Consider the following 56,242-nt stretch of genomic DNA (forward strand, 5'->3'; position numbering starts at 1 on the left):
CAGATCGCCGAGTGCGTCGGACTGCGCCAGTCCTCGATGTACTACTACTACAAATCCAAGGAGGAGATCCTCTCCGCCTTGATGGAGAAGAACCGCGAGTCGCTCACGCTCGCGGAGAGGCTTCTCGAGGAGGCCGGCCCGGCTGCTCCGCGGCTCTACGCCTTCCTCTACACCGACGTCCGCCAGCTGTGCACCGCGCCGCTCGACTTCTACGAGCTGGAGGTGGCCGCCCTGGCGCAGCCGCAGGTCTTCGCGGGCTTCGAGGAGGACGGCGACAAGCTGCGTGACGCGGCCGCCCAGCTCCTCGAGATGGGCGTCGCCAGCGGTGAGCTGCGTCAGACCGACCCCGCCGCCACCGCGCTGATGCTGCTCTCGCTCAACGAAGGCGCCCAGCACCGGCTCTGGCACGGTCGGCGCGACGACGAGAAGGCCCCGGCGAGCTCCGACGCGCTGGCCGAGTCGGTCGCCGACTACCACCTCAGCTCCCTGCTCGCCGACGCATCCTCCCTGGATGCGGTCCGCGAGCTCGGCCGAGCCTTCGTCACCGAGTACGAGGACGACGAGCCCGCCGCCTGAGGCCGTCGCGTATCCGTCGTGGCCGCGTGCGTGGCTGTAACACGTCGTTCGTAGGACTACTCGCCCTATCAGAACGACCGGATAGTCCTATGAACGACGTGTTACATGCGTGGCTGACCGCCGATCACCACTCCAGACATACGTAGGGCCCCGCCGTCCGGCGGGGCCCTACGTATGTCGGATCAGTTGCCGGTGAGGGCACCGAACAGGCCGCCGAGGATGCCTTTGAGGATCAGGGTGAGAACGTTACTGACGGTTGCGTTGACCTGCTCGAGCGTCTTGTTGGCCATGGCGTTCACGCACTGGGTCAAGGCCTGGCCCGACTGGTTCGCACTCAGGAGCGGGTACTTCGCCAGCTCGCGCTGGCACGCGGTGAGAATCTGGGAGGGCGTGGCGACGACCGTCTCGACCGTGTTCTTGAGCGGCTCGGTCACCGTCTCCGTAGGCCCTCCGGTGCTGCCGCCGTTGTCGCCGCCGCCGGTGCCACCACCGGTGCTCCCGCCGGGAGTCTCACCGGAAGGGGCCTCGCTGGAGGGGCCGGAGGGAGACTGCGAGGAACCGCCGCGCGGGCCGGCCTGCTGGCCGCCTGCGCGGAACTCGCGGTCCTTCTGCTTCGAAGGCTTGGGAGCCTCCATCCGCGGGATCGCGTAGTCGACCGGGACCGTGCTGTTCGGGATCGAGGTGAAGTCACCGGAGCGGTAGGCCTCGGCGACACCGAGCACGGTCGTGACGTACGACTGGCTGTGGTTGTAGCGGAAGACCGCTGCTCGCGCGCCCTGGTCGGTGGAGAGGTCGTCGTTGCCGGAGCAGAGGTAGACGGCGGAGGCGAGGGCGGCGTCGTTGATGTCCTGGGGGTTGCGCTTGCCGTCGCCGTCGGCGTCCACACCGACCATCGCCCAGGTGGAGGGGATGAACTGCATCGGGCCGACCGCGCGGTCGTAGCTGGTGTCGCCGTCGTACTGTCCACCGTCGGTGTCGGTGATCTGGGAGACGTTGCCCTTGCCGTTGAGGGGCAACCCGTAGATGCCGGGCGTGGAGACGCCCTCGGCGCTGAGGCGGTTGTCGTTGGCGCGACCGTGGTTGGACTCGACCCGCCCGATCGCGGCGATCAGCGGCCAGTCGATCTTGCAGGCGGCGTCCGCGGCGTTGATGACGGTGGCCGCACGCTGATAGGCGGCGAGCGCGGCGGACGGGATCCCGGCGGCACTGGCCGTCCCGGGCAGCGACTTGTCGCCCTCGTTGGTCGAGGCCGACACGCTGGCCGGCGCCTCGATCGCCTCGGTCGGGACCGATGTCCCGTCGGGCAGGCTGAACGCGTCGTCGTATCTGGTCCCTGATGCGGTGGCACTCGACTGCGTCAGACCGGTGACGTTGACCGTCCAGGCCGCGCTCAGCAGCGCGAGCGGAACGAGCGCGGTCGCCTTCTGAAGGCGGCTGTAGCGCGAAGCGGACATCGAATCTCCCCTGGTGATCACCGCACTGAAATCGTACGGAGGTCGTGCTCCCTCATGCAACGTTCAAACGAACCGTCTCACGTCAAAGTTACGCGCGTCACGTTTTACCGGAACATTGCGTTCCACTAAACGAGACGCCGATGAGACGTACGAAGTTGCACCTCGTGATGCCGAACTCCGCTCCGAATTGTTGTGGTCCCAGTATGTGGGTCATGTGACCAGGACGATTGACCGAGCGAGTGAAAAAGGTAATCCTCATCACACGGCGGGCCACGGGAGGCCGGCTGGAACTCCTCGAGAGGATCCGATCGATGCGCCACAAGCATTCAACCACGATGTGTGTCCGCCTGCTCGTCGCCTCAGTCGTCGCCACCGGACTCTTGTTCGGGCCCTCGCCCGGACCGGCCATGAACAGTGCGAGTGCCGCGCCCGAGTCGCCGTACCTCGTCGGCCGTGGGATCGCCGACGTCACCGGCGAGCCGGGGGAGAACGGCATGATGGGGTACGCCGACCTCGCGCAGAGCACCACCGGCATCCACATGCGTCAGCGCGCCCGCGCCTTCGTGATCGCCGACGCGGCGAGCGGTGAGCGTGTGGTCCACGTCGTGGCCGACATCGGGATGATCTTCCAGGGGCTGCGTGACGCCGTACTCATGAAACTGCAGCAGCGGTACGGGGACCTCTACTCCGAGCGCAACGTCATGCTCACCGCGACCCACACCCACGCCGGGCCAGGTGGGTTCTCGCACCACAACCTCTACAACCTCACGACGCTCGGCTATCACGAGAAGACCTTCCGGGCGGTCGTCGACGGCATCGTCGCCGCGATCGGCCGCGCCGACGCCGACCTCGCGCCCGCCGACCTCAGCCTGTCGACCAGCCAGCTCACCAACGCCAACGTCAACCGCTCCAAGCAGGCGTTCGACCGCAACGCGGAGGCCGACAGGGCGTACTTCCCAAACGGCACCGACACCCGCAGCACCACTCTTCAGGTGCGCCGCAAGGCCCCGGACGGGTCGACCAGGCTCGACGGGATCATCAACTGGTTCCCCGTCCACGCCACGAGCATGTCGACCGACAACACGCTGATCAGTCCCGACAACAAGGGCTACGCGGAGTACGTCTGGGAGCGGCAGGTGCGCGGCGTCGACTACATCGAGGACACCGCCCCCGACTTCGTGGCGTCGTTCGCGCAGTCCAACGCCGGCGACATGTCGCCCAACCTCAACCTGCAGCCGACCGACGGCCCGACCAAGGACGAGTTCGAGAACACCCGCATCATCGGCACCCGGATGGTCGACGCGGCCCGCGACGGACTCGACTCCGACAAACGGTCGCTCAGCGGCGGCGTCGACTCGCGCATCGTGTACGTCGACCTCAGCAAGGTCGACGTACGGCCGGAGTTCACCCCCGACGGCAAGCCGCACCGCACGTGCTCGGCGGCACTCGGGGCCTCCTTCGCGGCCGGCAGCACCGAGGACGGCGGTGGCGGGCTGCCGATCTTCAAGGAGGGCAAGGACGGCGGCAACCCCCTGGTCGGGCTGATCTCCGGAGCGCTCTACACCGGGTCGCCCGAGCTCAAGGCCTGCCAGTCGCCGAAGGAGGTGCTGCTGCCCGTCGGCGACCTCGACCTGGTGCAGCAGAAGCTCCCCGTGCAGCTGATGAGGATCGGCGACTTCTACCTGGTCGGGATCCCGGCCGAGGTCACCGTGGTGTCGGGTCTGCGGATCCGGCAGGCGGTGGCCGAGGCAGTCGGCACCGATCTCGAGAACGTCCTGGTCCAGGGCTACGCCAACGCCTACGGGCACTACCTGACGACACCCGAGGAGTACGACTCCAAGGAGTACGAGGGCGCGAGCACCCTGTTCGGTCGCTATGAGCTGCCGGCGTTCATGCAGGTGGCCTCCGACCTCGGTACGGCGATGCGCGCCGGCGTCGATCTACCGCAGGGGGAGAAGGAGGCCGACCGCAGCGCCTGGCAGCTGCCCTCGCCCAGTGGCGCCGTGCTCGTCGATGCGCCGCAGATCGGCCGCAGGTTCGGCGACGTGCTGACCGCGCCGGGCTCGATCTACCGCCCCGGCCAGCAGGTCAGGGTGGTCTTCGCCGGTGCGCACCCCAACAACAACCTCCATCTCGGTGGCAGCTACCTCGCCGTCGAGCGCAAGGTCGGTACGACGTGGCAGCGGGTCGCCGACGACGGCGACTGGTCGACGAAGTTCCGCTGGGCCCGCGACGGCATCGCCGCCTCCAAGGTGACGATCACGTGGGACATCCCGCCCGGGACGCCACCAGGCAGCTACCGGATCCGCTACTTCGGCGATGCGCGGAACCTGCTCGGGACGGTCTCGTCGTTCACCGGCACCTCGCCCGCCTTCGGGGTCAGCTCGTGAGCCGGGTCGCGGGTCGGGTCGCGGGTGTCGCTCTGCTGGCGGCGTCGGGGCTCGCGCTCCCGGTGACCGCCACCGCCGCGCCCGAAGCGGCGGCTGCCACGCCCCGAGTGCGAGTTCTCACGCACAACGTGCAGATGCTGCCGGCGATCATCGGCGGCAAGGCCAACGGCACCCGGGCCGAGCTGATCGCGAAGGCCGACTACGTGAAGGGCTACGACGTGGTGGTCTTCGACGAGGCCTTCGACAACGGACCCTCGGAGACCCTCAAGAGCCGGCTCGCAGCGCAGTATCCCCACCAGACGCCGGTGCTCGGGCGCTCGAGGTCGGGCTGGGACGAGACCCTCGGCGCCTACTCCTGGCTGACCCCCGAGGACGGCGGCGTGACGATCCTGAGCAAGTGGCCGATCACCCACAAGATCCAGTACGTCTACAGCGGGGGCTGCGGCGCCGACGCGCTGTCCAACAAGGGCTTCGTCTACGCGCAGCTCGATGTCGACGGCACCCCGGTTCATGTCGTCGGCACCCACGTCCAGGCGGAGGACCCGCTCTGCTTCGGAGGCGGGGCCGCCGTACGCGCCGAGCAGTTCGCGGAGATCGACGAGTTCCTGGACGGCCTGGCGATCCCGGCCGACGAACAGGTCATCGTGGCCGGCGACCTCAACGTCGACAAGGCCGCACCTGAGTACGCCGACATGCTCGCGGCCTCCGGCACCGTCGCCCCGACGGCGTACGCCGGGCATCCGTTCAGCTGGGACCCGACGACGAACCCGCTCGCCACGGGCGGGCAGGAGCACCTCGACTACGTGCTGCACCGCCGCGGCCACGTACGCCCGCGGGTGTGGACCAACACGGTGCTCACGCCCACGTCGCAGCCCTGGGAACACGCCGGGACGACCTATACCGACTACTCCGACCACTATCCCGTCGCCGGCGGCTGAGGAGCTCCGACGACCGTCACTGAAGGTCAGTGACGGTCGGCGAGGTCTGGTGCAAGGTGTGGCCGAGGACCTGGTCGAGATAAGGGTTGGCGAAGACGCCGGCCGGGTCGAGCTCGTCGCGCAGCGCGGTGAAGTCGCCGAACCGCGGGTAGCGCTCGGCGAGGTCGGCCGCGGTGAGCCGGTGCATCTTGCCCCAGTGAGGACGTCCGTCGGCAGCGCCGAGGATGTCCTCGCAGACGGAGAACCAGCGCTCGTGGGGCATCCGGTGGTACTGGTGGAAGGCGACATAGGCGACGTCGCGGTCGTACGCCGGCGAGAGCCAGATGTCGTCGCTCTTCACGAAGCGGACCTCGAACGGGAACGACACCTTCTCGTCATGGGTGTCGACCCACTGCCGGAGCTCGCGGAGCACGTCACCGATCACGGCCCGCGGGACGGCGTACTCACCCTCGCGGAAACGTACGTCGCGGTGGGAGGCGAACACGTTCGGGGCCAGGTCGGTGAAGTCCCGGGACGACACCGCGCGGGTCACGAACCGGGTGATCCCGGGCACCAGACCAGGGAAGCGGGTGCCGAGGCGCAGCATCGCCTCGAAGCCGATGTTGGTGACGATCTTGTCGTCGAGGGTCCTGGCGAGCGTGCTCATCGGGTTGAGTTCGGCGTCGCCCGGCAGCCGCTGGAACCGGCGCGTCAGCGCGGTCGTGGTGTGCGGGAACCAGAAGAACTCGAAGTGGTCGTTGCCCGCCACCAGCTCGTCGAGCCCGTCGAGCGTCTCGTCGAGCGGCATCGGTGCGTCGACCGCGCGCAGGGCGTAGAGCGGCACGCACTGGAGCGTCACCTTGGTGATCACGCCGAGTGCTCCGATCGAGACCCGCGCGGCCTCGAAGAGCTCCGGGCGCTCTTCGCGCGAGCAGGTCACGACCGACCCGTCGGCGAGCACCAGCTCGAGCGCGCGGATCTGGTTGGAGATGCTCCGGAATCTCTCGCCGCTGCCGTGGGTGCCGGTCGAGACCGCGCCGGCGACCGTCTGCCGGTCGATGTCGCCGAGGATCTCCATCGCCAGCCCGTGCTGGGCGAGCATCGGGTTGAGCCGGTGCAGCGGGAGTCCGGCCCCGACGGTGACCAGGCCCGAGTCCGCGTCGACGGCGAGCACTCCGTGCAGCCGGTCCGGCCGGATCTGCAGGCCGGGGGCGACGGCGGCGCCGGTGAAGGAGTGCCCGGACCCGATCGCGCGCACCGTCAGGCCGTCGGTGACGGCGGTCTTCACGGCGGCCGCGACCTCGTCGGTCGTCGCGGGCGTGGCCACGCGTGCCGGGGTCACCTCTTCGGTACCGGCCCAGTTGCGCCATCGAGTGCTCATGGATGGGTCCCTTCTGTGGGCAGTCGGCCCTCAGAATGGCCCAGGTCACCCTAAAGGTCAATGGTCTTGGACACTTGACCTAGTCCGTCGGGCGGTGCATATTCGATGAATGCTGGATCTCACTGTCCCGACGCGGGCGTGCGCCCCCTTCGAAGAGCTCGAAGCGGCCACCGCCGACCTCCCCACGCCGTACGCCGTGGTGGACGTCGCCGCGCTGCGCACCAACGCAGCCGACCTGGTTCGCCGGGCCGGCGGCAAGCCGATCCGAGTCGCGAGCAAGTCCGTACGCTGCCGAGCCCTGATCCAGAGCACGCTGGCGATGCCGGGCTTCCAGGGCGTGCTCGCCTATACCCTGCCCGAGGCGCTCTGGCTCGCGCGCGAGATCGACGACGTCGTGGTCGGCTACCCGACCGCGGACACGGCCGCCATCCGGCGGCTCGCCGCCGACGACCTGCTGGCCTCTCGGGTGACGCTGATGATCGACAGTGTCGAGCATCTGGAGCTGATCGCGGCCGCGGTCGGCGCCAGCGGTCCGCGGATCCGGATCTGCATCGAGCTCGACGCCTCGCTCCGCCTGGCCTCCGGTCGGGTGCACCTCGGCGCCCGGCGCTCGCCCGTGCACGCGCCCGAGGAGGCGGCCGCGCTCGCCCGGGTCGTCGTGGCGCACCCGCGCTGCGAGCTGGTCGGCGTGATGGCCTACGAAGGGCAGATCGCGGGGATGGGCGACAACCAGCCGGGCCCGTCCAAGCACCTCGTCCGGGCGATGCAGCGGAGGTCCGTCGACGAGCTGGCCGAACGGCGCGCCGACGCCGTGGCAGCGGTGCGAAGCGTGGCGCCGCTGGAGTTCGTCAACGGCGGCGGCACCGGCAGCATCGAGACCACCGTCGCCGAGGACGCCGTGACCGAGGTGGCCGCGGGCTCGGGGCTGCTCGCCCCGCACCTGTTCGACCACTACACCCGGTTCCACCCCCAGCCGGCGGCGTACTTCGTCCTCTCGGTCGTACGCCGCCCCTCACCGCGCCACGCGACGGTGCTCGGCGGTGGCTGGATCGCCTCCGGAGCGGCGGGCAAGGACCGGCTCCCGATGCCGGTGTGGCCGCGCGGCCTGAGCCTGGTCCCGACCGAGGGGGCGGGCGAGGTGCAGACGCCCCTGACGGGCGCGGCGGCCGGCCGTCTCGGGATCGGCGACCGGGTCTGGTTCCGCCACACCAAGGCCGGCGAGCTCTGTGAGCACGTCGACGAGCTGGCGCTCGTCGACGACGGCAGCGTCGTCGACGCCGTCGCGACCTACCGAGGAGAAGGACAGACGTTCCTATGACCACGACCGCCACCGCCGCGCCCAGCAAGGCATGACGAAGGACTGAGCTCTCCGATGGACGTCGGTCAGCCCGTCGATCCGGGTGAGCGCGAGGCGAGGAGAGGTAGCGCTTCGAGCAGGGTGTCGAAGGCTCCGAGCACGTCCGCGTCCGGGTCGAGCAGGTGCTGCAGCTGCAGGCCGTCCATGGCCGCCATCACCAGGCGCGCGACGCCCGCCAGGTCCGTAGCGGGTGCCGTGTCCGGCTCGAGCTCGTCCGGCGTGGCCTCGGTCAGCGCCGCGGTGAACTCGGTGGCGGTACGCCGGTAGCGGGCGACGGTGAAGTCGTGGGCCGGGTGGGTGGGGACGATCGACTCGGCGGTGACGGTCGTGAACAGCTGGGTCAGCCCGCGGTCGGCGATGGCCCGCTCGAACATGCTCCGCGCCACCTGGGCCTGCTCGTCCCAGGTGGTGCCGGTGTCCGCCTGCTGGCGCGAGGCCTGGTCACGCTCCTCCAGCACGGCCATCAGCAGGCCCGTCTTGGAGCCGAAGTGGTGCAGCACCCCGGCCTGGCTCATGCCGGCCAGGTCCGCGATCTCCCGCAGCGACGCTCCGTGGCTGCCTCGGCGCCCGAACACGTCTTGGGCCACGTCGAGGATCCGGCGCCGCTGCTCGGCGGACTTGGCGTACGGACCACGGGCTCGGCTGGACATGCTCGCAGTCTAGGTGGCTCGAGCGAAAACCTAGCGACCATTCGGGATTCGGGTTAGAGTCCCAGCCATGACCCGGCCGCTGCCCCGATTCCCTGCCGGCTTCGAGTGGGGTGTCGGCGCCTCGGCGTACCAGACCGAAGGCGCGCTCGACGCTGACGGGCGGGGACGGTCCACGTGGGACGTCTTCTGCGAGCAGCCCGGGCGGATCGCCGACGGATCGACGTCGGCGACCAGTGCCGGCTTCTACGACCGCTATCCCGAGGACATCGCGCTCGTACGCGACCTCGGCGCCGACGTCTACCGATTCTCGATCGCCTGGCCGCGGATCCTGCCGACCGGGTCGGGCGAGATCAACGCGAAGGGCCTGGACTTCTACGACCGCGTCGTCGACGAGATGCTGGCGGCCGGCCTGAAGCCGGCGCCGACACTCTACCACTGGGACACCCCGCTGCCGATCGAGGAGGCCGGCGGCTGGATGAACCGAGACACCGCGCTCCGCTTCGGTGAGTACGCCGCGGTCGTGGCCGAGCGGCTGGCCGACCGTGCGGCGTACTGGATCCCGCTGAACGAGCCCGTGGTGCTCTCGATGCTCGGCTACGCGATCGGCGGCCACGCCCCAGGGCAGGAGCTGCTCTTCGAGTCGCTGCCGACCGTCCACCACCAGCTGCTCGCCCACGGGCTCAGCGTCCAGGCGATCCGTGCAGCCGGCGGCCGCAGCGTCGGGACCGCCAACCCGCACGCACCGACCTGGCCCGCCTCCGACAGTCCGGAGGACCTCGCCGCCGCTGCGTTCAGCGCCGACCTCACCGACTGGATCTGGACCGACCCGATCCTCCTCGGCCGCTACCCTGACGGGTATGCGGAGGGGATGCCCGGTCCGGTCGCCGACGACCTCGAGATCATCTCGACCCCGCTCGACTTCTACGGCGTCAACTACTACAGCCCGCAGCGTGTTGCGGCCCCGACCGGTGAGCCGTCGTTGATCCAGGATCACGAGATTCCGGCGGAGATGCCGTTCCGGGCGGTCGAGGTCGACGGGCCCACGACCGGGCTCGGCGGCGAGATCAGCCCCGACGGCCTGCGCGAGGTTCTGCTGACGCTGACCGAGCGGTACGGCGAGAGCCTTCCGCCGCTGATCGTCACCGAGAACGGCACCTCGCAGCAGCCCGGCACCGAGGAGCCCGGTCCGGACGGCAGGATCCACGACGACGGCCGGATCGCCTACCTCGACGCGCATGTGCGCGCCGTGCACCAGGCGATCGAGGAGGGCGCGGACGTCCGTGGCTACTGGGTCTGGTCGCCGACCGACAACTTCGAGTGGACCCACGGCTTCACCCAGCGCTTCGGCCTCGTGCACGTCGACTACGACACCCTGGTGCGGACGTCGAAGGACTCCTACTCCTGGTATCAGCAGCTGATCGGCGCCCGACGTGACCAGCTCTGAGCTCACTCGGTCCGTGCTGGACGAGCCGGCCACACCGGCCCCCAAGTTATGGGTGGCCGCGATCTCGCTGGCCAACGTCGGTCTGTTCACCGCGTGGTTCGGCCCGATCCTGACCCTGCTCGGGATGCAGGCGGAGCGGTTCGCCGGTGACGACAAGGAGGCCGCGCTCGCCTGGGTCGTCGGCATCGGCGCGCTCTGCTCGACGGTGGCCAACCCGGTCTTCGGCGCGCTCTCGGACCGGACCACGTCGCGCTATGGCCGTCGACTGCCGTGGTCGGTCCTCGGCATCTGCGGAGGCGCCGCCAGCCTGGTACTGCTGGCCTTCGCACCGAACCTCGTCGTGGTGGCCGTCGGCTGGTGCCTGGCCCAGATCGCCCTCAACGCGAACTTCGCGGCGATCACCGCCGCCGTACCCGACCATGCGCCGCACCAGCAGCGCGGCACCATCGGCGGCTTCCTCGGCCTCGCCCAGACCGTCGGCGCCGTCGTCGGCGCCGGGCTCGCGGCGGCCGCGGGTGGGATCGTCGGTGGCTACCTCGCGTGCGCGGTCTTCCTGGTGATCGCGAGCGCGCCGTACGTCGCGATGCGCCGCGACCTGGTCCTCGACCCCGCCGACCGGCCAGCGTTCTCGTGGGGAACGTTCCTCCGTGGCTTCTGGATCAGCCCTCGTCTGCACCCCGACTTCGCCTGGGCGTGGCTCACCCGCTTCCTGATGAACCTCGGGTTCTCGATCGGGCTGGTCTACCTGCTCTTCTACCTCGACGACGCGGTGCACCACGAGAACCCCGAAGCCGGCGTCTTCCTGCTCTCTGCGGTCAACTCCCTCGCTCTGCTGGTCACGGTCGTGGCCGGCGGATGGCTGTCGGACCGGCTCGACCGCCGCCGCATCTTCGTGACCGTCGCCGGCGTCGTGATGGCTGCCGGCACCCTCTCGCTGGCCGGCTTCCACTCGTGGACGGCCGCGATCATCGGCGTGGCCGTCCTCGGCCTCGGCATGGGCGTGTTCACCTCGGTCGACCTCGCGCTGATGATCGACGTACTCCCCGAGGCGCTCGACCGCGGCAAGGACCTCGGCGTCGTCAACATCGCCAACTCGCTGCCGCAGGTGCTCGCCCCCGTCGTGGCCGCGCCGATCGTGAGCGTGCTCGGCGGCTACTCCACCCTGTACGCCGTCGCCGCCGGTGTGACGCTGGCCGGCGCCGTCCTGGTCTACCGGATCAAGTCCGTTCGATAGGAGACAACTCGTGACCACCCACCCTGACCTGCCCAGCACGCAGCTCCCCGCCGATTTCGTCTACGGCGTCTCCACCGCGTCGTACCAGATCGAAGGTGCCGTCGAGGAGGGCGGCCGCGGGCCGTCGATCTGGGACACGTTCTGCGCAGAGCCGGGCCGGATCAAGAACGGCGACACTGGTGCGGTGGCGTGCGACCACTACCACCGATACCCCGAGGACATCGCGCTGATGAAGGACCTCGGCGTGGATGCGTACCGGTTCTCGATCGCCTGGCCGCGGATCCAGCCGACCGGCTCCGGGCCGGCCAACGCCGAGGGGCTCGCCTTCTACGACCGGCTCGTCGACGGGCTGCTGGAGGCGGGCATCAAGCCGGTGGCGACGCTCTACCACTGGGACCTCCCGCAGGCGCTGCAGGACGCCGGCGGCTGGCTCGACCGCGACACCTCGCTCCGCCTCGCCGAGTACGCCGCGATCGTCGGCGAGCACCTCGGTGACCGGGTCTCGATGTGGATGCCGCTGAACGAGCCGGTCGTGGTCACCATGTTCGGACATGCGCTCGGCACCCACGCGCCCGGCCAGGCGCTCGGCTTCGACGCGCTGCCGGTGGCCCATCACCTGCTGCTCGGCCACGGCTTGTCGGTCGAGGCGCTGCGCGCGGCCGGGGCGAGCGACATCGGCATCGCCTCCAACCACCAGCCGGCCCGGCCGGCGTCGGACTCGGCCGAGGACCGGGAGGCGGCCGAGATGTTCGGCACGCTGACCAACTGGCTGTTCTCCGACCCGATCCTGCGCGGGGAGTACCCCGACGAGCTGATCACCTCGATGATGCCCGGGCCGGTCGCCGAGGACCTGAAGGTGATCTCGACCCCGCTCGACTGGTACGGCATCAACTACTACCAGCCGGTGCTGGTCGGCGCCCCCGGATCCGGCGGCGACCAGGGCACGGCGCTCGAGGGCGCGATCATGCCGGAGGGGCTTCCCTTCGAGCCGCGCCAGCTCGTCGGCGTACCCACCACCGACTTCGGGTGGGCGATCGTCCCCGACGGGCTCACCGAGATCCTGACCCAGTTCCACGAGCGCTACGTAGACGCGCTGCCGCCCGTCTACGTCACGGAGAGCGGCTGCTCGTTCCACGACACCGTCGCCGCCGACGGGGGAGTCCACGACCAGCGCCGGATCGACTACCACGACGCGCACCTGCGGGCGGTGGCCGACGCGATCGCCGCGGGCGTGGACGTACGCGGCTACTTCGCCTGGTCGCTGCTCGACAACTTCGAGTGGGCCGAGGGGTACGCCGAGCGCTTCGGGCTCGTGCACGTCGACTACGACACGCTGCGGCGCACCCCCAAGGACTCGTTCCGCTGGTTCCAGGAGCTCATCGCCGCCCGCCGGTGACCGGCGGGCGGGACCCGATCAGGCGGGTCAGCGGTCGTAGACGCCGACCTCCCACAGGGAGTAGCCGTAGCGGGTGGCGCGGCTGACGCCGTGGACGCGTACGTAGCGGGCGGTGGTCGGCTCGAAGGTCGCGGTCTCGACTCCGCCCTTCCCGGCGTCGGTCGACCACACCGTGCGCCACGTCGTACCGTCCGAGGAGACCTCGACCTTCCACGCCGCAGCATGGGCGCTCTCCCAGTCGGCGACCACGCGGCCCACGGTCCGCTCGCTGCGCAGGTCGAGGGCGAGCCACTGGTCGTCGCTCCAGTCGCTGGCCCAGCGGGTGCCGGTGTCGCCGTCGATGGCGCGGCCCGGGGCGAAGCTGGTGAAGACGCTCCACTCCGACGAGCTCGCCGTGGCGCGCGACCCGGCCGCGAGGTTGCCGGGCAGCGTGTAGCCGGATGCGGCACCCCACGTGTCGAGGTAGGACTGGGCTCCGCCCATCAGGTCCTGGACGGCCTCCGTGCCGCCGAGGCGGCGGATCTGCTCGATCCAGTCCGGGACCAGGCCGACGTGGGCTCCGCCGTCGGTGTTGATGTCCCAGACCCGATCGCCGGTGACCTGCTTGTCGATCACCGACCCGCCGTCGACACTACGGAACGGATAGGTCACCGGGCTGGGTCCGTCGGCACCCAGGGGAGCGGGGTGGGAGCCGAGGCCGTTGAAGTCGCTGCCGATACCGAGGCCCTTGTCGTACTCGGTGCGCAGCGCCTCGGTCCGCCCGGCGGCGCCGATGAACTCCTCGGGTCCGAACATGTACTCACCGATGAAGCCGCCGAGCCCGTAGACGCGTTCGGCCCAGCCGAGGTCGGCCCAGCTGTGGCTGGAGATGACGCCGGGGTAGTCGGCCGACTCGAGGATGTCGAGCGCGCGGCCGGTGGCCTTCACGCTCATGTGGTCGAGCTCGACGAGCATCCCGCGCTGCATCATCCCGCGCATCGCGTACTCGCCGAGCCGGGAGAGGCCGCGGGTGTTGCACTGCGCGTCGTCGTCATAGGTCGGCACCTCGGTGCCCGCGGGCAGCTTCTCCTCGATCTCGGGGACCGGGGCATCGCCGATCGGGTTGTCGTGCTGCGGCCCGCGGCACTTCTCGGTCTGCCAGAAGGTGCCCGTCGACAGGAACTGGCCGACGTTGATGATCGTCCCGGTCGTGCCCGAGTCGAAGCGCACCCCGCAGAGCGCGTTGTCGAACTTGTGGCACAGGAACATGCTGCGTACGCCGAGGGCCTGCAGCTCGTCGAGGCCCTGGTCGATACCGGCCTTGCTGCACTGGGCGACGTCGAGGACCTGCTTGCAGCCGAACGGCTCGGAGGTCTCGACGCCGAGGATCACGGCGAGCTTGCCGTCCTCGATGACCTGCCGGGCCTGGGCGGGATCGGTGACGATCCGGAACCAGCCCTTGCCCTCGCCGCCGTACATCCTGTCGACGAAGTCCTGCAGGTCGTAGGTCTTCTCCGCCTGCAGCCGGATCGACTCCATCTCGTCGCAGCCGCGATCGCGGTTGGGGTTGATCGAGCAGATGACGCCGTTGCTGGTCAGGTCGGTGACCAGGACGCGCTGCCCGGCTCGCCAGGACCGCTCCAGCCAGGCGTAGTAGTTCTGCTGGTGCGACATCGTGCGGTACGACGGCCAGTCCTTGAAGGTCGGCCAGCCCACCGGGTCGTGCTTGCCGTCCGGCTCCGCGCCGGTGAGGTTCTCCAGCAGCGCGCCGGAGCCGTCGGGGTAGTGCGCCGCGCAGTCCTCGAGCGCGTCGGCGACCCCTGCCTCGGAGAACGGCTTGCCGCAGACCAGCTCGCCCCCGAACGCCTCGTTGGTCATCAGGTGGTTGTGGACGTCGGCGAAGCCGCGTACGTCACCCTTGGCGTCGGTGCCGGTGAACGGCTTGCCGGTGACGTTGACCTGGGAGTCGGGCGCCGGCCGGTCGGCAGGCTCCCACCACTGGTCCGGCGGTGATGCCCAGCCTGGCGGGGCGAACGCCACGAAGCCGATGAGGACGAGACAGAGCAGCGTGCGGATGGCGTTCACAGTGCCTCCAGGGTGCGTGACGTACGCCGCATCCTAGAGTTGGTCGCATGACCGGGTCAACGGTCCAAAGGCCCGTGACTACGCCGATCTGGCCATGGAGGCGACGTGCGCCGCGGCGAAGTCGAGCGCCGCACCGGCGGCCTCGGCGTCGCCCTCGTTGAGGAACAGCAGGGTGAGGCCGTCGATGTTGGCGGTGAGGTATCTCGCGAGCATGGGGATCGGCTGGTCCCACGTCACCCCGGTGGACTCGGCGAGCACGGTGAGGACCTGGGTGTTGGCCTCGAGGTAGGTCTCGTACTGACGGCGCGCGACCGTGGCCAGTCCCGGCTGGCGAAGGGCGTACTGCGTCAGCTCGTAGGTCACCTGGTGCTCGTCGGGGTTGGCGACGACGTGCTGCCAGTACGCCCTGAGCGCCGCCTGGAGCTTCTCCTCGAACGACTCCTCGCCACGCATCTCCACCAGCGCCAGGTTGAGAGTGTGACCGGTGATCGCCTCGATGACGTTCTCCAGCAGCTCCTGCTTGGAGCGGAAGCAGTAGTGGAAGGCCCCCAGCGGCATGTCGGCCTCCGCCACGATCGAGCGCGTCGTGGTCTTGGCGACGCCGTCACGGACCATCACCCGGATCGCGGCCTCGACCAGACGTTCGCGGCGTACGTCGGCGGCGACGCGCGCCATCAGAGGTGTCTCGTCATCGGGAAGCGCATATCGTTCAGCGTACGTGACCAAGACGGTTGACCAGGAGTTGGCCAGGAGTTGAGCCGGGGGTCGAGCTGGTGCCGCGCCGGGGCGGAAATGGGGATTCGGGTGGGGTTGATGAAGAATGACCCGGTGCCTCACGACATCTCACCCCTGTCCGCAGCGGCATCCGAAGCGCTCTTCGCCCGCGCGAAGGCCGTGACGCCGGGCGGCGTGAACTCGCCCGTGCGCGCCTTCAACGCGGTGGGCGGGACGCCGCGCTTCATCCGCGAGGCCAAGGGGGCGTGGCTGACCGACGTCGACGGGAACGAGTACGTCGACCTGATCTGCTCCTGGGGCCCGATGCTGCTGGGCCACGCCCATCCGGAGGTCCAGGCAGCGGTGCTGGAGGCCGTCGCGCGTGGCACGTCCTACGGGACGCCGACGACGCCTGAGGTCGAGCTCGCAGAGGCGATCGTCGAGCGGGCGCCGGTCGAGAAGGTGCGGTTCGTCAGCAGCGGCACCGAGGCGACGATGTCGGCCATCCGGCTGGCACGAGGGTTCACCGGGCGCGACGTGATCCTCAAGTTCGCCGGCAACTACCACGGCCACGTGGACTCACTCCTCGCCAGCGCCGGCTCCGGTCTGGTCACCCACGCGATCCCCGGCACCCCGGGCGTCCCCGAGAGCAGCACCGAGCTCACCGTCGTGCTGCCCTACAACGACCGAGCCGCGGTCACGGCGGCGTTCGAGGAATACGCAGGCCGGGTGGCCTGCCTGATCACCGAGGCCTCGCCGGGCAACATGGGCGTCGTGCCGCCGGAGCCCGGGTTCAACCAGTTCCTCAGCGAGACCTGCACCAAGAACGGTGCCCTGTTCATCTCCGACGAGGTGATGACCGGGTTCCGGGCCAGCAAGCAGGGGCAGTGGGGTCTGGACGGCAAGCACGAGGGCTGGACCCCCGACCTGGTCACCTTCGGCAAGGTGATGGGTGGCGGCTTCCCGGCGGCGGCCTTCGGCGGCCGCGCCGACGTGATGGGCTCGCTCAGCCCCGACGGGCCGGTCTACCAGGCCGGAACGCTCTCCGGGAACCCGGTCGCGACCACCGCCGGCCTCACGACCCTCGAGCTGGCGACCGACGAGGTCTACGACCACATCACCAAGGCCGCCGACGTCGTGAAGGCCGCGATCGAGGAGAGCTTCGCCAAGGTCGGTCTCCCGCACGTCATCCAGTCCACCGGCACGATGTTCTCGGTCTTCTTCACCGACAGGCCGGTGCGTAACTTCGACGAGGCCAAGACCACCGACGAGGCGGCGTACAAGGCCTTCTTCCACGCCATGCTCGACCAGGGCGTCTACCTGCCACCGAGCGCCTACGAGGCGTGGTTCCTCTCCTCCGCTCACGACGAGCGGGCGATCTCTCAGATCACGGAGGCGCTTCCGTACGCCGCCGAGGCTGCTGTAAAGGTGAAGGCATGACGTCCCAGGAAAACGGCATCGAGACCACGGTCCACCTGCTGCGCCACGGTGAGGTGCACAACCCGGAGGGGATCCTCTACGGGCGCCGGCCCGGGTTCAACCTCTCCGAGCTCGGTCTGCGGATGGCCGAGCGGGTCGCCGACCGGATCGGCGGGCAGGACATCACCCACGTCATCTCCAGCCCGCTCGAGCGCGCCCGGCAGACCGCCGGGCCGTTGGCGAAGGCGCTCGGCGCCGACATCTCGCTCGACGAGCGGGTGCTCGAGTCGGAGAACCTCTTCGTCGGCAAGAGCTTCAAGGACGGCATGGGGCCGCTGAAGGACCCCAAGGTCTGGCCGAAGCTGATCAACCCGTTCAAGCCGTCGTGGGGCGAGCCCTACCTGGAGATCGTGGCCAGGATGATGGCCGCGATCCACGACGCCCGGGATCTGGCGCGGGGCCACGAGGCGGTCGTCGTCTCCCACCAGCTGCCGATCTGGACCACACGGCTCCACATCGAGGGCCGCAGCTTCCTGCACGACCCGCGCCGCCGCCAGTGCGCGCTGTGCTCGCTGACCTCGCTGCACTTCGTCGACGACGAGTTCGTCGCGCTCTCCTACACCGAGCCGGCCGGCGACATGCTGCCGGCGAAGGACAAGTACGCGCCGTTCTCGGCCGGCGACATGGACGAAGATTAACGGGTCTCTCAGGTTTGTCAGGAAGAGTCCTGTGCGTGCGTAAGAAGTTGGGTGGCCTCCTCCTCACCTTGGTGACGGTGGGGCTGCTGGCCGCGTGCGGGCAGACGGGCACGAACGAAGCCGGCTACATCTCCGGCGACGGCCGCACCCAGGAGATCCCGGTCGCTGAGCGCGGTGAGCCGGTGGAGCTCGCCGGCGAGACCCTCGAGGGCAATCCGTTCGACCTGGCCGACACCCGGGGCAGGGTCACGGTCCTCAACGTGTGGTGGACCGGCTGCGCGCCGTGCCGCAAGGAGATGCCGATGCTCCAGGCCGCCTACGAGGAGCTGGGCGACGAGGTCGCCTTCGTGGGGCTCAACACCCGCGACGCCTCGGCCGCCCAGGGGCTGGCCTTCGAACGGCACTACGGCGTGGAGTACCCGTCGGTCTACTCGCCCGACGGTGCCGCCGTCCTCGCGCTGAAGGGCTCGCTGGCCCCGCGCGCCATCCCGGCCACCGCGATCCTCGACACCGAGGGGCGCGTGGCGGCGCTGATCCGCGGCGAGGTCCCCTCCGCACGTACGCTCGACGAGCTGATCTCCACGGCAGGTGAGTCGTCGTGAACGAGCGCCAGCGAGTGAACCGTGAGTACAACACGCCGCCGCGTCCGTATTCTGGCGCTTGCGCTACGGAGGTGGCGGCGTGACCGACTGGTTCGCGAGCACCGCCGGGAGCGGGTCGCTGATGCTGGCCATCCCGGTCGCGCTGCTGGCCGGGTTCCTCTCGTTCGTCTCGCCGTGCACGCTGCCGATGCTGCCGGGCTACCTCTCCTACGCCACCGGCCTGTCCGGCGCGGACCTCGCCTCCGGTGACGTACGCCGCGGCCGCATGCTGGCGGGCGCGCTGCTCTTCGTCGCCGGCTTCTCGGTGGTCTTCGTCCTGCTGGGCGTCACCGTGGGCGGGATCGCCTACAAGCTGCTCGCGTTCCAGGAGACCGGCACCAAGGTTCTCGGCGTGCTCTCGATCATCATGGGCATCGCGTTCATGGGCTTCATCCCGCTGCTGCAGCGCGACCTGAAGTTCCACAAGGTGCCTGCGGTCGGGCTGGCCGCGGCGCCGCTGCTCGGCTTCCTCTTCGGGCTGGCCTGGACCCCGTGCACCGGACCGACGCTGGGCGTCATCGCCGGCCTCGCCTGGGACCAGGGCACCGCCGCTCGGGGCGGCCTGCTGCTCGCCGTCTACGCGCTCGGGCTCGGCATCCCGTTCATCCTCGTCGCGGTGATGTGGCGCAAGGCCACCGTCGCGCTGACCTGGTTCCGTCGGCACACCCGCGCGATCACGATCGTCGGCGGCGTGCTGATGATCCTGATCGGCGTCGCGATGCTCACCGGCTGGTGGGACAACGGCGTCCAGTGGCTGCAGGTCCAGCTCGTCCAGCGTTGGGAGGGCATCGCACTGTGACCGATCTGAAAGAGCCGGCGGACGTACGCCGCCCGGGCGAGCTGAACGCCCGCGAGCTGGCGCGCTGGGGCTGGCGCCAGCTGACCTCGATGCGTACGGCACTGATCCTGCTGCTGCTGCTCGCGCTCGCGGCCGTCCCGGGGTCGCTGATCCCGCAGGACGGGGTCGACTCGCTCAAGGCGGACCAGTGGCGCGAGGCGCACACGACGCTGACCCCGATCTACGAGAAGCTCGGGCTCTTCAACGTCTACTCGACGCCGTGGTTCGCCGCGATCTACCTGCTGCTGATGGTCTCGCTGGTCGGCTGCATCATCCCGCGCTGCCTCGTCTACGCGAAGGCGATGCGGGCTCAGCCGCCGGCGACGCCGGCCAAGCTGACCCGGCTGCCCGACTCCACGTCGTACGTCACCGACGAGGAGCCCGCCGAGGTGCTCGCCGCGGCGCGGAAGCAGCTGCGCGGCTACCGCATCCGCCAGGAGGTCTCGACAAGCTCGACCACCGGGGAGCAGTCCGTCTCGGCGGAGAAGGGCTACCTGCGCGAGGCCGGCAACCTGATCTTCCACATGTCGCTGATCATCGTGCTGGTCGCGTTCGCGACCGGCAGCCTGTTCGGCTACAAGGGCGGCGTGATCGTGCTGGTGGGGGAGGAGTACGGCTTCGCCAACGAGCTCTCGCAGTACGACGACTTCAAGTCGGGCTCGCTCTTCGCCCCCGAGGACCTCGACGACTTCAGCTTCAAGATCGACGACTTTCACGCCGAGTGGCTCAGCACCGGCGCCGGCGCCGGGACCGCGCGCGGTTTCAACTCGAAGATCCGCTACACCGCGGGTTCGAGCGAGGAGAAGAGCTATGACCTCAGGGTCAACCACCCGCTGACCATCGGCAGCACCGACGTCTTCCTGCTCGCGCACGGCTACGCACCGGTGATCACCGTGCGCGACGGCAACGGTGACGTGGCCTACTCCGGCCCGACGATCTTCCTCCCGCAGAGCCAGAACCTGCTCTCCTTCGGGGTCGTGAAGGCGCCGTACGCCTCGCCTGAGGAGATCGGCTTCCAGGGGCTGTTCTACCCCTTCGAGGGCACGGTCGACGGCGAGCCGGTCAACCTGATGGGCGACATCGGGGACGGCTCGCACGCGATGCTCTCCCTGCAGGGTTTTCGCGGCGACCTCAACCTCGACGCCGGACCTCAGTCGGTCTACGCGCTCGACACCTCCAAGGCCAACATGATGTCGCCCGACGAGACCGGCAAGGCGTTCAACCTGCGCCTCGGGGAGACGGCCGAGCTCCCCGATGGACTGGGATCGATCTCCTTCGACGACGTCCAGCAGTGGAACCGGGTGCAGATCTCGAAGTCGCCGGGCAAGGAGTGGGCGCTCCTAGGCGTCTCCCTCGCCCTCGTGGGGCTCCTCGGATCCCTCTTCATCCGCTCGCGACGGGTGTGGGTTCGCGCCCGCCGAGTCGATGGGCGCACACTGGTCGAGATCGCCGCCCTCGACCGCTCCGGCGGCGGAGACACCGCTGCCGTCGTCACCGGCCTTGCGGAGACCTTACGAGGCGCGCGAACACAGGAGGAGAACCGATGACTGACCACACCTGGGGCGTACTCAGCAACCAGGCCATCACGGCCGCCGGCGTCGTCTACTTCCTGGCGCTGCTCTGCGCGCTGGTCGAGTGGTCGGCCTGGCAGTCGCGAGCCAGGGCCGCAGTCGCGGAGAAGGAGCTCGTCGGCGCCGGTGCCCCGGCCGACGAGACCGATGCCCCGGCGCCATCCAAGACTGCTTCGGCCGCCGATGCCGTACGCGAGCAGCGGGCCGCCCTCTTCGGACGCCTCAGCCTGCTGCTGACCGCGATCGCGGTCGTGTGCCACCTGATCGCGCTGGTCGGCCGTGGGATGGCCGCCGACCCCAACCGGGTGCCGTGGGGCAACATGTACGAGTTCACGATCTCCGGCTCGTTCGTGGTGGCCGCTGCGTACGTCGTTCTCCATCGGCGGCTGAAGCTGTCCTGGATGGCGCCGTGGGTGCTGGGCTTCACGATCGTGGTGCTGACGCTGGCGGTGGTCGGCCTCTACGAGCCGGTCGCGCCGCTGACCGAGGCGCTCAACTCCTACTGGCTCGTCATCCACGTCATCGCGGCCATCATCGCCACCGGCGGGTTCACGCTGGGCGGCATCGCCTCGGCGGCGTACCTTCTCAAGAGCCGCTTCCCCGACGCCGCCCTGCTGGCGCGGGTGCCCGACCTCGACAACCTCGACCGGGTCTCCTACCGGATCCACGCCTTCGCGTTCCCGGTCTGGACCTTCGGGGTGCTGATCTCCGGTCCGATCTGGGCCCACGAGGCCTGGGGCTCCTACTGGAACTGGGACCCCAAGGAGGTCTGGGCGTTCATCACCTGGGTCGTCTACGCCGGCTACCTGCACGCCCGCGCGACCGCCGGGTGGAAGGGCAAGAAGGCCGCGATCGTCGCGCTGATCGGGCTGGCCACGCTGTGGTTCAACTTCATCGGCATCAACTACTTCTCCTCGACCTCGCAGCATTCGTACGCTGCGCCCGCAGCCCCGGCGGTCGTCGAGCTCACCGAGGGAGCCTCACGATGAAAGAGTTCTGGATCTACACCGGACTGCGGCTGCTGTCGCTGGTCGCCACCTTCGGCATCGTGGCGGGCATCTGGTCGCTCGTCGCGGGCGAGGTCGACATCTTCCTCTCGGTGATCCTGGCGTTCGTGATCAGCGGCGTGCTCTCGTTCTTCGTCCTCGACCCGCAGCGGCGGGCCTTCGCCGAGAAGGTCGAGACGCGGGCCGCCAAGGCGGTCGAGGCCGCGCGTGCCAAGGAGGACGCCGAGATCGACTCCGAGGCCGGCTCCGAGGCCGGCTCCGAGGCCGGCTCCGAGGCCGGCTCCGAGGCCGACACCCCCTCGAACGGCGAAGGCGATAGCCACAAAGTGTGATGAGTGGTAGATAACGGTCATGTCGATCGTTCACAAGGCCACGCTCACCCCGACGAAGAGAGAGATCTTCGGCGCCTGGCTCGCCACCCAGACGTGGTGCGAGGGCGACCTGACCGGCACCATCGGCTCCTACCGGTTCGACGACCCGGCCGGCAGGGTCGGGATCGAGTGCGTGCTCCTCGAGGTCGGCGAGTCCGTCGTCCACCTCCCGGTCTCCTACCGTGAGGCGCCCCTCGACGGTGCCGAGGACTTCCTGATGGCGACCACCGAACACTCGGCGCTGGGAACGCGCTACGTCTACGACGCCTGCGCCGACGCGGTGGCCGTCCGGGCGTTGCTGGCGGCCGCGCTCACCGGCGCGACCCAGGAGCCGATGGACGTCTACGACCAGGGACGTCTGGTGGATCGCCGCGAGAGCGTCGTCACCGCGACCGGCACCGGCTCGTGGTCGAGCGACGCGGTGCCGCACTTCGACGGCGTCACCATCCGTTCCCACGGTGCCGAGACACGCGTGGACGCGGGCAGCTTCGCGATCGTCGTGAAGCGAGTCGTGGACGGCTCCGACGCCGACGGCGCGGAGTCGATCCAGGTCGCCTGGCCCGACGGCGCCGGGGCGCTGGTCGGCGTACGTCATCTATGACGGACGGCCTCCGGGCTTGTCTGTGAGTCCGCTGTGTAGCCCAGATGATCAACGGAGCCTCCCGTAAGTCACGAGTCGGAAACATCGTCGTCCTGCACTTGACGCATTCGGACATGAAGAGGCACATTGTCTCGATGTGAGCGTTCACATCTGTGATGTGACTCACCTGGGAGCCGGCCCGTGCGCCGATCTCCCGGAACCCCCCGACAGCGGCGCGTAGGCCTACCGACGCGGCCGTAGATGAAATGGAGCAGGTAAGTGCGCAAGGTACTCACCACGATCACCGCGGCAGCGCTTGCGCTCGGCCTCGCGGCATGCGGCGGCGGCGACGGCGGCGAGGGCGGCGAGGGCGGCGACAAGGGCACCGTCGGTGTAGCCATGCCGACCAAGTCCTCGGAGCGCTGGATCGCAGACGGCAACAACATCAAGAAGCAGCTCGAGGCCGAGGGCTACGACGTCGACCTGCAGTACGCCGAGGACGACATCCCGACCCAGGTCTCCCAGGTCGAGAACATGGTCACCAAGGGCGTCGACGTCCTGGTGGTCGCGGCCATCGACGGCACCGCGCTCGGCGAGGTCCTCGAGACCGCTGAGTCGCAGGACATCCCCGTGATCAGCTACGACCGCCTCATCCGCGACACCGAGGCCGTCGACTACTACTCGACCTTCGACAACTTCCAGGTCGGCGTGCAGCAGGCCACCTCCCTCGTCGACGGCCTGAAGGCCAAGGGTGAGGGCCCCTACAACGTCGAGCTCTTCGGTGGTTCGCCCGACGACAACAACGCCACCTTCTTCTGGGACGGCGCCATGTCGGTGCTCGAGCCGCTGATCAAGTCCGGCGAGATCGTCATCCCCTCCGGTCAGACGGACTTCAAGCAGGCCGCGATCCTGCGCTGGGACCCCGCCACCGCGCAGAAGCGCATGGAGGACATCCTCACCAAGACGTACGCCTCCAAGAAGGTCCAGGGCGTGCTCTCGCCCTACGACGGCCTCTCGCTCGGCATCATCGCCGCGCTCAAGGGCAACGGCTACACCACCGCCGACCTCCCGGTCGTGACCGGTCAGGACGCCGAGGTGCAGTCGGTGAAGTCGATCAACGCCGGTGAGCAGTACTCCACGATCTTCAAGGACACCCGCGAGCTCGCCAAGGTGACCGTCGACATGATCATCGCCGTCGGTGCGGGCGAGGAGCCCGAGGTCAACGACACCGAGACGTACGACAACGGCAAGAAGGTCGTTCCGTCCTACCTCCTCGACCCGGTCGTGGTCACCAAGGACGACGTCACCAAGGTGCTCGTCGACTCCGACTACTACACCGCCGACGAGATCAAGTAGCTCCCCGTACGCGGCGTGGGCCCGGGTCCCTCCGGACCGGGCCCACGCCGGCCCCTGGCCAGATAGCAGGAACCACATGAGCTCACCGATCCTGGAGATGCGCGGCATCACCAAGGAGTTCCCCGGCGTCAAGGCGCTCGCCGACGTCAACCTCGTCGTCAACCGCGGTGACATCCACGCGATCTGCGGCGAGAACGGCGCTGGCAAGAGCACCCTGATGAAGGTGCTCAGCGGGGTCTACCCCCACGGCACCTACAGCGGCGACATCGTCTTCGAGGGCGAGACCGCGAAGTTCGCCAACATCCGGCAGAGCGAAGCCGCCGGCATCGTGATCATCCACCAGGAGCTCGCCCTCATCCCCGAGCTCTCGATCGCGGAGAACATCTTCCTCGGCAACGAGACCGCCAAGCGCGGCATCATCGACTGGGGCCGCGCCAACCGTGAGGCGATCGACCTGCTCGCGCGGGTCGGCCTGCGGGAGAACCCGCTGACGCCGGTGAAGAACCTCGGCATCGGCAAGCAGCAGCTGGTCGAGATCGCCAAGGCGCTCTCGAAGGAGGTCAAGCTGCTCATCCTCGACGAGCCGACCGCCGCCCTCAACGACGACGACTCCCAGCACCTCCTCGCACTCCTGGAGGGGCTGAAGGAGAAGGGGATCACCTCGATCATGATCAGCCACAAGCTGAACGAGATCGAGCAGATCGCCGACGAGATCACCATCATCCGTGACGGCCAGAGCATCGAGACCCTGTCCGTCGCCGGCGGTGGCGTGGACGAGGACCGGATCATCCGCGGAATGGTCGGCCGTGACCTCGAGAACCGCTTCCCCGACCACACCCCCTCCATCGGGGACGTCCTCTTCGAGGTGCGTGACTGGACCGTCATGCACCCGCAGGACAGCCACCGTGAGGTCATCCGCCAGGCCAACCTGTCCGTGCGCGCCGGCGAGATCGTCGGCATCGCGGGGATGATGGGCGCGGGACGTACGGAGCTGGCGCGGTCGATCTTCGGGCGCTCCTACGGCTCCCGGACCTCCGGCTCGCTGGTGCTGGACGGCGAGGAGCTGCAGCTCAACACGGTCACGCAGGCGATCGATGCCGGCATCGCGTACGTCAGTGAGGACCGCAAGGGCCTGGGGCTCAACCTCATCGACGACATCAAGACCTCGGTCACCGCGGCGGCGCTGAAGAAGCTGCGCAACGGGCTCGTCGTCGACGAGCACAAGGAGGTCGTGGTCGCCGAGGGCTACCGCAAGAACCTCAACATCAAGGCGCCCTCGATCACCGCCGGAGTCGGGAAGCTCTCGGGCGGCAACCAGCAGAAGGTGGTGCTGTCCAAGTGGATGTACACCGACCCGAAGCTGCTGATCCTCGACGAGCCGACCCGAGGCATCGACGTCGGCGCCAAGTACGAGATCTACGGGATCATCCAGGAGCTCGCCCGCAGCGGTCGCGGCGTACTGGTGATCTCCTCCGAGCTGCCCGAGCTGCTCGGCCTGTGTGATCGCATCTACACGCTCGCCGAGGGCGTGATCACCCATGAGTTCGACCGCTCAGAGGCCACCCAGGAGTCCCTGATGCGCTACATGACCGCGGACGCGAGGAAGTAACCCCCGATGAATGCCCTGCTCAACACGCTGCGCGGGAACGTCCGCCAGTACGGGATGATCATCGCTCTGGCGGCGATCGTCATCCTCTTCCAGATCTCGACCGAGGGCGTGCTGCTCAAGCCGCTCAACGTCTCCAACCTGGTGGTCCAGAACGCGCAGATCCTGATCCTGGCCATCGGCATGGTGATCGTGATCGTGGCGCGTCACATCGACCTCTCGGTCGGTTCCGTGGCCGCCTTCGTGGGCGCCGCCGCGGCGATCATGATGACTCAGTACGACTTCCCGTGGTGGGTCGCCGTCTTCCTCGGCCTGCTGATCGGCACTGCGATCGGCGCCTGGCATGGCTTCTGGGTGGCGTACGTCGGGATCCCGGCGTTCATCGTCACGCTGGCCTCGATGCTGCTCTTCCGTGGTCTGACGCTGGTCGTGCTCAAGGGTGCGACCGTCGGTGGTCTGCCCGAGGAGTTCAAGGCCATCGGCAACGGCTTCCTGCCCGAGATCGGGCCGGACACCGGGTTCCACAACCTGACGCTCCTCATCGCGGTGGCCGCAGTCGGTGTGCTGATCTTCCTCGAGGTGCGTCGCCGCAACGCGCAGACGGCGTACAACTTCGACGTCCTGCCCTTCCCGCTCTTCGTGGTGAAGCTGGCGCTGCTGACGATCGTGATCATGTACTTCGCCTACTTGCTCGCCGACGCGCGCGGGCTGCCGATCGTCGGGCTGATCCTGGCCGGGCTGATCGTGGTCTACACGTTCATCATGAACAAGACCGTCTTCGGCCGGCACGTCTACGCGATCGGCGGCAACGTCGACGCCGCCACGATGTCCGGCGTCAACACCAAGCGTGTCGACTTCCTGGTCATGGTGAACATGGGGCTGCTCTCGGGTCTCGCGGGCCTGGTCACGACCGCTCGCCTGACCGCGGCCAACCCCAAGGCCGGCGTCAACTTCGAGCTCGACGCGATCGCCGCCGCCTTCATCGGTGGCGCGGCCGTCACCGGTGGTGTCGGCACCGTCGTCGGCGCGATCATCGGTGGTCTCGTCATGGGTGTCCTCAACAACGGCATGTCGCTGCTCGGTGTCTCCATCGACTGGCAGCAGGCCATCAAGGGCCTCGTGCTCCTGCTCGCCGTCGCCTTCGACGTGTGGAACAAGCGCCGCACCGCCGGATCCGGTGGTGCCGGTGCCGAGGCTGCCGAGCCCAGCGCTCCGCCGCCCGACAAGCTGGCCGAGGAGATCGAGGCCATGGAGGCCGAGCTCAGCGTCGACTCCAACGACCCCCCGAAGACCTGATCCATCCCCCACACCCCCACCCCTCGACCCCTGCCTCCCCCCAGGCAGGGGTCGCTGGGGTCGGCGGCTTGTGTAACACGCTGTTCGTAGGACTACTCGCCCTATTGGAACGACCGGATAGTGCTACGAACGACGTGTTACAGCCCAGCCGCACCCGCCTCGGGCCACCGGTGTTGAATAGCGGGGTGGCAAATTCCGCTCAGTGGCTCCAGGGAGCCCGTCCCCGCACCCTCCCCGCGGCGCTCGCGCCGGTCATCGCCGGCACAGGGGTGGCTGCGTACGCCGGTGGGTTGGTCTGGTGGAAGGCGCTGCTCGCCCTCGTGGTGGCGCTGGCGCTGCAGGTGGCGGTCAACTACGCCAACGACTACTCCGACGGGATCCGGGGGACCGACGACGAGCGCGTGGGTCCGCTGCGGCTGACCGGCTCCGGCCTCGCGACGCCGTCCGCGGTCAAGCGCGCCGCGTTCATCGCCTTCGGGATCGCCGCGGTCGCGGGCCTGGTGCTCGCGCTGACCTCGGCATGGTGGCTGATCCTCGTGGGCCTGGTCTGCATGATCGCCGCCTGGTACTACACCGGCGGCTCGCGCCCCTACGGCTACGCCGGCCTCGGCGAGGTCATGGTCTTCGTCTTCTTCGGGCTCGTTGCGGTCATCGGCACGACGTACGTCCAGACCCAGTCCTGGGAGTGGGGCGCGCTATGGGCCGGTGTCGGGATCGGTGCGATCACCTCCGCGCTCCTCGTCGCCAACAACCTCCGCGACATCCCCGGAGACACCGAGTCGGGGAAGATCACCCTCGCCGTACGCCTCGGCGACGCGCGCACCCGCTGGCTCTACGTCGCCCTCGTGGCCGTCGCCGCCGTCTCCGTCGTGCTCGTCGCCCTGGCGACGTCCTGGTGGGCGCTGCTCGGCCTCGGGTTCATCGCCGTCGCCGCTCAGGGCGTCCGCACCATCCTCGACCGCGCCAACCTCGGCCCGCGCCTGATCCCCGTCCTCCAGCAGACCGGTTTGGCCACGCTGGTGTGGGGGCTGCTGGTCGGCGTACCTCTGATGTTCGTCTGAGCCGCGCGATCAAGCAGCCCTCGAGCGACATACGCGGAACCGTTCCAGGTCCGAGATGTCGGTGCCGAAGGCTCGGCAGGTGGTTAGGTACTCCCGCTTCAGGCGGTCCTTGAGGTAGTCGTGCTGCCGGCCGAAGAGCTCGGCCCATTCGACCCGTGACATGCCGAGATGGAAGCCGTGGGCCCAGTCCTGTCGGGTCTTCTCCTCGGCGAGGATGTCGTCGACCGACCGGAGCGCCAGGCCGCCATCGGCGGTGGGGACATACTTGCTCCGGCCGTCGAACTCGAAGATGTGACGGCCGACCCGGAGATCGAATCGAGCAGTACGTACGCCGTCCGTGATCTCGAACTGGGTCTCGATGCCCGTCAGCCCCAGTTCTTCGAGTACGTCCCGGGTGAGCGACTCCCCAACCGACTCAGCTCCCGCGTATGAGAGCTCGATGGCCTCGCGCGCGAGACGGCGGTTGGGCCAATGTCTCATGTGTTCGAGGACCTCCCAGAGCTCGTCGACGGATACGCCCATCCGCCGGGCGGAGTCGACGGCGACGACCCCGTACGGCCGACCGTGCTCGCGAGCGATGTCGATCGCCGTCCGGGCAGGACCGAGCACGTCGAACCCGTTCACCTGCACGACCTGATCCTCGGAGTAGGGCGCGAGATGGTGCTTCACGCCCCACTTGTTGTGGCTGCCGACCACAGGCTTCCGCGTGACGTGGGTCTGGGCCTTCACGGGTAGGAGGATGCCCATCTCGAGCTCGAGGGCCGCCGTCTCATGGCTTCGTACGAACGGAACCGTGATGGCCGCGCAGGCTGCTCGATCGCGAAGGCGCCGCCTGTCTGTGGGCAAGGTGATGCTCTCGACGTAGGTGCGTTCGGCGTAGACGCCGCGGCGAACAGCCGTCCACGTGCCGCTCTCGAGGAGGCGATAGATCGTGTCGAGATCGAGGCCCGATGAGATTGCCTGGCTGCGAGTGATGAGGCCGTGGTTGGCCGCCATGATCGCTTGGGTACGTCGGTTCATGGCACCCAGCCTGTGGCCCGCCTCCGACACTCGCCGGCGCTCAGCGGCGCGCTGTGGATAACCCTGACACGAGGTGAGCCTGTGGAGAGGGAGTGGCCCGTGGTGGCGCGCCGGGCACGTGTAACACGTCGTTCGTAGGACTATCCGGTCGTTCTAATAGGGCGAGTAGTCCTACGAACGACGTGTTACACCGAACCGGTCCAGCCCCCTCCAGAGCGGCTACGCCGGCGCGGGGACGGGCTGGGCCCGCCGGGCGAGGTAGCGCTCGGCGGCGCGGGCGGAGGGGTGGACGCCGATCGCGGCGATGACGATGATGCCCGCGATGATGGCCCAGCCGAGGTGGCCGAGCTCCATGGCGAGGAAGGTGTACGCCGCGGGGGCCCAGACGGTGCCTAGGGTGTAGCCGACCTGAGCGGCACCCTGGTAGTCGCCACGGTGCTCCGGATCGGAGAGGTCGGCGACCAGGCCCCACTCGCCGGCGGACTGGAAGAGCTCGGCGCCGGTGACGGTCACGTGGCCGATCCAGACGAGGGCGATCGTGATCAGGCCGACGGTGTCGTGGGTGACCGCGATGATCGCGCAGGAGGCCAGGAAGCAGAGTGCGCCGCGGCGCTGGGCCTTGAGGGAGGTCGTCACGTCGGTGACGCCACGGGCGGCGATGACCTGCAGCCCGACGGCCATGACGGTGTTGGTGCCGAACAGCCACGCCAGCAGCACCCGCGGGGCGTCGGTCTCCTGGACCAGCCAGAGCGGGATGACGACGTTGAGCAGGACCTGATGGGTGCCGAGCACGCCGTCGAAGAAGGTGGTCGCGAGGAACGCGCGGTTGCGCAGGGCACCGAGGCGGTCGCGTACGTCCTTCTTCAGGTCGCCGGGCGAGGCAGCGGTGGCGAGGCGGGGGAGGCGCGAGATCCAGTAGGCGTTGACCAGCAGCACCACCGCAGTCATCAGTGGGACGGCCTTGATCAGGGTGTTGGAGTCCGCGGCCAGGGCGAGACCGCTGGCCAGGGCGCCGAGCGTGTAGCCCACGTTGCGGGCGGCGCGCATGTACGCGAACCCGCGCACCCGGGTCGCCGCTGGGAAGACCGAGATCCGGTAGGCGTCGCGACCCGACCGCTGCCAGGAGGAGGCGAGCGCGAGGAGTACCTCGACGGCGACGTACGCGGCGAAGTTGCCGACCAGGACCCAGGCACCGAACAGCAGCGCCTGGAGGACGGCACCGGCGATCCAGCTGAATCGGGTGCCGAGACGGTCCGCGAGTCGGCCCAGGGGGACGGCGAACAAGAAGGTTGCAGCGCCCGCGATCGTGAGACCGAGGCCGACCTGTGCGGCGGAGAGGCCGACGATCTGAGTGAAGAAGACCGCCGAGCCGGTGAGAAAGGTGCCTTCGGCGAAGGCCGACAACACCGACTGGTACGACATCGCCCGGATGAGCGGGTCGTCTGAGAGGACCTTGTCCCTCAACCGGATGAAGCGAGGGGACAAGACGACTCCAAACTATCTTGACATCGAGACAAGCGCAGTCTTGTCATCGCTGTGTCCGACGTCAAACAGTTATCTGTGCTGATCGGTCCCCAAACCGGGCAGCGAGAAAAAAGGAGTCCATCGCGCCGACGCCCGTGCGTCGGCGTAGGTTGCGGCCGAGGTCAGCGGGTGGAGCCCTCGATCGTGCCGATCACGCCGCCGAAGACGTCGGTGGTGACGCCCCAGATGCCGCCGGCGATTGCGGAGATCGTGCTGGTCAGCCCTTGCGGATCGGTGAACAGCCAGAACCCGACGAACAGGGCGCCGATGACGATGAAGATCTTCTTCTTGTCCATGTGAGCTCGTCCTCCCGAGAAATCCGATTGAATGTGGAGTGAATTCGCGAATCCGGACGCAAGCGCGCGAAACTCGCGAGGTTGCTCCGGGATATAGATTCCCCGAAGTTGGCCTCCACTCGCAAGGATACGGCGAAGGAGACCGCTGAGCGGGACAGTGTCGCATCCAGCGGTCCGGTGTGTGGCATGACGTCCCGGTGACGCGGTCCGCCGAGCGCTGGTACGCGCGCGTTGTGCCCGTGTCGTCAGGTGGAACGAGGTGCGCTAAGGCGGTCTGGCGACTACGCTCGTCTCACATGGCGGTGGCGTTTGTCCAGAATGCCGGTGCCCGGGAGTTTGCGTCAGCCCGCGGGAGGGGCAAGGCGCCTCCACCCACCGGTGCCGCATGGGGCTGCGCCGGGCGGGACAACCGAATACTTCCGGACGGATCCGGCAACCACACCTCACCTCGGGAAAGGGAGCAGAACAATGGCACCGCACCAGTTGATTCAAAGTACGACGCAAGCCGCCGAGTATGGCACCGGCGGCCTGGCCGAATGGATCACCGACAACATCATCACGCTGGTCGTCCTGATCTTGGGCGTCACGGTCCTGTGGGCTGCCCGCAGCGGCAACATCTCGAAGGCCGTCACGATCGTCGGTGGCCTGATCATCGGTCTCGGCGTCCTCGGCCTGGCCGTGGGCAACAACGCCACGGACCTGGGTCAGTGGATGGCTGGTCTCTTCAAGGGGTGAACCCGGTCCCGTTAGCTAACCCAGGGAGGGATCTCGGGGATGAGGCTGCCTGACGACGACGAGCTGTACGAGGTCGACCAGACCTATCTCGGCCCCCCTCGTCGCTACATCGGGGAGATGCGTTATCGCACCATCTTCCTCTTTCTGGTGATCGCACCATTGACGCTTGTGCTGCTGCGCAAGCTCGGCATGCCGGTGACGCTGCTCAGCATGGGGCTGTGGCTCATCGGCGCCTCCTACCTTTCGATGAAGGCCTCCGACTACATCAGCTCGGAGAGCTCGGCCGGTGCCTGGCTGATGACCTTCTGGCACGAGCTGACCGCGCCGCGCGTGGAGACCAGCGCCCAGTACGCAGGCGGCGCGGCTGTCGCCTTCCGACACGCCACGAGCCCCCGCGGGGGCTGGGCGAAGGCCATGCGACGGCCCGGCCGGCGGTTCGCGCAGCAGCCGGGTGCCACCCCCTCGCCGAGGGTGCTGCAGGCGACGGTCGTCACCTCGACGCCGAGCGCCCCGAGCCAGCCGGTACGCGGCAAGGCCGCCCCCGTGCGACCCGTGATCGAGGCGAAGGTCGTCGAGGAGCCGCTCCCGGCCCACCTCTCGGTCCAGCCCGAGGTGCGGCCGGCTCGACAGCAGCACGCCACCGGCGTACGTCCGGCGAAGGGTGGCTGGTCCAGCCGGCCCTCCTCCTCGCCGCGTGAGCCCCGCGACGTTCCGTGGAAGGGCGGTGCGCCGTGGCAGGCCCGGCAGGAGCCGGAGCAGCCCACTGCGTCTGCGCCCTCTGCTCCGGCTGCCGAGACCGCCGCGTCCGCTGCACCGCCGCCTCCGCCCCCAGCGCAGCCCACAGCCCAGCCCACAGCCCAGCCCACAGCCCAGCCCACAGCCCAGCCGGCACCGCCCACTGCGCCACCCCCACCACCTCCTCCGCCACCGCCTACGACGGCCCCAGCGGCCCAGCAGCCTGCCCCGAAGACCGAACCGAAGACCGAACCGAAGACCGAACCGAAGGCCGAACCGAAGCCTGCGCCGGAGCCCGCGCCCAAGGCCGCCCGGCTGCCGCTCTCGCATGCGGTGAGGCCGGCAGTGGTGATCGCACCGGAGCCAAAGTTCGACGACGACGTCGACGAATGGGACGACGCCGAGGGATGGGACGACTTCGAGGATGCGCCCTCGGGACGTACGCGTCCCAGGGACAATCAGGACGAGCGGGCGGTGCCTGACGGGCGCCCGCAGAGTGTGGACGACTACCGCAAGCGCCTCGACGGCGACGACGCACCCAACGACGGAGGAACCGCATGAGGCGGCCGCGAACGGAGCGGGCCTACGGGCCTGGCTTCGAGAAGCCCAAGCCGGGACGCAAGAGCGTCTTCGGCCGGGGCGGCGACGACTCGAAGGGCGTCCGTGAGCCCAGAGGCGACCAGTGGGCGCTGGAGGAGGTGCGCGGTCACCTGACCTTCACCAGCGACCGCATCATCGCCTGGTACCTCGCCGAGCCCCAGACCTGGTCGTTCCGCGCCCACTCCGATCTCGAGGCCCTGATCACCGACCAGGCGAGCCAGCTGGCCGACCTGGTCGGCAACACGGTCCACGGCCGGGTCACCACCCGCCCCTATCCCGTACGTCACTGGGCGCACGCCGCGTTCGCCAACGCTCCCGACCCGCAGCCCGGGTTCGAGGAGATGATGGCGCGCAACCAGGCCCACATGGCCGCCCACAGCCAGGCCGACAAGCTCGTCTACTACGGCGTCGACCTCGGCCGCCGCGACGCGACGGTGAGGACGCTGGCGAAGTTCTCCGCCGGCGCCGCCGAGCGTGAGATGGCCGCGATCAGCGAGCGCCTCGACACGGTCAACCGGGTGATGTCGCGTCCGGGCTTCTCCGCGCGTCCGGCTGTCGGTCACGACATGGAGTGGATGATCGCCCGTTCACTCTCCTTGGGCGCCAAGATCCCGGTGCCTGAGCCGGGCGAGGCACAGCAGAACTTCCTCGACACCGACGACATGGCCGAGTGGTTCGAGTCGGTCGCCTGGTCGGCCGAGCCGCTGGCCCCGACCGTGCAGGTCACCAGCAGCATCGGCGGCCGCCAGGAGACCAGCCACGTGTGCGTGCTGACGGTCTCCCGGATCGGCGACATCGAGGTCCCGGAGACCCACGCGCCGTGGATGGCGAAGACCGACGCGCTCGGCTTCCCGGTGGAGTGGTCGTTCCGGGTCGAGCCCCGCTCGCCGGAGGACGTCTCCCGCGAGATGGCGTCCCTGACCCGCCGCATCGACGGCCAGGTGAGCCACTGGTCCGAGGACCACGGCAAGCGGCCTCCCAAGCAGCTCTCCCGCCAGGCCGGCCGAGCAGCCGACGTCGAGGACGAGATGCGCTCGGAGTTCACGGGTCTGTCCACGCGCACCAGAGGCTGGTACCGGATCGCGGTCACCGGCCGCAGCGAGGCGGAGGCGCTCGACAAGGCGCAGAAGGTCGTCGACCTCTACCGGCCGCAGATCAAGATCACCCGCCAGCTGGGGCAGTATCACCTGGCTCGCGAGTTCGTCCCGGGCGAGCCGCTCGCGTCGACTGCGCATGCCCGGAAGTTCCCGGTGCTCAAGGTCGCCGCCGGACTGCCGGCGGTCACCGCCGAGGTCGGCGACAAGCGCGGCTTCTACCTCGGCGAGACCTCCGCGATGGCGTCCCGGGCCGTGCTGATGGACCCGTGGTACCTCACCGAGGTCATGGAGCAGGCCGGCCTGATCCCGCTCGTCGGCACGCCCGGTTCCGGAAAGTCGACCCTGATGGGCGTCGTCATCTACATGTCGATCCTGTCCGGCATCCACGGCGTCGCCATGGACCCGGCCGGACGACTGCAGCGGCTGATGACGCTGCCCGAGATCGGTGGCGGCCCCTTCCCGGCGGGAGGACACAGCAACGGCCGGCAGGTGCCCGCCCGCGCCCGCAGCGTGGACGTCCTGGGCGGCCGCCCGGGAAGCCTGTCGCCGTACGCCGTCGTCCCCGACCCCAACCCGGAGCTGATCCGGGCCGAGGCGATGTCGGACCACGAGTTCGCCGAGCGGCTCCACCGGGAGCGGTCGGCCGCCGTACAGCAGCGCCGCGACCTGACCGTCTCGGTGCTCCGTGCCTGCCTCCCGGTCGGACTGGCCAACAACGAGGAGGTGCTCAAGCGCATCCGCGCCCGCGTGATGGAGGCGCAGGCCGACCGCGGCGCCGACACCTCGACGATCGTGAAGATGCTCTTCGAGGGCGACGGCGGCGACCACGAGATCGGCCGCGAGCTCGCCGCTGCCCGCGAGCGCGAGCTCGGCCGCCTCTTCTTCGGCAACGACTTCCTCCAGTCCGACGAGGAGCTGAAGGGCACGCCGTTCACCTTCTACAACCTCAAGGGGCTCACCACCCCGCCCGAGCACGTACCGCGCGAGGAGTGGAGCGCCGAGGAGCAGATGGCGCGCCCGATCATGACCCTCGCTGCCTGGTCGGCGCTGCACCTGATCTACCGCAGCGACCCCAACGATCGAAAGCTGTTCGCGCTCGACGAGGCCCACGAGATCACCCAGGCCTCCGGCGGCACCGGTCGCGCCCTCGTCCACAAGCTCTCCAGCGACTCCCGCAAGAACAACTGTGCCGCGCTGGTCTCGACCCAGAACGCCTCCGCGATCCTGGGCTCCGACATCAACAACTTCGTCGGGGCGGCGTTCGTGGGACGTACGCAGGACGAGAGCGCCCAGCGCGACGCGCTCAAGCTGCTCGGCAAGCCCGAGGGGCTCGGCTACGAGTCGATCCTGGCGCGGCTCTCGCCGCGCACCAGGCGCGGCGACGAGCAGCTCGGCTACCGCGAGTTCATCTACCGCGACGGCCTCGGCGGCGACACCGGTCACGGCGGCATGGAGATCATCAAGGTCACCCTCAACCACCACCCGGGTCTGCAGGAGGCGCTCAACACCACCGCCGACCCCACCCGCCGCGTGAGCCGGGCCATCGGCGGCGACCCGACCGATCTTCCCAAGAGCGAGATTTCCGGGGATGGGAACGGCTGATGCCGCCGCGCCCCCCTCACCACAGGACACCCCTGCGCCGTAGGGCGGCTGCCCTCGTCGTACTCGTGGTCGCTCTTCTGTCCGTCGCCGGACCGGCGGCGGCAGCGGGGCCGAAGGGGATCGACATCCCGATCCCGTTCGATCCGACGGGTGGGCTCTCGGGCGTGAGCGATGCGTGCAACAACCTGGATGCGCCGATGCCGGCTTCTCCGTACGGGGACGGCAGTTTCATCGTGCGGATGACGGCGTTGGGTGCGGCGTCGAAGGCGGGTACGCAGCTGAACGACCCGGAGGAGATCGACGACGAGCTGGATCCGTTCCGTAACAAGGACGAGGTCTCGCTGGAGTCGGCGTATGGGACCACGCCGCAGTGGTGGACCTATGACAACGGGTGCACGGGGCAGTTCGTCGCGGGGGCGGGGACCTCGATCGGCAACATCATGTTGGAGATCTCGGGGATCCTGCCGAACTGGTCGCATGCGTTGCTGAACGCGGTGATCGGGGAGAACTCCTTCCTCAAGGCGCTGGACGACCCGATCGTGGCGGCCTCGGAGGCGGTCACCGATGGGGTGTGGGCGCCGTGGGTGAGCGTGGTGTTGTTGCTGGTGGCGGCGACGGTGATGATCCGGGCGCGTGATGGCCGGTTCGCGCGGGCGGTCACGGCGGCGGGTTGGGCGCTGGGTGTGTTGGTGGTGACCTCGTGGCTGATCCAGTATCCGGTGGAGTCGACCAAGCTGGTCGATGAGGGGGTTCGGTCGGCGACGGGGATGATCGCGACCGGGTTCAACGACGGCCGGACGGTGCCCGGCGTCAACGACGACAAGTTCGGTGAGACCGATGCGGTCAAGGCCGTGGACGGTCAGATGGATGAGGTGGTGCGTTCGACGCAGTACCGCACCTGGCTGGCCGGGGCGTTCGGTGATCCGGACTCGGCCACCGCTAAGACGTACGGGCCGCGGGTGTTCCGGTCCACGCACTTCTCCTGGCAGGAGTACGACACCTACCGCAAGGACCCCAACGGCGATGGCAAGAAGGTCCTGGAGGCCAAGCAGGACGCGTTCAAGGAGCACGCCGAGGCGGTCAAGAAGTCCGATCCGGTCGCCTATGAGTACTTCAAGGGTGAGCACTGGTCCCAGCGGGCGACCACGGCGCTGGTGAACCTGGTCGTGGTCGTGGTGGTGTGTGGCTTCCTGCTGGTGGCCGGGTTGGCGATCCTGTTGTCGTTCGCGTTGATCCGGTTGATCGTGCCGTTCGCGCCGGCGGCGGGGGTGCTGTTCATGCTGGACCACACTCGGGACGCCGCGGTGGCGATGTTGAAGCGGGTGGTGGGTCCGTTGGTGATGGGCCCGATCTACTTCCTGGTCGCGTTGTTGCTGCTGCGGCTGGACTCGGCGATCTTGGGTTCGACGATGTGGTTCGTGCTGCAGCTGGCATTGATCACGGTGCTGACCGTGCTGGCCTGGCGCCTGACCCGGCCCGCCGCCTACGGCATCCCGCTGCCGGGCATGGGCCGGCTCACCTCGATGCTCTCCTCGTACGTCGGCACCCGGACGGGCGCCGAGGCCGGGGTCCGCGACGCGGCCGCCGACCGGCCGCCCGTCCCGGGCGGTGGCCCGGCGGGCACCGGATCGGTCTCGAGCCCTGGCGGCGTCTACATGCCCGGACACGAGCTGACCGGCAGCCGACCGACGATGGTCGCCGAGCAGGTGCCCAACCAGGCTCCGGTGACGGCTGCCGGAGCGCTGGGTGCCGGGGCGAGCGCGAGCAGCACACCGACGTACGCCCTGGGCTCCTCGATGAGTGGTGAGGAAGGTGAGCGGGTGGCCGGACAGTGGTTCGACTCGCGCTCTGTCGAGCGCGACGAGCCGTCCATCCGCGACGAGGCCCGCCCAGGGTTCGCCGCCGGGCAGGTCTACAACAACGACCGCCCCGAGGCGCCGAGCCCGGTCGACTACACCGCAGGCGCCTACGCCGACCGCGAGCCGGAGCCGCCGCGACAGTCGCCGGTGGCGGAGGCCAACGTGGACTACGACGCCGACGGCAACGCGGTCTTCGTCATCTACTCACCGAACGGGAACCGCTCGGTGCCCGTCGACAACGGTCCAGGCCGGTCTGAGGGCTGGTCTGAAGGAGGAGCCCGGTAGTGCGGTCGACAACGACGCGTGGTGTGCTGTGGGAGGTCATCGCGCCGGTGCTGAGGTGGCCCATGAGGTCGCCGTTCCGGTTCTTCTCGGTGGTTGTCGGCATCGTCTTCGTCATCTGGCTCATCGCCCAGTGGAGCGACGCTCCAGACGCCGAGCCGGCCGCGCAGCCCGAGCGGGGTTCCGCGTCCGCACAGCAGAGCGCCTCGGCGAGTGGCTCGCCGGCACCCGTCCCGGACCCGACACCCTTGGCGGTCAAGTTCGTCACCGCCTGGGCCCGCCCCGACCTGACCACCGACGAGTGGTGGGCCGGGATCAACGCCGCCCGCCCCGACGAGTCGCTGGCCCAGGCCCTGGGCACCACCGACCCGGCGACGGTGCCGGCGACCAAGGTGGTCGGTCCGGCGAAGGTGCTCGAGCAGACCGACGGGGAGGCACGCGTCGAGGTGACCACGGATGGTCCCAAGGTCGTCGTCTACCTGACGCTGGTCGACAACGTCTGGTACGTCTCCAACATCCTTCCGGAAGGCTAAGACCGTGTCTCTCGATACGAAGGCGCCGGCTGCGCGGCGCCCCAGGCCACTTCGTTCAGACCTGCGCCCGGCGGCGTTGTCGTCGGTCGACGGCCAATACCGGGCCGCCTCCCTCCTCCGCCTTGCCGGACACGCACTGGAACGCCGCTCGCTCGGCGTCGTATCGAGAGACACGGTCTGACATGCTCATCGCCAAGGCACGTCTGATCTGGGGGATCGTGGCCGGGGCGGCCACGCTCGTCCTGGTGGTCACGGGTGCCCTGGTGATCCTCATCGGCGGTCTGGCGAGCACCGAGCAGAGCAACCAGGACCAGGCCGAGTCGGGCTGTGTCGGTGGGACCAACGCGATCCAGGCCGGCAACCTCGGCCCGGACGGTGAGGTCCCCGAGGGCAGCATCGCCGGGTTCAACACCGAGCAGATCCAGAACGCCCGGACGATCGTGGCCGTCGGCAAGCAGTCCGGCGTGCCCGCCTACGGGTGGGTGATCGCGCTCGCGACCGCGATGCAGGAGAGCACCCTGCGCAACCTCAACTACGGCGACCGCGACTCGCAGGGTCTCTTCCAGCAGCGCCCGGTCTCCGGCTGGGGTTCGGTCGCCGACATCACGAACCCGGTCAAGTCCGCCCAGGCGTTCTACGGCGTCGCCTCCCACACCGGCAACACCGGCCTCCTCGACATCCCGGGCTGGCGCAAGATGCAGGTCACCGCGGCAGCGCAGGCGGTGCAGCGCTCGGCGTTCCCGCTGGCGTACGCCCAGCACGAGGACGAGGCCCGGGCTCTCGTCGCAGCGCTCGCCGACGGGGTCTCGGCCGCCGACCTGACGGCCACCGCGACGGACGTGGCCTGCACGATCGGCATGGCCGGGATCAGCACCAGCGTCGTACGTCCCATCCAGGCCGGGCTCGCGGTCGACAACGACAACTACGGCAACTCCGGCTCCAACTGGGCCAACATGCACACCGGCAACGACTACTCCTCGCCGTGCGGCACGCCGGTGCAGGCGGCGCACGGCGGCACCATCGTGCTCGAGTCGGGTGGCAGCTGGGGCTGGTCGGGACGCTGGCTGGTGAAGGTACAGACGGCGCCCGGCAACCTGACCACGTGGTACGGCCACATGCAGTCGCTCTCGGTGGCCGCGGGGCAGACGGTGAAGACCGGGCAGGTCATCGGGCAGGTCGGCAGCGAGGGCAACTCGACCGGCTGCCACCTCCACTTCGAGGTGCACCCGCACGGCGGCGGCTACCTGCAGGACCAGGTGGACCCGGCGGCCTGGCTGGACAAGAACATCGGCAAGACCCTCGAGACGACCAAGCAGGTCGGCGGGCTGCCCGGCGCGGGGCAGGTCGGCGCCTCCCCGGCCGCCGTCTCCGGCCCGCAGGTGCGCCTGGCGCAGGCCAACATCAAGGTCTCCATGTCCAGCTCGAGATACCGCTCCGACCTGGCCAAGGTCATGAAGCACGGACCTGACTTCGTCTCCCTGAACGAGGCCCAGTCACGGTCGGTCTCCGACCTCTCGGTGCGCGGCTACGGCACCTACCGCGCCTCGTCGGACGACTACGGCACCCGCAGCCAGGCCCTCAGCCCGGTCGTCATGTGGCGTACCGACCGCTGGGTGGCGGTCGACAAGGGCACCGTCCAGCTCACCAAGCCGGTCACCGGCGTCAAGAACGACAACAGGTACGCCACCTGGGTGGTCCTCGCCAGCAGCGACGGCTCCGGGCGGATCTCGGTGATCTCCACCCACACCATGACCTCGCCCGCCAAGAGTGCACAGGCGCGTAAGGACGAGGCCCAGCGCGGCTTCGCGAAGCTCGCCGGACTGGCCCAGGGGCTGCAGAAGTACGGCCCGGTCCTCGTCGCCGGCGACCTCAACTCGCCCTACCCGCGCAACGGCGGCGACGGGGATCCGTGGGGCCCGAAGCCGTTGATGACCAAGGCCGGGATGACCTCCTCCTTCGAGACCCTCGGCGCGCCCCCGCAGGGCTGGGCCACCCACGACGGCGGCGGCACCATCGACTGGCTCCTCGGCTCGAGTTCCACCGCCACCCCCACCCGCCACGCCACGTTCAAGCTGGACTCCGACCACCACGGCCTGGTGGGGGACTTCAACATCCGCGGCCAGTAGCGCGCGTCGGCGGTTGTGTTGGTTTCGACACGCTCGCTGGCGCTCGCGGCTCAACCAGCGGGGCGCGTCGGTCGAGCCGCCGGAGCCGCTAGGCGCAGGCGTGTCGAGACCAACACGGTCGTACGCCCGGCGACTGGCCGCCGTTGGCATGGGACTAGCGTTGGGGCCATGGACGACGCGGTGGAACGGGCTGAGAGCACCGTCGCCGCGATGGCCGAGTGGCTCGCCGGAGGCGGGCCGGAGCACTGGGTCGTGGAGACCTCGGGGTCGACGGGCAAGCCCAAGCGGGTGATGCTCTCGCGGGAGGCCGTGAAGGCGTCGGCAGCGGCGTCGGCGCGACGCGTCGGGGCGAGCGGGCAGTGGCTGCTGACCCTGCCGGAGTCGTACGTCGCAGGGGCCAACGTGATCGCCCGCTCGCTGCTGGCAGGCCACGAGCCGGTGATCGCCGCCGCCCACGACTCCTTCGCCGAGGCCGCGGCGGCGATGGACGACGGGCCTCGGTTCGTCTCGATGGTGCCGACCCAGCTGCACCGGATCATCGAGTCGGGCGGTGAGGACCTCGCCGCGCTGGCCGGGTTCCACACGCTGCTGCTCGGCGGCGGCCCGATCGACCCGTCGCTGCGCGCCCGCGCCGAGAACGCCGGGGTCGACGTCGTCGCCACCTATGGCTCGGCCGAGACCTGCGGCGGGTGCGTCTACGACGCGATGCCGCTGGACGGGGTCGGGATCGCGATCGGCACCGACGGACGGGTCCGGATCAGCGGCCCGACGCTCTTCGACGGCTATCAGGACGACCCCGAGCAGACCGCGAACTCCCTGGTGGACGGCTGGTTCCTCACCTCCGACGCCGGCACCCTGGACGAGGACGGCCGGCTCCGGATCCTCGGTCGGATCGACGACATGGTGATCACCGGCGGCGTGAAGGTCCCGGCGGCGCTCGTCGCCAGACGGCTCCGCGAACACCCGGCCGTCGAGGCCGCGGAGGCCCTCGGCACCCCCGACGAGGAGTGGGGCCAGCGGCTGGTCGCCTTCGTCGTCGGTGACCTCGACGCCGCCGACGCCCGCGACTGGGTCGCGGCTGAGCATCCCCGCTCCTGGGCGCCGCGACAGGTCGTCGCTCTCGACGCGATCCCGCTCCTCAGCAACGGCAAGCCTGACCGGCAGGCCCTGCTCGCGCTGGCCACGACCGACGAGGCGGAGGCACGATGACCGAGGAGCCGCACGTCTTCGCCCTTCCGATGACGACTCGCTTCCGGGGGATCACCGAGCGCGAGGGCCTCGTCTTCGAGGGGGCCGGCGGGTGGGGCGAGTGGTCGCCGTTCCTCGACTACGACACCCCCGAGATCGAGCCCTGGCTGCGCTGCGCCGAGGAGGCGGCCGCGGGGGACTGGCCGACGCCCGTACGCGAGACCGTGCCCGTCAACGCCACCGTGCCGGCGGTAGGTCCGGAGCGCGCCCACGAGATCGTGACCCGCTCCGGCTGCACGACCGCGAAGGTCAAGGTCGCCGACCCGGGCCAGAGCCTGGCCGACGACATCGCCCGCGTCGAGGCGGTCCGGGACGCCCTCGGCCCGGCCGGCAAGGTGCGGATCGACGTCAACGGGCTCTGGACGGTCGACGAGGCGCTCGCCGCGATCGGGGTCCTGAACAGGGCCGCGGGCGGGCTCGAATACGTCGAGCAGCCCTGCCTCACGGTCGAGGAGCTCGCCGACGTACGCCGCAAGGTGGACGTCCCGATCGCCGCGGACGAGTCGATCCGGCGGGCAGCGGACCCCTATCGCGTACGCGACCTCGAGGCTGCCGACGTGGCGGTACTGAAGGTGCAGCCGCTGGGCGGCGTACGCGCCTGCCTGCGGATCGCCGAGGACATCGGGCTTCCGTGCGTCGTCTCCTCGGCGTTGGAGACCTCGGTCGGGATGGCCGCAGGGATCGCGCTCGCGGCGGCGCTGCCTGAGCTGCCCTACGCCTGTGGGCTGGGGACGGTCTCGATGTTCACCGAGGACATCGCCGCCACCCGGCTCCTTCCCTCCGGCGGGTTCCTGCCGGTGCTCCCGGTCTCGCCCGCGCCGGAGCGGCTGTTGCTCGAGCCAGCGCTGCACGCGAACGCGGAGCGTACGGAATCCTGGCGCAGGCGCCTCGCAGACGTGGTGGCATACCGGGAAACGCTGCGGTGACCTGGGCACTTTCCCGCCATGGCGGGGATCTGGGCGGTTCCCTCGGACCGGGTTGCGGCATTTTCCCGCCATGGCGGGAAAATGTCCCGGACCCTCACTCAACCGACGAAAGGCGCCGGCATGGCTACGGCTACTGAGCTTGCCCGGACGGTCGTCACCGCGCTCCTCGAGGCGCGGGTCACCGACATCGTCATCGCGCCCGGGTCGCGCAACGCACCGTTGTCGTTCGCCGTCCTCGACGCGTCGCGAGCGGGGCTGGTACGCCTGCACACCCGGATCGACGAGCGCTCCGCCGGCTTCTTCGCGCTCGGCCTGACCAAGGTCGGCTCGCGCGCGGCGGTGATGTGCACCTCCGGCACCGCGGTCGCCAACCTGCACCCGTCCGTGCTCGAGGCCGCTCACGCCGGAGCGCCCCTGGCCGTCGTCACCGCCGACCGGCCGGCGCGGCTCCGCGAGACCGGCGCCAACCAGGTCACCGACCAGGTCGGCATCTTCGGCCGGCTGGTGGAGACCCTCGACCTGGCCGAGGCGCCCGACGAGAACGACATCGACGCGCTCGACTCCGCACGCGGCCCCGTCCACTGGAACCTCCAGCTCGACGACCCGCTGGCCCCGCCCGACCGGTGGCAGCCGACAAAGATCGAGGCCCGTCCGGTGCCGGTACGTCCGGAGCTGATGATCCACGAGTCGATCCCGACCGGCCCCGGCACGCCGCGCACGGTCGTCGTCGCCGGTGACGACGCCGGCCCGCCCTCCCGGATCCTCGCCCAGGACGGCGGCTGGCCGCTGTTCGCCGAGCCCTCCTCGGGCGCGCGGACCGGAGACAACGCGCTGCGCTCCTACCGGCTGCTGCTCGAGTCACCGCTCGCCGACCGGATCGAAAGGGTCGTCGTCTACGGCCACCCGACCCTCTCCCGGCCGGTCACCAACCTGCTCGCCCGCGCCGACATCGAGGTCATCGCGGCCCCGGTCGCGGGGGTCTGGCCCGCGCGCCCGTTCCGGGTCGACCGCACGATCCGTACGCGGCTCCACGTCGAGGGCGAGCCCGACCCAGCGTGGCTGGAAGAGTGGCGCGACGCCGACCGCACGATCAGCCGCCAGCTGGATCGGCTCCTCCACGAGAAGCAGGACATGACGGCGTACGACGTCGCCGGTGGTGTCGCCCGCGCCCTGCCAGACGGCGGGCTGCTGATGCTCGGCCCCTCCAATCCCGTACGCGACCTGGACCTGATGATGCGGCCCAACCGCGTCGGCGGGCGACGGAAGGTGATCGCCAACCGCGGCCTGGCCGGCATCGACGGCATCGTCTCCACCGCGATCGGTGCCGCCGTTGGCCGAACGTCATCGACGCGCGCGCTCGCGCTGATGGGCGACGTGACCTTCCTGCACGACGCCGGCGGCCTCCTCCTCGGTCCCGAGGAGGTCCGCCCAGACCTCACCATCGTCGTCGCCAACGACGACGGCGGCTCGATCTTCGCCTCTCTCGAGCAGGGCGCCGACGACTACGCCGACAGCTTCGAGCGCCTCTTCGGCACCCCGCACGGGACCTCCCTCGAAGCCCTCTGCGCCGCCCACCGCATCCCGCACCTCGCGGTCACCTCCGTGCCCGAGCTCGAGGCCGCCCTCGCCTCACCCAACGGCGGCATCGAGGTCGTCGAGGCCGTGGTCTCCCGCGCCGACCGCCGAGAGCTCGACCTCGCCATCCGCGCCCTCGCTCGTTCCTGACATGGCACAGTGACCTCGTGACAGAACAGCCGCAGTGGCCGGGCGTGGTGCCCTACGTCGAGTACTACACCGGCACGAAGCGCATCCTGGTGCTGCACCTGACCAGCGGAAACGTGATGTTGGCCAACAATCCCGGCAAGCTCCCGCCGATCGCGAGCATCGACGGGCGGCAGTACGTCGTCTACTGGGGCACGGTCTCCTTCGAGATCCCGGCCGAGCGCGCCTGTCACGTCAGCGTCCACGTCGAGGGCGACTACATCCAGCAGGCCGCCACCATCCTGCTCGCCCCCGGCGCCGAGCAGGTGCAGCTGACGTACGCCACCCACTACACTTCCGGCGTCGGTTCCCTGACGCTCTCCTGAGGTCCGATCACCCTGGGGACGTCGCCGGGCCGGCACTCGAGTACGTCGCAGATCGCGGTGGTCGTCTGTCATACGGTGAGATCCACCTCCTTCTGGAGATGCGCCGCGCGGATCAGGATGCGGCGAAGGTGATCACGCCGAGCCCGACGCAACGAACCCTTGTGACGTGGGGCAGGTCGCTGGTCCGACCTGGCCTACGCCAGTTGGCGCCAGCTCGTGATTGCCTTCACAAGATGGCGCCAACTGCCGTAGGCGGGCCAGGCGGGAGCCTCACGGCCGCCAGTAGGGATCCCGGCCGATGAAGCCGAGGAGCTGCTCCTGGGGCGTGGCGTCGGGACCGACCTCGACCCGCGGGCCGAACTGGCCGGAGGCGCGCATGGCGTCCTCCATCGCGGCCGCGCCCGCGAGCATCGCCGCGGCACGCTCGGTACCGAGGTCGTAGTCGCGACCGAGGGCGCGGGACAGGTCCCAGGAGTGCATCCAGATGTCGGGCGTGTAGATCTCCGAGAGCGCAACGTCGAGCGGCTTGTCGCCCATGTGGGGGTTGGAGACCATCCGGTCGGCGGGGTCGTCGAAGAGCCCCTGGACGTCGGCGGTGTGGGTCTTCCAGGCGGCGACCGGGTCGGCGGCGACGTCGAGCGGCGCCAGATCCACGCCGGCCGATCCCTGCAGGAACCCTCGCGACCACTCGATCAGATGCGAGACCACGTCCAGCGCGGTCCACGCCGCCACCGGGCTGGGGCGAGCCCAGTCGTCGTCGGCGGCGGAGCCGACGATCTCGGCGAACCGGGCCGCGTCGTACGCGTGCTGTTCGCTCATGCTCAGACCGGCGGCGTTCACGAGAGCTCCGCGAGGAGCTCGTCGAGCTGCTCGTAGCCCTGGAGGACGCCCTTCTCCATGCCGCTGGCCATGATCGCGGCCTGGGTCTCGAAGGACTCCACGACACTGAGGCCGGTCAGCCGGGTGCGACCGCCGGGGAGCGGCTCGAGGGTGAGGAACTCCAGCGAGGCGCCGTCGGGTGCGCCGCGCCAGGTGAAGGTCTGCACGATGCGCTCGTTCTCGCGCACCTCGTGGAAGCTTCCGAAGAACTGGGTGAACTCGTCACCGTCGCGCTCGGCGGAGTAGGCCCAGGAACCACCGGTGCGGAAGTCCCACTCGGTGATGTTCATCCCGACGTCGCGCGGGCCGAGCCACTTGGCGTACAGCTCCTTCTCGGCGTGGGCGCGGAAGACGAGCTCCGGGGGAGCGTCGAACTCGCGGACGATGGTGATCGTCGGGGTCTCCTTGGAGGCCTCGATCGTGGTCTCGTGCTTCGTGGTGGTCATGATGCGTCCTCTGCTCGTGATGATTCTCGTGATGGAGTGCTTTCCTGCATCTCGGCGAGGAGTGCGTCCAAGCGCTGGTAACGCTCCTCGGCCTGCTGCTGATATCTCTCGATCCACTTGGTCATGAGGTCGAACACCTCCGCTTCGAGGCGAACGGGCGCGCGGCGCGACTCCCGGCTCACCAGGCCGGCGTCCTCGAGCACCTTGAGGTGCTTGGAGACCGCCTGGAGGCTGACGTCGTAGGGCGCCGCCAGCTCGCCGACGGTCGCGTCGGCCGACGAGAGCCGGGCGACCAGGTCGCGCCGGGTCGGGTCCGCCAGTGCCGCAAAGACTCGGGAGAGTCTGTCCTCGCTCATCCGTTACTCCTCAACCATTTGGTTGATAACAACGCTAAGTCGCTCCGACAGATCTTGTCAACCATTTGGTTGAGTAACTTGCTTACCGGAAAACATTCCCCCGGGGACATCGATTGCGGCACGATGTTGCCCAGTCACGACGCTTTCTCAGTGCACGTCTCCTCCTCGGGAAAGGCAGCCCCATGAGTCCTTCGCGCCGCAGATCCATGAGAGTGACCGCGTTCACCGCCGGTCTCCTCCTCGCCATCTCCCTCTCCCCGACCCCGTCCGCCGGCGCCGCCGAGAAGGACGACCGCCATCTCACCCAGAAGGCGAGGTCCCACGGCGTCACGTCGGAGCACGGCGCGTACGTCGGCTGGTCGACGCCCGGGTCGAAGGCCACGGGCGGCACCGCCAACGACACCCCGATCACCGCTCAGGCGACCGTGAGCGGCATCGACGTCTCCGGCCACCAGGGCAACGTCGACTGGGCCTACTGGTGGGGTCAGGGGAAGCGGTTCGCCTACATCAAGGCGACCGAGGGCACCTACTACCGCAACAGCACCTACTTCCCGCAGCAGTACAACGGCTCCTACAACCAGGGCTTCATCCGCGGCGCCTACCACTTCGCCAACCCGTCCGACTCGGGCGGCGCGGCGCAGGCCGACTACTTCGTCAACAACGGCGGCGGCTGGTCGGCCGACGGCAAGACGCTCCCGGGCGTGCTCGACATCGAGTACAACCCGTACTCAGGCGGCACCTGCTACGGCCTCTCCCAGGCCTCGATGCGCTCGTGGATCGCGGCGTTCCTGGACCGCTACCGCGCCCGCACCGGCCGCGACGCGGTCATCTACACGACCACCGACTGGTGGACGACCTGCACCGGCAACACCTCGCAGTTCGCGAGCGCCCACCCGCTGTGGATCGCGCGCTACGCCAGCTCGCCGGGCACCCTGCCCGCAGGCTGGGGCTACTACACCTTCTGGCAGTACACCTCGTCACCGTTGGACCAGAACACGTTCAACGGCGCGTACGACCGCCTGCAGGCGCTCGCCCGAGGCTGATCCTCCGGGCGCCGATCCGGGGTGGACCCCCGGTCCTCACAGACCCAGCTGGGTCTTCCAAGAGCCGAGGCCCGGGGTCCACTCGAAGACGCGACGCTCCTTGATCAGCCCGACCGCGAGGAACGGGTCGTCGTCCAGGGCCTTCTCGACCGCGTCGACCTCGCCCTCGAAGACGAGCAGGCCGGAGCCGTCGGAGGTGGGGCCGGAGAGCCGAAGCCCGGGCTGGCTCGCCAGGAACTCCCGGTGGGCGCCGAGGTGCTCGGCGCGTACGTCGGGGAGGTCGTTGTAGGCGTACAGAACCGCGACGATGGCCATCAGAGGTCAGCCCCGTCCGCGAGACGTACGTAGCCGCGCTCGGCCGGGATCAGGTTGCCGGCCTGGGTGTCGAAGACCCCGGAGCCGAACTCGGAGTAGACCCGGTCGTGGATGGCGACGGTCTTGGAGGCGCCGACGGAGCGGGCGAAGTCGATCAGCTCGGCCGAGCGAGCCCACGGCGCGGAGACCGGCAGGAAGAGTACGTCCACGGCCTGGCCGGGCCCGTCGAGCGCGTCGCCCGGGTGGAAGATCTTCGTGTCGCCGGCCTGGATCAGGTAGCCCGAGTTGTCGAAGTGGGGAAGGTCGGCGTGGATGACCGCGTGCTTCTCGTTGATCGCGGTGACCGGGAGCCCGGCGTCGAACGACTCGCCCGGCTTCACCACCGTGGTCCGCTCGTGGACCGCGGGAGCGCCCTTCTGGATCTGCGCCGCGACCGCGCCGATGGTGTAGACCGGCGCGTCGCTGCCCTCCAGGAGGGCAGGGTTGTAGTGGTCGGGGTGCTCGTGGGTGATCAGCACCGCCGTCGCGCCGTCCAGCGCCTCGGGTTCGGCGAACACGCCCGGGTCGACGACCACCACCGCCCCGTCGTGCTCGATCCGGACACAGGCATGGCCGAACTTCGTGATCCTCATGCCGCCGAATCTATCGCGGGTGGGTCAGACGTCGGAGCGGACCATGTTGGCGAGCCACAGGCCGAGGAAGAACGGAAGGAGTACGCCCCAGCCCATCTGCACCGCGGAGTCCTCCGGCAGCGCGACCACGCCGATCATCGCGATGGCACTCGGCAGCGCTCCCGACACGATGGCGATGCTCGTCTCGACCGCGGGATGGTTGCTCCGGGAGTAGGCGAGGTAGAGGGCCATCGCCGCGGCCGCCACGGCGAAGAGGATCGTCAGCACGGCTGCGATGACCAGCAGCTTGTAGGCGCCCGGGGCGTCGTCGGGACGGTCGCTCAACCACGCGATCGCCGACCAGAAGCCGTAGCTGTCGCCGTCCTCGCCGTCGTCGTGGACGATCCGGTACGCAGGCACCGAGATCATCGCGACGATCAGGAACGGGATCGTGAGCAGCTGTGTCCGCGCCAACCGGTCGGCGTTCTCCTCTCCTTCGCGCAGGGCTGTGCGGATGAGGCCGTCCGAGTTCTCCATGAACGGAGGTTAAGCCGAGATCGGTGGATCAGGGCTAAGACAGGGCGTCCCGAATGGGGACGAACTTGGCCTGGGTCTCGGCCAGCTCGGTCTCCGGGTCGGAGCTCGCCACGATGCCGCAGCCGGCGAAGAGGCGGGCGGTGCGGTCGTCGATCATCTCGGCCGTACGCAGCGCGATGCCCCACTCGCCATCGCCGGTGGCGTCCATCCAGCCGACCGGGCCGGCGTAGCGGGCGCGCTCCATCGACTCGATCTCGGCGATGAGCTCGACGGCGTCCTCGCGCGGGGTGCCGCCGACCGCGGCAGAGGGGTGCAGCGCGGCGGCCAGAGCGAGCGAGCTCACCCCGTCGCTGGCGACGCCGGTGATGTCGGTGGCCAGGTGCATCACGTTGGGGAGCTTGAGCACGAAGGGCGCGTCGGGCACGTTCATCGAGGAGCAGTGCGGCTCGAGGGCGTCGGCGACCGACCTGGCGGCGTACTCGTGCTCCTCGAGGTTCTTCGAGGACTCGGCGAGCGATGCGGCGAGGGCGTGGTCGAGGTTCTCCTCGCCGGTGGGCCAGATCGTGCCCGCGAGCACGCGGGAGGTGACCAGGCCGCGCTCGCGGCGTACGAGCAGCTCGGGGGTCGCACCGAAGAGGTCGTCGACGTGGAACGTCCAGCAGGTCGGGTACGCAGCGGCCAACCGCCGCAGCACGGCACGGATGTCGATCGGGGCGCTGGCCGCGGCCAGCAGGTCGCGGGCCAGGACGACCTTGTCCAGGTCACCGTCCTGGAGCCGGGCGACGGCGTCGGCGACGATCCGCATCCAGTGCTCGCCGTCGACGTACGCATCGGCGAAGACGACGTCGCGCGGCGCCTCCGGCTCCGGCATCGGAGCCAGCGGAGGAGGGGGTGAGGCGGCCGGACCGACGGTGGTCACCCAGGCGACGTCGCCGCGCTTCCCGACGATGACCGCGGGCACCTTGAGCACGGAGAATCCCGGCAGGTCCGAGAAGGCGAAGGAGCCGAAGCCGACCAGGCCGGTGCCGGGCTCGCGCACGGGATCGGCGACCGTCGAGACCGCGGCCAGCTCCTCGAACCACTTGGCCGCGTGCGCGAACCGCTCCGGTCCGGACGTACGGATCTCGGCGGCGGTGCCCCAGCCGACCAGGCCTTCGCCGTGGCGGACCCAGGACAGAACGCGCCTGCGGGCGGGCAGCAGCGCGAGCAGGTCGTCGAGCGTCTCCGACCCGGCATCGAGTGCCACGGTGGTGGCTACCAGGGACCGCTGCTCAGACTCATCCACACCCCCAGCGTATCGGCGTGGTGTCGGCGACGACGAGTCGAAGTGATGTATGGCATCCGCCCCATTTGTCACTCATCACCATGTGGGTTGTAGCGTGCGCTTGCGTGAGTACCAACAAAGAGCAGTCGTTCATCGCAGAGAACGGCATCACCCTCGGCATCATCGCCTTGGCCCTCTTCGTCGTGCTGGGCGTTGGCCTGCCACGGTGGGTTGGCGACTCCGAATCGCACTCGGGCGTGAAGATCACGCTTCCGGAGACTCTGTCGGGCGGCTACAAGCCGGCCGACGAGAAGTCCTCCTACGACCTCGACGTGATCAAGAAGCAGGGCGCGTCCGAGGAGCAGCTGGACCTGTTCATCAAGCAGAACGCCGCCAGCTCGAAGACGGAGGACCGCAACGTGTCAGACGCCCTCGGGTTCTCGATGGCCTCGCGCACCTACATCACCAAGGACATGAAGAAGTCCGTGATGATCCGCGCCTTCGCCGGTGACGGCAGCGCCTACTACGGCGGTGGCGAGGTCTCCAAGGTGCGCGACAACGTCTGCTACTCCAGCGCCGACCAGTCGACCGGTCAGACCCAGGCGACCTGCTCGCACGCGTCCAACGACCTGACCGTCCAGGCGACCGCTGCCTCGACGAAGGACGCGGCGAAGTACGCCGACGAGATCTTCGAGAAGCTCGCCTGAGTTCGGTCCCGGACACCGACCCGAGACAGAATCAGCCCGTGACCCGAGCAGATCTGGACAAGCAGCCCGGCGAGGTCCGTCGGATGTTCGACGCCGTGGCCAAGCGCTACGACGTGACCAACGACGTGCTCTCGCTCGGCCAGGACCGACGCTGGCGACGCGAGGTCATCAAGGCCGTCGACCCGAGGCCCGGCGAGCTCGTGCTCGATCTCGCCGCCGGCACCGGCACCTCGTCCCAGCCGTTCCTGGACGCGGGCGCCTCCGTGGTACCGACGGACTTCTCGATCGGGATGCTCCAGGTCGGCAAGAAGGCCAAGCCCCACCTGCCGTTCACGGCCGGCGACGGCACCAAGCTGCCCTACCGCGACGCGACCTTCGACGCGGTGACGATCTCGTTCGGCCTGCGCAACATCGTCGACCCGGCGGCGGGCCTGCGTGAGCTGCGCCGGGTCACCCGCCCCGGCGGCCGGATCGTGGTCTGCGAGTTCTCGCACCCGACCTGGAAGCCGTTCCGGACGATCTACGTGGAATACCTGATGAAGGCGTTGCCGCCGGTCGCTCGGGCGGTATCGTCCTCCCCGGACGCCTACGTCTACCTCGCCGAGTCCATCCGCGCATGGCCCGACCAGGCAGGCCTCGCTGCCATGCTCTCCGCGGCGGGTTGGCAGGCTCCGACCTGGACGAACCTCTCGGGTGGAATCGTCGCACTTCATCACGCAACCGCTTGATCTCTGCGAAAGTTCAACTATGACCACGACGTTGCCATGGGACGGCATCTTGATGCCTCGCGAGGCCTACGGGCCCGCAGCGGTCAAGGCCAGGGACTCACTCACCGACGCGGCCGCACAGGGCGACTGGCGCCGCGCGCTCTCGCAGGTGCGCAACGACTACACCGTCGGCGTCAACACCTGGAAGATCGGCGGTGAGTCGATGTTCACGCCGCTCCACCACGCCGCCTACCTCGGTGCCCCGCGGGAGACCGTCCAGGAGCTGCTCTCGCTGGGCGGGGTCAGGTCCCTGCCCACCGCCCACGGTGAGACGCCCTACCAGCTGGCCAAGCGACGCGGTCACGACCACCTGCTCGACATGCTCGACCCCTACTTCCGCCCCGGCACCCCGCTCGGCGACAACCTCGAGAACGTCAACCTCCACGTGAACACGACGCTCGCGGAGCTGACCGCCGAGTTCCGTGGCGAGAACCAGCTGCGTACGTTCGACGTACGGCTCATCTCCGAGGAGGGCGGCCCAGACGAGGCCTGGTTCACCGCCCCGGGGATGTACGGCGGCATCCGGATCGGCATGTTCTGGGGTCGCGCCCACCTGGAGTACAACTCCCGCATGGGCGACTCCTACGCCGTCGTCGGCCCGGACGGATCGGCCTACGTGAGCCGTTCCAAGCGCGCCGTCCCCGCCCTCCCCGCCCGCTGACGCTGGGCGGCATGCGAAGGTCGTCCCATGGACGACTCGACTGCCGACCTGATCATCGACCTGAACCCGCTCCCGGACGAGATCGGCGGCCGGCTGCGGGCTCAGCTGGAGTTCATCGCCGAGGCCGACAAGCTCAAGACGATCCTGCGCGCCTCGCCGCTGGCCGCGGCAGACAGGCGTGAGAACGACGCCGAGCACTCCTGGCACCTGGCGCTGATGGTGCTGCTGCTCGCTGAGTACGCCGACGAGCCGATCGACGTCGGGCACGCGATCAAGCTCGTGATCATCCACGACATGGTCGAGATCTACGCCGGCGACAGCCCGGTCTTCGACGCCGCCGCGGTCGTCGACCAGGTCGAGCGCGAGGTCGCTGCCGCCGATCGGCTCTTCACGATGCTCCCGCCGGACCAGGCCGGCGAGGTCCGTGCCCTGTGGGACGAGTTCGAGGCCGCTCAGACCCCCGAGGCGCGCTTCTGCAAGGCGATGGACCGCCTCGAGCCCATGCTCCTCAACTGGCTCAACCGCGGCGGCACCTGGGGCATGCCCGGCGCCACCGAGTCCCGCGTCCGCGCCCGCGAGGCCGGCGTCGTCGCCGCCTCGACAACCCTCGGCGCTGCCACCGACGCCCTCGTCCGAGCAGGTCTCGCCAAGGGCTGGATCCGCCCGGACGCCGACTGACGCTGACCATCCCGCTGAGTCGGCGCATCCTGACGCAACCTCACGCCGAGTCGGCTCGTTGTAACGAGCATCGACTCGGCGGATGATCGAGGACCGCCCGAGTCGATGCTCCGGAGGGCCGCCGTGACTTCCCCGCACATGCGGGGTTCTGGCGTGGGTTGGGCCGGGGCGTACGAAACTTCCGTGCATGTGCGGGGAAGTTGCGCGTCGTTGGCCACCAACTCCGAGAACCGGACCATCCCTCCGCGGGTATTCGGTACGCTGCGGCGACCTGATGGTGGGGATGCTGAGGAGAGCCGCTCGTGGACGTGGATGTGGTGCCCGGCTCGGTGACGGACTGGACCGTCACTCTCGATGATCAGCGGCGGCTCAAGCGGGCCTTGGTGGGGTTGCGGCTGCGGATGTGGGCGTACTGGATCCCGGGGTTGGCTCTGCCCGCGGTGGTGGTCAGCCTCTTCTGGCTCGGGATGCCAGATCCGGATCTGGGACTTGTCGGCGGAGCTGTCGAGCTGGCGATGACGGCCGTCCTAGGAGTCGCCATCTTGCTGCTCCAGCTGGCGGCGCCCCTGTGGGGGCTGCGTCGCCGGGCGGAGCGCGAGTTCCCTGTCGGCGCCACGCTCACGGCGTGGACGACGCCCACGGGCCTGGGTGTGCGTACGCTCAACCGACTCACCTTCTACCCGTGGTCGCGGCTGTCGCAGGTCGAGGTGGGGCCGGCGCTCGTGCGGTGTCGGCAGGACGGTCCGAACACCCTGGCCATGCCGGTGTACCTTCCGACCGGGCCGGATGAGCTGGCGCGGTCGGTCGACTTCCCGGCCCAGCTGATCGGGCCGGAGATCAGGCGCGAGCTGGCTGACAGAGCAGGCCGTACGCCTGTGGCGGCGCCGTTGGCGGGGGCGCCGATCGTCGTCGATCGGACACTGCGGTGGCGGCTCGTCCGGGCACGGTTGCGGGTGCAGTTCGGCGCCTTGGCGTGGGTGCTTCCAGTCGGCTACGGCCTGAATGCCCTACTCCAACTGGAGATCGGATCCTTCTGGTCCGCGGCCTTCTGGGCCTTCATGGCCCTCTTCATTCTGGTCGCCCTGCTGCTCGTCGGTACGGGCCGCGTGTCGGGGATGTATCCCGTCGGTGCCACCGTCGTCGGGTCCGTGGGTGAATGGCTCGAGATCCAAGGGCCGTGGGGGAGCGTCGCCTGGCACCACACGTGGCTAAGACAGCGCCGGATGACCGAGCACACCGTGGCGTACGAGATGTTGCCGGCCAGCGTCGAGAAGCGCTTCATCGTGATCCCCCGAGCGTTCCTCGACACGCCGACGCCGGCAGTCACCGCCGAAATCTGACCCGCCACAACCCCGCCATGGCGTGATTCTGCAAACGTTTGCCGCCGGATGCGTCAGCACTTTCCTGCCATGGCGGGAAAGTGCCGCGCGCCATTTCACCAACCCACTTGCAATCCGTCACAGGAGTGGCAGGATGTGAGTTGGCCCACATTGTGATTCCATTCACAAAGTCTCAAGAAGGGGTGGGTCGCTCAGGGTAGGAGGCGAGATGGAGCTCTACGTGCCGGTGCTCGCGTTGGCGGGACTGGCGACGCTCTTCGCGGTCGGTTCGGTGGTGATGAGCTCGGTCGTCGGGCCGAGCCGCGCCAACCAGGCCAAGGCGGATCCCTACGAGTGTGGGATCGAGGCCACGCCACAGGCGCTGGGCGGTCGCTTCCCGGTGAAGTACTACATCACCGCGATGCTCTTCATCATCTTCGACATCGAGATCATCTTCCTCTACCCGTGGGCCGTCAGGTTCGACGCGATGGGATGGTTCGGCCTCGCGGAGATGGGCCTGTTCCTGCTGACGGTGTTCGTGGCGTACGCGTATGTGTGGCGCCGCGGCGGATTGGACTGGGACTGACATGGGTCTCGAAGAAAAGCTGCCTTCCGGTGTTCTGCTGACCACCGTCGAAGGGCTCGCGGGTTACTTCCGCAAGGCCAGTCTCTGGCCGGCCACGTTCGGCTTGGCCTGCTGCGCCATCGAGATGATGACGTCGGGCGGGCCGAAGTACGACCTCGCCCGGTATGGCATGGAGGTCTTCCGCGCGAGTCCGCGGCAGGCCGATCTGATGATCGTGGCGGGCCGGGTGAGCCAGAAGATGGCGCCGGTGCTGCGCCAGATCTACGACCAGATGCCCGAGCCGAAGTGGGTGCTCGCGATGGGCGTCTGCGCCAGCAGCGGCGGGATGTTCAACAACTACGCGATCGTCCAGGGCGTCGACCACATCGTGCCCGTCGACATGTATCTCCCCGGCTGCCCGCCGCGCCCCGAGATGCTGATCGACGCGATCCTCAAGCTCCACGACAAGATCCAGGGCACCTCGCTGGGCGTCAACGCCGAGCGCGAGGAGGTCGCCAACGAGACCGCGGCGCTGCGCCAGCTGCCGCTGATCGACCAGACGGGACTTCTGCGGTGAGCGAGCAGAACAGTGGCCAGAACAGTGGCATGTTCGGCGTGAACGACACCGGCGACACCAGCGGCTACGGCGGTCTCACCCGCCAGCACGCGCTGCCGAGCCGCACCAGCGACGTCGGGGTCCAGCCCTACGGCGGCTGGTTCAAGGAGATCGCCGACGCGCTGGCCTTCGCCGAGGTGGAGGCGGTCATCCACCGCGGCGAGCTGACCTTCCACGTACGCCGCGAGCGGCTGCTCGAGGTCCTGCAGGTGCTCCGCGACGAGCTGCGCTTCGAGCTCTGCTCGGGGGTTTCGGGGGTGCACTACCCCGCTGACCAAGGCCAAGAAAACAAGCACAGCGAGCTGCACGCGGTCTACCACCTGCTCTCGATGACGTACAACCGCCGGGTGCGGGTCGAGACCTCGGCTCCCGACGAGGACCCGCACGTGCCGAGCGCGGTGGGCATCTACCCGACACTCGACTGGCACGAGCGCGAGACCTACGACATGTTCGGGATCGTCTTCGACGGCCACCCCGGACTGACCCGGATCCTGATGCCCGACGACTGGCCGGGCCACCCGCAGCGCAAGGACTACCCGCTGGGTGGGATCCCCGTGGAATACAAGGGCGCGACGATCCCGCCGCCCGACACTCGCAGGAGCTACTCATGACCGCGACAGAGTCTGAAGAGGGCCGTACGTTCACCGTCACCGGCCAGGACTGGGACGAGCTGACCGACGCCCTCAAGGACGTCAAGGACGAGCGGATCGTCGTCAACATGGGCCCGCAGCACCCCTCGACGCACGGGGTGCTCCGGCTGATCCTCGAGCTCGAGGGCGAGACGGTC

General features: G+C 69.3%; 54 protein-coding genes (2 of these 54 only partly in view). 39 read left to right on the forward strand and 15 right to left on the reverse strand.

Translation table 11 applies throughout. From position 1 onward, the window contains the following. A protein-coding gene (locus ACFWQC_RS15825; protein ID WP_378679590.1) for a TetR/AcrR family transcriptional regulator crosses the window boundary here: on the forward strand, nt 1-576 show its 3' portion. Its footprint begins 144 nt before the window's first position; 576 of the gene's 720 nt are visible here — the last part of the coding sequence; its start codon lies off the left edge, out of view; it ends in the stop codon at nt 574-576. A 182-nt stretch (nt 577-758) separates the two neighbouring features. Here the strand turns inward: ACFWQC_RS15825 and ACFWQC_RS15830 are convergent, their stop codons facing one another. Further along, on the reverse strand, nt 759-2,030 hold the full coding sequence (locus tag ACFWQC_RS15830) for a lytic transglycosylase domain-containing protein (protein ID WP_378679592.1): 1,272 nt from the start codon (nt 2,028-2,030) through the stop codon (nt 759-761). 407 nt (nt 2,031-2,437) lie between these two features. On the opposite strand from ACFWQC_RS15830, the gene ACFWQC_RS15835 reads away from it, so the two are divergent. Together ACFWQC_RS15835 and sph are read left to right on the forward strand one after the other, a co-directional pair. Next, nucleotides 2,438-4,420 carry a neutral/alkaline ceramidase gene (locus tag ACFWQC_RS15835; protein WP_378679595.1) on the forward strand — a complete coding sequence of 661 codons (1,983 nt, stop codon included), beginning with the start codon at nt 2,438-2,440 and terminating at the stop codon, nt 4,418-4,420. Further along, entirely contained in the window at nt 4,417-5,358 is a 942-nt protein-coding gene (gene sph, locus ACFWQC_RS15840; protein ID WP_378679598.1) for a sphingomyelin phosphodiesterase, read from the forward strand. The genes ACFWQC_RS15835 and sph overlap by 4 nt, the downstream gene beginning before the upstream one ends. A 16-nt stretch (nt 5,359-5,374) precedes the next feature. Here sph and ACFWQC_RS15845 read toward each other — a convergent pair whose 3' ends face one another. Beyond that, a complete protein-coding gene (locus ACFWQC_RS15845; protein ID WP_378679601.1) occupies nt 5,375-6,718 on the reverse strand; it encodes a D-arabinono-1,4-lactone oxidase in 1,344 nt (447 codons plus the stop codon). Between the two features lie 109 nt (nt 6,719-6,827). On the opposite strand from ACFWQC_RS15845, the gene ACFWQC_RS15850 reads away from it, so the two are divergent. After that, nucleotides 6,828-8,036 carry an amino acid deaminase/aldolase gene (locus tag ACFWQC_RS15850; RefSeq protein WP_378679604.1) on the forward strand — a complete coding sequence of 403 codons (1,209 nt, stop codon included), beginning with the start codon at nt 6,828-6,830 and terminating at the stop codon, nt 8,034-8,036. A 65-nt stretch (nt 8,037-8,101) separates the two neighbouring features. Here the strand turns inward: ACFWQC_RS15850 and ACFWQC_RS15855 are convergent, their stop codons facing one another. Further along, nucleotides 8,102-8,725, reverse strand: a complete 624-nt coding sequence (locus tag ACFWQC_RS15855) for a TetR/AcrR family transcriptional regulator (RefSeq protein ID WP_378679607.1) — start codon at nt 8,723-8,725, stop codon at nt 8,102-8,104. 67 nt (nt 8,726-8,792) lie between these two features. Between ACFWQC_RS15855 and ACFWQC_RS15860 the strand changes: the two genes are divergently transcribed. Genes ACFWQC_RS15860 through ACFWQC_RS15870 form a run of 3 tightly spaced genes read left to right on the forward strand, consistent with a single transcriptional unit; the run spans nt 8,793 to nt 12,799 of the window. Beyond that, complete coding sequence (locus ACFWQC_RS15860) at nt 8,793-10,169, forward strand: GH1 family beta-glucosidase (RefSeq protein WP_378679610.1); 1,377 nt, start codon at nt 8,793-8,795, stop codon at nt 10,167-10,169. Next, nucleotides 10,156-11,403, forward strand: coding sequence for an MFS transporter (locus ACFWQC_RS15865; RefSeq protein WP_378679613.1), 1,248 nt, complete (start codon nt 10,156-10,158; stop codon nt 11,401-11,403). Before ACFWQC_RS15860 ends, ACFWQC_RS15865 begins: the two co-directional genes overlap by 14 nt. A 10-nt stretch (nt 11,404-11,413) precedes the next feature. Beyond that, entirely contained in the window at nt 11,414-12,799 is a 1,386-nt protein-coding gene (locus ACFWQC_RS15870; protein WP_378679616.1) for a GH1 family beta-glucosidase, read from the forward strand. Between the two features lie 27 nt (nt 12,800-12,826). On the opposite strand, the gene ACFWQC_RS15875 is transcribed toward ACFWQC_RS15870, so the two are convergent. Further along, a complete protein-coding gene (locus ACFWQC_RS15875) occupies nt 12,827-14,863 on the reverse strand; it encodes a discoidin domain-containing protein (protein ID WP_378679619.1) in 2,037 nt (678 codons plus the stop codon). A gap of 78 nt (nt 14,864-14,941) precedes the next feature. After that, nucleotides 14,942-15,538, reverse strand: a complete 597-nt coding sequence (locus ACFWQC_RS15880) for a TetR/AcrR family transcriptional regulator (RefSeq protein ID WP_378679622.1) — start codon at nt 15,536-15,538, stop codon at nt 14,942-14,944. 153 nt (nt 15,539-15,691) lie between these two features. Here ACFWQC_RS15880 and hemL point away from each other — a divergent pair, with 153 nt between their 5' ends. From hemL to ACFWQC_RS15940, 12 genes are all read left to right on the forward strand, one after another. Beyond that, entirely contained in the window at nt 15,692-17,017 is a 1,326-nt protein-coding gene (gene hemL / locus ACFWQC_RS15885) for a glutamate-1-semialdehyde 2,1-aminomutase (protein ID WP_378679625.1), read from the forward strand. Beyond that, nucleotides 17,014-17,694: a histidine phosphatase family protein gene (locus ACFWQC_RS15890; RefSeq protein ID WP_378679627.1), complete on the forward strand. Its 681-nt coding sequence runs from the start codon at nt 17,014-17,016 to the stop codon at nt 17,692-17,694. The genes hemL and ACFWQC_RS15890 overlap by 4 nt, the downstream gene beginning before the upstream one ends. Before the next feature lie 35 nt (nt 17,695-17,729). Beyond that, entirely contained in the window at nt 17,730-18,296 is a 567-nt protein-coding gene (locus ACFWQC_RS15895; RefSeq protein WP_378679630.1) for a TlpA family protein disulfide reductase, read from the forward strand. A 79-nt stretch (nt 18,297-18,375) separates the two neighbouring features. Then, complete coding sequence (locus ACFWQC_RS15900) at nt 18,376-19,134, forward strand: cytochrome c biogenesis CcdA family protein (protein WP_378679633.1); 759 nt, start codon at nt 18,376-18,378, stop codon at nt 19,132-19,134. Then, the gene (locus ACFWQC_RS15905; protein ID WP_378679636.1) at nt 19,131-20,720 is read left to right on the forward strand and encodes a cytochrome c biogenesis protein ResB; all 1,590 of its coding nucleotides are present in this window, start codon (nt 19,131-19,133) and stop codon (nt 20,718-20,720) included. The genes ACFWQC_RS15900 and ACFWQC_RS15905 overlap by 4 nt, the downstream gene beginning before the upstream one ends. Next, nucleotides 20,717-21,733, forward strand: a complete 1,017-nt coding sequence (gene ccsB / locus ACFWQC_RS15910) for a c-type cytochrome biogenesis protein CcsB (RefSeq protein ID WP_378679639.1) — start codon at nt 20,717-20,719, stop codon at nt 21,731-21,733. Before ACFWQC_RS15905 ends, ccsB begins: the two co-directional genes overlap by 4 nt. Then, a complete protein-coding gene (locus tag ACFWQC_RS15915) occupies nt 21,730-22,083 on the forward strand; it encodes a DUF4229 domain-containing protein (protein WP_378679642.1) in 354 nt (117 codons plus the stop codon). Before ccsB ends, ACFWQC_RS15915 begins: the two co-directional genes overlap by 4 nt. Before the next feature lie 19 nt (nt 22,084-22,102). Further along, nucleotides 22,103-22,723, forward strand: a complete 621-nt coding sequence (locus ACFWQC_RS15920) for a hypothetical protein (RefSeq protein WP_378679645.1) — start codon at nt 22,103-22,105, stop codon at nt 22,721-22,723. A 258-nt stretch (nt 22,724-22,981) separates the two neighbouring features. After that, nucleotides 22,982-24,058, forward strand: a complete 1,077-nt coding sequence (gene chvE, locus ACFWQC_RS15925) for a multiple monosaccharide ABC transporter substrate-binding protein (RefSeq protein WP_378679648.1) — start codon at nt 22,982-22,984, stop codon at nt 24,056-24,058. A gap of 76 nt (nt 24,059-24,134) precedes the next feature. Continuing rightward, complete coding sequence (gene mmsA, locus ACFWQC_RS15930) at nt 24,135-25,667, forward strand: multiple monosaccharide ABC transporter ATP-binding protein (protein ID WP_378679651.1); 1,533 nt, start codon at nt 24,135-24,137, stop codon at nt 25,665-25,667. Between the two features lie 6 nt (nt 25,668-25,673). Next, nucleotides 25,674-26,960, forward strand: a complete 1,287-nt coding sequence (gene mmsB, locus ACFWQC_RS15935) for a multiple monosaccharide ABC transporter permease (RefSeq protein ID WP_378679654.1) — start codon at nt 25,674-25,676, stop codon at nt 26,958-26,960. A gap of 185 nt (nt 26,961-27,145) precedes the next feature. Continuing rightward, nucleotides 27,146-28,021: a 1,4-dihydroxy-2-naphthoate polyprenyltransferase gene (locus tag ACFWQC_RS15940; RefSeq protein WP_378679657.1), complete on the forward strand. Its 876-nt coding sequence runs from the start codon at nt 27,146-27,148 to the stop codon at nt 28,019-28,021. Between the two features lie 9 nt (nt 28,022-28,030). On the opposite strand, the gene ACFWQC_RS15945 is transcribed toward ACFWQC_RS15940, so the two are convergent. From ACFWQC_RS15945 to ACFWQC_RS15955, 3 genes are all read right to left on the reverse strand, one after another. Further along, nucleotides 28,031-29,041, reverse strand: coding sequence for a type IV toxin-antitoxin system AbiEi family antitoxin domain-containing protein (locus ACFWQC_RS15945; RefSeq protein ID WP_378679660.1), 1,011 nt, complete (start codon nt 29,039-29,041; stop codon nt 28,031-28,033). A 219-nt stretch (nt 29,042-29,260) separates the two neighbouring features. Then, nucleotides 29,261-30,526: an MFS transporter gene (locus ACFWQC_RS15950; protein WP_378679663.1), complete on the reverse strand. Its 1,266-nt coding sequence runs from the start codon at nt 30,524-30,526 to the stop codon at nt 29,261-29,263. Nucleotides 30,527-30,687: 161 nt separating this feature from the next. Beyond that, nucleotides 30,688-30,861, reverse strand: coding sequence for a hypothetical protein (locus ACFWQC_RS15955; protein WP_160025706.1), 174 nt, complete (start codon nt 30,859-30,861; stop codon nt 30,688-30,690). 468 nt (nt 30,862-31,329) lie between these two features. On the opposite strand from ACFWQC_RS15955, the gene ACFWQC_RS15960 reads away from it, so the two are divergent. From ACFWQC_RS15960 to ACFWQC_RS16005, 10 genes are all read left to right on the forward strand, one after another. Further along, complete coding sequence (locus ACFWQC_RS15960) at nt 31,330-31,596, forward strand: hypothetical protein (RefSeq protein WP_091043078.1); 267 nt, start codon at nt 31,330-31,332, stop codon at nt 31,594-31,596. 39 nt (nt 31,597-31,635) lie between these two features. Then, the gene (locus ACFWQC_RS15965) at nt 31,636-32,892 is read left to right on the forward strand and encodes a hypothetical protein (RefSeq protein WP_378679668.1); all 1,257 of its coding nucleotides are present in this window, start codon (nt 31,636-31,638) and stop codon (nt 32,890-32,892) included. Beyond that, nucleotides 32,889-35,630 carry an ATP-binding protein gene (locus tag ACFWQC_RS15970; protein WP_378679671.1) on the forward strand — a complete coding sequence of 914 codons (2,742 nt, stop codon included), beginning with the start codon at nt 32,889-32,891 and terminating at the stop codon, nt 35,628-35,630. Before ACFWQC_RS15965 ends, ACFWQC_RS15970 begins: the two co-directional genes overlap by 4 nt. A gap of 65 nt (nt 35,631-35,695) precedes the next feature. After that, nucleotides 35,696-37,774 (forward strand): hypothetical protein, encoded by a 2,079-nt coding sequence (locus tag ACFWQC_RS15975; protein WP_378679674.1) that lies wholly within the window; start codon nt 35,696-35,698, stop codon nt 37,772-37,774. Between the two features lie 62 nt (nt 37,775-37,836). Next, complete coding sequence (locus ACFWQC_RS15980) at nt 37,837-38,304, forward strand: hypothetical protein (protein ID WP_378679677.1); 468 nt, start codon at nt 37,837-37,839, stop codon at nt 38,302-38,304. A gap of 182 nt (nt 38,305-38,486) precedes the next feature. Then, entirely contained in the window at nt 38,487-40,430 is a 1,944-nt protein-coding gene (locus ACFWQC_RS15985) for a peptidoglycan DD-metalloendopeptidase family protein (RefSeq protein ID WP_378679680.1), read from the forward strand. Nucleotides 40,431-40,598: 168 nt separating this feature from the next. After that, the gene (locus ACFWQC_RS15990) at nt 40,599-41,639 is read left to right on the forward strand and encodes an AMP-binding protein (protein ID WP_378679683.1); all 1,041 of its coding nucleotides are present in this window, start codon (nt 40,599-40,601) and stop codon (nt 41,637-41,639) included. Then, the gene (locus ACFWQC_RS15995) at nt 41,636-42,604 is read left to right on the forward strand and encodes an o-succinylbenzoate synthase (RefSeq protein ID WP_378679686.1); all 969 of its coding nucleotides are present in this window, start codon (nt 41,636-41,638) and stop codon (nt 42,602-42,604) included. The genes ACFWQC_RS15990 and ACFWQC_RS15995 overlap by 4 nt, the downstream gene beginning before the upstream one ends. A gap of 120 nt (nt 42,605-42,724) precedes the next feature. After that, nucleotides 42,725-44,329: a 2-succinyl-5-enolpyruvyl-6-hydroxy-3-cyclohexene-1-carboxylic-acid synthase gene (gene menD / locus ACFWQC_RS16000; protein ID WP_378679689.1), complete on the forward strand. Its 1,605-nt coding sequence runs from the start codon at nt 42,725-42,727 to the stop codon at nt 44,327-44,329. Nucleotides 44,330-44,346: 17 nt separating this feature from the next. Continuing rightward, nucleotides 44,347-44,691 (forward strand): hypothetical protein, encoded by a 345-nt coding sequence (locus ACFWQC_RS16005; RefSeq protein ID WP_378679692.1) that lies wholly within the window; start codon nt 44,347-44,349, stop codon nt 44,689-44,691. 270 nt (nt 44,692-44,961) lie between these two features. Here the strand turns inward: ACFWQC_RS16005 and ACFWQC_RS16010 are convergent, their stop codons facing one another. Genes ACFWQC_RS16010 through ACFWQC_RS16020 form a run of 3 tightly spaced genes read right to left on the reverse strand, consistent with a single transcriptional unit; the run spans nt 44,962 to nt 46,372 of the window. Continuing rightward, the gene (locus ACFWQC_RS16010) at nt 44,962-45,510 is read right to left on the reverse strand and encodes a TIGR03086 family metal-binding protein (RefSeq protein ID WP_378679695.1); all 549 of its coding nucleotides are present in this window, start codon (nt 45,508-45,510) and stop codon (nt 44,962-44,964) included. A 17-nt stretch (nt 45,511-45,527) separates the two neighbouring features. Continuing rightward, the gene (locus tag ACFWQC_RS16015; RefSeq protein WP_378679698.1) at nt 45,528-46,016 is read right to left on the reverse strand and encodes an SRPBCC family protein; all 489 of its coding nucleotides are present in this window, start codon (nt 46,014-46,016) and stop codon (nt 45,528-45,530) included. Then, nucleotides 46,013-46,372 carry a metalloregulator ArsR/SmtB family transcription factor gene (locus ACFWQC_RS16020; protein ID WP_160025692.1) on the reverse strand — a complete coding sequence of 120 codons (360 nt, stop codon included), beginning with the start codon at nt 46,370-46,372 and terminating at the stop codon, nt 46,013-46,015. The genes ACFWQC_RS16015 and ACFWQC_RS16020 overlap by 4 nt, the downstream gene beginning before the upstream one ends. Nucleotides 46,373-46,578: 206 nt before the next feature. Between ACFWQC_RS16020 and ACFWQC_RS16025 the strand changes: the two genes are divergently transcribed. Beyond that, nucleotides 46,579-47,415: a GH25 family lysozyme gene (locus ACFWQC_RS16025; RefSeq protein ID WP_378679702.1), complete on the forward strand. Its 837-nt coding sequence runs from the start codon at nt 46,579-46,581 to the stop codon at nt 47,413-47,415. Nucleotides 47,416-47,451: 36 nt separating this feature from the next. Here ACFWQC_RS16025 and ACFWQC_RS16030 read toward each other — a convergent pair whose 3' ends face one another. From ACFWQC_RS16030 to ACFWQC_RS16045, 4 genes are read right to left on the reverse strand one after another with little or no spacing between them, the layout of a single operon-like run. Beyond that, nucleotides 47,452-47,730: a YciI family protein gene (locus ACFWQC_RS16030; RefSeq protein WP_355231650.1), complete on the reverse strand. Its 279-nt coding sequence runs from the start codon at nt 47,728-47,730 to the stop codon at nt 47,452-47,454. Continuing rightward, complete coding sequence (locus ACFWQC_RS16035) at nt 47,730-48,362, reverse strand: MBL fold metallo-hydrolase (RefSeq protein WP_378679705.1); 633 nt, start codon at nt 48,360-48,362, stop codon at nt 47,730-47,732. Before ACFWQC_RS16035 ends, ACFWQC_RS16030 begins: the two co-directional genes overlap by 1 nt. A 24-nt stretch (nt 48,363-48,386) precedes the next feature. Next, on the reverse strand, nt 48,387-48,878 hold the full coding sequence (locus tag ACFWQC_RS16040) for a hypothetical protein (RefSeq protein ID WP_378679708.1): 492 nt from the start codon (nt 48,876-48,878) through the stop codon (nt 48,387-48,389). A gap of 34 nt (nt 48,879-48,912) precedes the next feature. Next, on the reverse strand, nt 48,913-50,163 hold the full coding sequence (locus ACFWQC_RS16045; RefSeq protein ID WP_378679711.1) for an isochorismate synthase MenF: 1,251 nt from the start codon (nt 50,161-50,163) through the stop codon (nt 48,913-48,915). A 104-nt stretch (nt 50,164-50,267) separates the two neighbouring features. Here ACFWQC_RS16045 and ACFWQC_RS16050 point away from each other — a divergent pair, with 104 nt between their 5' ends. The 9 genes from ACFWQC_RS16050 to ACFWQC_RS16090 all read left to right on the forward strand — a co-directional run. Further along, the gene (locus tag ACFWQC_RS16050) at nt 50,268-50,849 is read left to right on the forward strand and encodes a hypothetical protein (RefSeq protein ID WP_378679714.1); all 582 of its coding nucleotides are present in this window, start codon (nt 50,268-50,270) and stop codon (nt 50,847-50,849) included. Between the two features lie 38 nt (nt 50,850-50,887). Beyond that, nucleotides 50,888-51,577: a demethylmenaquinone methyltransferase gene (locus ACFWQC_RS16055; RefSeq protein WP_378679717.1), complete on the forward strand. Its 690-nt coding sequence runs from the start codon at nt 50,888-50,890 to the stop codon at nt 51,575-51,577. Between the two features lie 19 nt (nt 51,578-51,596). After that, nucleotides 51,597-52,277, forward strand: coding sequence for a hypothetical protein (locus ACFWQC_RS16060; protein ID WP_378679720.1), 681 nt, complete (start codon nt 51,597-51,599; stop codon nt 52,275-52,277). A 27-nt stretch (nt 52,278-52,304) separates the two neighbouring features. After that, complete coding sequence (locus ACFWQC_RS16065) at nt 52,305-52,955, forward strand: HD family hydrolase (protein ID WP_378679723.1); 651 nt, start codon at nt 52,305-52,307, stop codon at nt 52,953-52,955. A 302-nt stretch (nt 52,956-53,257) separates the two neighbouring features. Next, nucleotides 53,258-54,295 carry a hypothetical protein gene (locus ACFWQC_RS16070; RefSeq protein ID WP_378679726.1) on the forward strand — a complete coding sequence of 346 codons (1,038 nt, stop codon included), beginning with the start codon at nt 53,258-53,260 and terminating at the stop codon, nt 54,293-54,295. 208 nt (nt 54,296-54,503) lie between these two features. Further along, entirely contained in the window at nt 54,504-54,860 is a 357-nt protein-coding gene (locus ACFWQC_RS16075; RefSeq protein ID WP_091043014.1) for an NADH-quinone oxidoreductase subunit A, read from the forward strand. Between the two features lies 1 nt (nt 54,861). Continuing rightward, nucleotides 54,862-55,416: a NuoB/complex I 20 kDa subunit family protein gene (locus tag ACFWQC_RS16080; protein WP_378679730.1), complete on the forward strand. Its 555-nt coding sequence runs from the start codon at nt 54,862-54,864 to the stop codon at nt 55,414-55,416. Beyond that, nucleotides 55,413-56,066 (forward strand): NADH-quinone oxidoreductase subunit C, encoded by a 654-nt coding sequence (locus ACFWQC_RS16085; RefSeq protein WP_378679733.1) that lies wholly within the window; start codon nt 55,413-55,415, stop codon nt 56,064-56,066. The genes ACFWQC_RS16080 and ACFWQC_RS16085 overlap by 4 nt, the downstream gene beginning before the upstream one ends. Further along, on the forward strand, nt 56,063-56,242 hold the start of the coding sequence (locus tag ACFWQC_RS16090; RefSeq protein ID WP_378679736.1) for an NADH-quinone oxidoreductase subunit D. It continues 1,137 nt past the right edge of the window; only the first 180 of its 1,317 coding nucleotides appear in the window; its start codon is at nt 56,063-56,065; the stop codon falls past the right edge of the window. Before ACFWQC_RS16085 ends, ACFWQC_RS16090 begins: the two co-directional genes overlap by 4 nt.

It is taken from the genome of Nocardioides sp. NPDC058538 (assembly GCF_042719275.1).
GTDB lineage: Bacteria > Actinomycetota > Actinomycetes > Propionibacteriales > Nocardioidaceae > Nocardioides.

What these genes read in the sequence shown, in the direction of transcription:
- ACFWQC_RS16020 (WP_160025692.1), bottom strand. Translation starts at nt 46,372, where the DNA reads ATGAGCGAGGACAGACTCTCCCGAGTCTTTGCGGCACTGGCGGACCCG.
- ACFWQC_RS16015 (WP_378679698.1), bottom strand. Translation starts at nt 46,016, where the DNA reads ATGACCACCACGAAGCACGAGACCACGATCGAGGCCTCCAAGGAGACC.
- ACFWQC_RS15855 (WP_378679607.1), bottom strand. Translation starts at nt 8,725, where the DNA reads ATGTCCAGCCGAGCCCGTGGTCCGTACGCCAAGTCCGCCGAGCAGCGG.
- ccsB (WP_378679639.1), top strand. Translation starts at nt 20,717, where the DNA reads ATGACTGACCACACCTGGGGCGTACTCAGCAACCAGGCCATCACGGCC.
- ACFWQC_RS15850 (WP_378679604.1), top strand. Translation starts at nt 6,828, where the DNA reads ATGCTGGATCTCACTGTCCCGACGCGGGCGTGCGCCCCCTTCGAAGAG.
- menD (WP_378679689.1), top strand. Translation starts at nt 42,725, where the DNA reads ATGGCTACGGCTACTGAGCTTGCCCGGACGGTCGTCACCGCGCTCCTC.
- ACFWQC_RS16080 (WP_378679730.1), top strand. Translation starts at nt 54,862, where the DNA reads ATGGGTCTCGAAGAAAAGCTGCCTTCCGGTGTTCTGCTGACCACCGTC.
- ACFWQC_RS16010 (WP_378679695.1), bottom strand. Translation starts at nt 45,510, where the DNA reads ATGAGCGAACAGCACGCGTACGACGCGGCCCGGTTCGCCGAGATCGTC.
- ACFWQC_RS15845 (WP_378679601.1), bottom strand. Translation starts at nt 6,718, where the DNA reads ATGAGCACTCGATGGCGCAACTGGGCCGGTACCGAAGAGGTGACCCCG.
- ACFWQC_RS16075 (WP_091043014.1), top strand. Translation starts at nt 54,504, where the DNA reads ATGGAGCTCTACGTGCCGGTGCTCGCGTTGGCGGGACTGGCGACGCTC.
- ACFWQC_RS15980 (WP_378679677.1), top strand. Translation starts at nt 37,837, where the DNA reads ATGAGGTCGCCGTTCCGGTTCTTCTCGGTGGTTGTCGGCATCGTCTTC.
- ACFWQC_RS15955 (WP_160025706.1), bottom strand. Translation starts at nt 30,861, where the DNA reads ATGGACAAGAAGAAGATCTTCATCGTCATCGGCGCCCTGTTCGTCGGG.
- mmsA (WP_378679651.1), top strand. Translation starts at nt 24,135, where the DNA reads ATGAGCTCACCGATCCTGGAGATGCGCGGCATCACCAAGGAGTTCCCC.
- ACFWQC_RS15920 (WP_378679645.1), top strand. Translation starts at nt 22,103, where the DNA reads ATGTCGATCGTTCACAAGGCCACGCTCACCCCGACGAAGAGAGAGATC.
- ACFWQC_RS16040 (WP_378679708.1), bottom strand. Translation starts at nt 48,878, where the DNA reads ATGGAGAACTCGGACGGCCTCATCCGCACAGCCCTGCGCGAAGGAGAG.
- ACFWQC_RS15965 (WP_378679668.1), top strand. Translation starts at nt 31,636, where the DNA reads ATGAGGCTGCCTGACGACGACGAGCTGTACGAGGTCGACCAGACCTAT.
- ACFWQC_RS15990 (WP_378679683.1), top strand. Translation starts at nt 40,599, where the DNA reads ATGGACGACGCGGTGGAACGGGCTGAGAGCACCGTCGCCGCGATGGCC.
- ACFWQC_RS16025 (WP_378679702.1), top strand. Translation starts at nt 46,579, where the DNA reads ATGAGAGTGACCGCGTTCACCGCCGGTCTCCTCCTCGCCATCTCCCTC.
- ACFWQC_RS15915 (WP_378679642.1), top strand. Translation starts at nt 21,730, where the DNA reads ATGAAAGAGTTCTGGATCTACACCGGACTGCGGCTGCTGTCGCTGGTC.
- ACFWQC_RS15835 (WP_378679595.1), top strand. Translation starts at nt 2,438, where the DNA reads ATGAACAGTGCGAGTGCCGCGCCCGAGTCGCCGTACCTCGTCGGCCGT.
- ACFWQC_RS15880 (WP_378679622.1), bottom strand. Translation starts at nt 15,538, where the DNA reads ATGGCGCGCGTCGCCGCCGACGTACGCCGCGAACGTCTGGTCGAGGCC.
- ACFWQC_RS15970 (WP_378679671.1), top strand. Translation starts at nt 32,889, where the DNA reads ATGAGGCGGCCGCGAACGGAGCGGGCCTACGGGCCTGGCTTCGAGAAG.
- ACFWQC_RS15985 (WP_378679680.1), top strand. Translation starts at nt 38,487, where the DNA reads ATGCTCATCGCCAAGGCACGTCTGATCTGGGGGATCGTGGCCGGGGCG.
- mmsB (WP_378679654.1), top strand. Translation starts at nt 25,674, where the DNA reads ATGAATGCCCTGCTCAACACGCTGCGCGGGAACGTCCGCCAGTACGGG.
- ACFWQC_RS15995 (WP_378679686.1), top strand. Translation starts at nt 41,636, where the DNA reads ATGACCGAGGAGCCGCACGTCTTCGCCCTTCCGATGACGACTCGCTTC.
- ACFWQC_RS16030 (WP_355231650.1), bottom strand. Translation starts at nt 47,730, where the DNA reads ATGGCCATCGTCGCGGTTCTGTACGCCTACAACGACCTCCCCGACGTA.
- ACFWQC_RS15960 (WP_091043078.1), top strand. Translation starts at nt 31,330, where the DNA reads ATGGCACCGCACCAGTTGATTCAAAGTACGACGCAAGCCGCCGAGTAT.
- ACFWQC_RS15890 (WP_378679627.1), top strand. Translation starts at nt 17,014, where the DNA reads ATGACGTCCCAGGAAAACGGCATCGAGACCACGGTCCACCTGCTGCGC.
- ACFWQC_RS16065 (WP_378679723.1), top strand. Translation starts at nt 52,305, where the DNA reads ATGGACGACTCGACTGCCGACCTGATCATCGACCTGAACCCGCTCCCG.
- ACFWQC_RS15830 (WP_378679592.1), bottom strand. Translation starts at nt 2,030, where the DNA reads ATGTCCGCTTCGCGCTACAGCCGCCTTCAGAAGGCGACCGCGCTCGTT.
- ACFWQC_RS15945 (WP_378679660.1), bottom strand. Translation starts at nt 29,041, where the DNA reads ATGAACCGACGTACCCAAGCGATCATGGCGGCCAACCACGGCCTCATC.
- ACFWQC_RS15860 (WP_378679610.1), top strand. Translation starts at nt 8,793, where the DNA reads ATGACCCGGCCGCTGCCCCGATTCCCTGCCGGCTTCGAGTGGGGTGTC.
- ACFWQC_RS16035 (WP_378679705.1), bottom strand. Translation starts at nt 48,362, where the DNA reads ATGAGGATCACGAAGTTCGGCCATGCCTGTGTCCGGATCGAGCACGAC.
- ACFWQC_RS16060 (WP_378679720.1), top strand. Translation starts at nt 51,597, where the DNA reads ATGACCACGACGTTGCCATGGGACGGCATCTTGATGCCTCGCGAGGCC.